The 57,671-nt window shown below is 45.7% G+C and carries 48 protein-coding genes, 7 tRNA genes and 3 pseudogenes (2 of these 58 cut by a window edge); 12 read left to right on the forward strand and 46 right to left on the reverse strand.

Going from position 1 to position 57,671, the window contains the following annotated elements; all coding sequences use genetic code 11:
- Positions 1-391: the 3' portion of an AraC family transcriptional regulator gene (locus C6P39_RS05770; protein ID WP_095175450.1), read on the forward strand. 503 nt of this gene lie to the left of the window's left edge; 391 of the gene's 894 nt are visible here — the last part of the coding sequence; its start codon lies off the left edge, out of view; its stop codon occupies positions 389-391.
- 22 nt (positions 392-413) lie between these two features.
- Here C6P39_RS05770 and C6P39_RS05775 read toward each other — a convergent pair whose 3' ends face one another.
- The 3 genes from C6P39_RS05775 to C6P39_RS05785 all read right to left on the reverse strand — a co-directional run bounded on the left by C6P39_RS05775 (position 414) and on the right by C6P39_RS05785 (position 3,984).
- Positions 414-1,661 (reverse strand): MFS transporter, encoded by a 1,248-nt coding sequence (locus tag C6P39_RS05775; protein ID WP_104805864.1) that lies wholly within the window; start codon positions 1,659-1,661, stop codon positions 414-416.
- 208 nt (positions 1,662-1,869) lie between these two features.
- Positions 1,870-2,709, reverse strand: a complete 840-nt coding sequence (locus C6P39_RS05780) for a class II fructose-bisphosphate aldolase (protein WP_095175452.1) — start codon at positions 2,707-2,709, stop codon at positions 1,870-1,872.
- A 30-nt stretch (positions 2,710-2,739) separates the two neighbouring features.
- Positions 2,740-3,984: an MFS transporter gene (locus C6P39_RS05785; RefSeq protein WP_242986947.1), complete on the reverse strand. Its 1,245-nt coding sequence runs from the start codon at positions 3,982-3,984 to the stop codon at positions 2,740-2,742.
- A 367-nt stretch (positions 3,985-4,351) separates the two neighbouring features.
- Here C6P39_RS05785 and C6P39_RS05790 point away from each other — a divergent pair, with 367 nt between their 5' ends.
- Positions 4,352-5,113, forward strand: a complete 762-nt coding sequence (locus tag C6P39_RS05790; protein ID WP_104803124.1) for a DeoR/GlpR family DNA-binding transcription regulator — start codon at positions 4,352-4,354, stop codon at positions 5,111-5,113.
- A gap of 167 nt (positions 5,114-5,280) precedes the next feature.
- Here C6P39_RS05790 and iolE read toward each other — a convergent pair whose 3' ends face one another.
- From iolE to C6P39_RS05810, 4 genes are all read right to left on the reverse strand, one after another.
- A complete protein-coding gene (gene iolE / locus C6P39_RS05795; protein ID WP_095175455.1) occupies positions 5,281-6,180 on the reverse strand; it encodes a myo-inosose-2 dehydratase in 900 nt (299 codons plus the stop codon).
- A gap of 94 nt (positions 6,181-6,274) precedes the next feature.
- Positions 6,275-7,285 (reverse strand): inositol 2-dehydrogenase, encoded by a 1,011-nt coding sequence (gene iolG, locus C6P39_RS05800; RefSeq protein ID WP_095175456.1) that lies wholly within the window; start codon positions 7,283-7,285, stop codon positions 6,275-6,277.
- 217 nt (positions 7,286-7,502) lie between these two features.
- Complete coding sequence (locus C6P39_RS05805) at positions 7,503-8,543, reverse strand: LacI family DNA-binding transcriptional regulator (protein WP_095175457.1); 1,041 nt, start codon at positions 8,541-8,543, stop codon at positions 7,503-7,505.
- A gap of 152 nt (positions 8,544-8,695) precedes the next feature.
- Positions 8,696-8,917 carry a hypothetical protein gene (locus tag C6P39_RS05810; protein WP_242986949.1) on the reverse strand — a complete coding sequence of 74 codons (222 nt, stop codon included), beginning with the start codon at positions 8,915-8,917 and terminating at the stop codon, positions 8,696-8,698.
- A gap of 265 nt (positions 8,918-9,182) precedes the next feature.
- Here C6P39_RS05810 and C6P39_RS05815 point away from each other — a divergent pair, with 265 nt between their 5' ends.
- Positions 9,183-9,614, forward strand: a complete 432-nt coding sequence (locus C6P39_RS05815) for a MarR family winged helix-turn-helix transcriptional regulator (RefSeq protein ID WP_104803125.1) — start codon at positions 9,183-9,185, stop codon at positions 9,612-9,614.
- Position 9,615: 1 nt separating this feature from the next.
- The gene (locus tag C6P39_RS05820) at positions 9,616-10,389 is read left to right on the forward strand and encodes a sulfite exporter TauE/SafE family protein (RefSeq protein ID WP_095175460.1); all 774 of its coding nucleotides are present in this window, start codon (positions 9,616-9,618) and stop codon (positions 10,387-10,389) included.
- A gap of 299 nt (positions 10,390-10,688) precedes the next feature.
- Here C6P39_RS05820 and C6P39_RS05825 read toward each other — a convergent pair.
- The 12 genes and pseudogenes from C6P39_RS05825 to iolC form a co-directional block, all read right to left on the reverse strand.
- Positions 10,689-11,282, reverse strand: a pseudogene (locus C6P39_RS05825) (TIM barrel protein); the annotation flags it as partial.
- 10 nt (positions 11,283-11,292) lie between these two features.
- Positions 11,293-11,817, reverse strand: a pseudogene (locus C6P39_RS28240) (myo-inosose-2 dehydratase); the annotation flags it as partial.
- Positions 11,818-12,012: 195 nt separating this feature from the next.
- Entirely contained in the window at positions 12,013-13,593 is a 1,581-nt protein-coding gene (locus tag C6P39_RS05835) for a response regulator (protein WP_104803127.1), read from the reverse strand.
- Between the two features lie 35 nt (positions 13,594-13,628).
- Positions 13,629-15,350, reverse strand: a complete 1,722-nt coding sequence (locus tag C6P39_RS05840) for a sensor histidine kinase (RefSeq protein ID WP_104803128.1) — start codon at positions 15,348-15,350, stop codon at positions 13,629-13,631.
- 358 nt (positions 15,351-15,708) lie between these two features.
- Positions 15,709-16,728, reverse strand: a complete 1,020-nt coding sequence (locus tag C6P39_RS05845) for a Gfo/Idh/MocA family protein (protein WP_095175464.1) — start codon at positions 16,726-16,728, stop codon at positions 15,709-15,711.
- A 124-nt stretch (positions 16,729-16,852) separates the two neighbouring features.
- Positions 16,853-17,464 (reverse strand): cytidylate kinase-like family protein, encoded by a 612-nt coding sequence (locus C6P39_RS05850; RefSeq protein WP_104803129.1) that lies wholly within the window; start codon positions 17,462-17,464, stop codon positions 16,853-16,855.
- 3 nt (positions 17,465-17,467) lie between these two features.
- Positions 17,468-18,859, reverse strand: coding sequence for an MFS transporter (locus C6P39_RS05855; protein ID WP_095175466.1), 1,392 nt, complete (start codon positions 18,857-18,859; stop codon positions 17,468-17,470).
- 199 nt (positions 18,860-19,058) lie between these two features.
- Positions 19,059-19,994: a substrate-binding domain-containing protein gene (locus C6P39_RS05860; RefSeq protein WP_095175467.1), complete on the reverse strand. Its 936-nt coding sequence runs from the start codon at positions 19,992-19,994 to the stop codon at positions 19,059-19,061.
- Positions 19,995-20,676: 682 nt separating this feature from the next.
- Positions 20,677-21,828, reverse strand: a complete 1,152-nt coding sequence (locus tag C6P39_RS05865; RefSeq protein ID WP_104803130.1) for an iron-containing alcohol dehydrogenase — start codon at positions 21,826-21,828, stop codon at positions 20,677-20,679.
- A gap of 184 nt (positions 21,829-22,012) precedes the next feature.
- On the reverse strand, positions 22,013-22,798 hold the full coding sequence (locus tag C6P39_RS05870; protein WP_104803131.1) for a 5-deoxy-glucuronate isomerase: 786 nt from the start codon (positions 22,796-22,798) through the stop codon (positions 22,013-22,015).
- A 245-nt stretch (positions 22,799-23,043) separates the two neighbouring features.
- Positions 23,044-24,975 (reverse strand): 3D-(3,5/4)-trihydroxycyclohexane-1,2-dione acylhydrolase (decyclizing), encoded by a 1,932-nt coding sequence (gene iolD, locus C6P39_RS05875; protein WP_104803132.1) that lies wholly within the window; start codon positions 24,973-24,975, stop codon positions 23,044-23,046.
- A gap of 132 nt (positions 24,976-25,107) precedes the next feature.
- Positions 25,108-26,142 carry a 5-dehydro-2-deoxygluconokinase gene (gene iolC, locus C6P39_RS05880; protein ID WP_095175471.1) on the reverse strand — a complete coding sequence of 345 codons (1,035 nt, stop codon included), beginning with the start codon at positions 26,140-26,142 and terminating at the stop codon, positions 25,108-25,110.
- Between the two features lie 469 nt (positions 26,143-26,611).
- Between iolC and C6P39_RS05885 the strand changes: the two genes are divergently transcribed.
- Positions 26,612-28,324, forward strand: coding sequence for an IS1634 family transposase (locus C6P39_RS05885; protein WP_104805865.1), 1,713 nt, complete (start codon positions 26,612-26,614; stop codon positions 28,322-28,324).
- A gap of 242 nt (positions 28,325-28,566) precedes the next feature.
- Here the strand turns inward: C6P39_RS05885 and C6P39_RS28690 are convergent.
- The 10 genes and pseudogenes from C6P39_RS28690 to C6P39_RS05930 all read right to left on the reverse strand — a co-directional run.
- A pseudogene (locus C6P39_RS28690) lies at positions 28,567-28,674 on the reverse strand (hypothetical protein); the annotation flags it as partial.
- Between the two features lie 120 nt (positions 28,675-28,794).
- Entirely contained in the window at positions 28,795-31,227 is a 2,433-nt protein-coding gene (locus C6P39_RS05890; protein WP_104803133.1) for a beta-mannosidase, read from the reverse strand.
- A gap of 17 nt (positions 31,228-31,244) precedes the next feature.
- The gene (locus tag C6P39_RS05895) at positions 31,245-32,237 is read right to left on the reverse strand and encodes a zinc-dependent alcohol dehydrogenase (RefSeq protein WP_104803134.1); all 993 of its coding nucleotides are present in this window, start codon (positions 32,235-32,237) and stop codon (positions 31,245-31,247) included.
- Between the two features lie 150 nt (positions 32,238-32,387).
- The gene (locus C6P39_RS05900) at positions 32,388-33,452 is read right to left on the reverse strand and encodes a Gfo/Idh/MocA family protein (protein ID WP_158661468.1); all 1,065 of its coding nucleotides are present in this window, start codon (positions 33,450-33,452) and stop codon (positions 32,388-32,390) included.
- A gap of 14 nt (positions 33,453-33,466) precedes the next feature.
- Positions 33,467-34,303, reverse strand: coding sequence for a carbohydrate ABC transporter permease (locus tag C6P39_RS05905; RefSeq protein WP_104803136.1), 837 nt, complete (start codon positions 34,301-34,303; stop codon positions 33,467-33,469).
- A gap of 12 nt (positions 34,304-34,315) precedes the next feature.
- On the reverse strand, positions 34,316-35,206 hold the full coding sequence (locus C6P39_RS05910; protein ID WP_104803137.1) for a carbohydrate ABC transporter permease: 891 nt from the start codon (positions 35,204-35,206) through the stop codon (positions 34,316-34,318).
- A gap of 19 nt (positions 35,207-35,225) precedes the next feature.
- Positions 35,226-36,620 (reverse strand): extracellular solute-binding protein, encoded by a 1,395-nt coding sequence (locus tag C6P39_RS05915; RefSeq protein ID WP_104803138.1) that lies wholly within the window; start codon positions 36,618-36,620, stop codon positions 35,226-35,228.
- Positions 36,621-36,935: 315 nt separating this feature from the next.
- Entirely contained in the window at positions 36,936-37,955 is a 1,020-nt protein-coding gene (locus C6P39_RS05920; RefSeq protein WP_104803139.1) for a LacI family DNA-binding transcriptional regulator, read from the reverse strand.
- An 88-nt stretch (positions 37,956-38,043) separates the two neighbouring features.
- Positions 38,044-39,084 (reverse strand): LacI family DNA-binding transcriptional regulator, encoded by a 1,041-nt coding sequence (locus C6P39_RS05925; RefSeq protein ID WP_104803140.1) that lies wholly within the window; start codon positions 39,082-39,084, stop codon positions 38,044-38,046.
- 277 nt (positions 39,085-39,361) lie between these two features.
- Positions 39,362-40,828 carry a PucR family transcriptional regulator gene (locus C6P39_RS05930; RefSeq protein ID WP_158661469.1) on the reverse strand — a complete coding sequence of 489 codons (1,467 nt, stop codon included), beginning with the start codon at positions 40,826-40,828 and terminating at the stop codon, positions 39,362-39,364.
- Positions 40,829-41,085: 257 nt separating this feature from the next.
- Here C6P39_RS05930 and C6P39_RS05935 point away from each other — a divergent pair, with 257 nt between their 5' ends.
- The 5 genes from C6P39_RS05935 (at position 41,086) to C6P39_RS05955 (ending at position 45,289) form a co-directional block, all read left to right on the forward strand.
- Complete coding sequence (locus tag C6P39_RS05935; protein WP_095175475.1) at positions 41,086-41,688, forward strand: GTP-binding protein; 603 nt, start codon at positions 41,086-41,088, stop codon at positions 41,686-41,688.
- Positions 41,689-42,141 carry a hypothetical protein gene (locus C6P39_RS05940; protein WP_095175476.1) on the forward strand — a complete coding sequence of 151 codons (453 nt, stop codon included), beginning with the start codon at positions 41,689-41,691 and terminating at the stop codon, positions 42,139-42,141. It begins immediately after the preceding gene.
- 20 nt (positions 42,142-42,161) lie between these two features.
- Positions 42,162-43,352, forward strand: a complete 1,191-nt coding sequence (locus tag C6P39_RS05945; protein ID WP_095175477.1) for an MFS transporter — start codon at positions 42,162-42,164, stop codon at positions 43,350-43,352.
- Positions 43,353-43,399: 47 nt separating this feature from the next.
- Positions 43,400-44,404, forward strand: coding sequence for a uroporphyrinogen decarboxylase family protein (locus tag C6P39_RS05950; protein WP_104803142.1), 1,005 nt, complete (start codon positions 43,400-43,402; stop codon positions 44,402-44,404).
- A gap of 126 nt (positions 44,405-44,530) precedes the next feature.
- The gene (locus tag C6P39_RS05955; RefSeq protein WP_095175479.1) at positions 44,531-45,289 is read left to right on the forward strand and encodes a polysaccharide deacetylase family protein; all 759 of its coding nucleotides are present in this window, start codon (positions 44,531-44,533) and stop codon (positions 45,287-45,289) included.
- A gap of 108 nt (positions 45,290-45,397) precedes the next feature.
- On the opposite strand, the gene C6P39_RS05960 is transcribed toward C6P39_RS05955, so the two are convergent.
- The gene (locus C6P39_RS05960) at positions 45,398-46,792 is read right to left on the reverse strand and encodes a DUF2812 domain-containing protein (protein ID WP_158661470.1); all 1,395 of its coding nucleotides are present in this window, start codon (positions 46,790-46,792) and stop codon (positions 45,398-45,400) included.
- Complete coding sequence (locus C6P39_RS05965; protein WP_095175481.1) at positions 46,728-47,108, reverse strand: PadR family transcriptional regulator; 381 nt, start codon at positions 47,106-47,108, stop codon at positions 46,728-46,730. Before C6P39_RS05965 ends, C6P39_RS05960 begins: the two co-directional genes overlap by 65 nt.
- A 268-nt stretch (positions 47,109-47,376) precedes the next feature.
- Between C6P39_RS05965 and C6P39_RS05970 the strand changes: the two genes are divergently transcribed.
- Together C6P39_RS05970 and C6P39_RS27655 are read left to right on the forward strand one after the other, a co-directional pair.
- Complete coding sequence (locus C6P39_RS05970; protein WP_104803144.1) at positions 47,377-48,579, forward strand: coenzyme F420-0:L-glutamate ligase; 1,203 nt, start codon at positions 47,377-47,379, stop codon at positions 48,577-48,579.
- Positions 48,580-48,830: 251 nt separating this feature from the next.
- Positions 48,831-48,986, forward strand: a complete 156-nt coding sequence (locus tag C6P39_RS27655; protein ID WP_018593020.1) for a hypothetical protein — start codon at positions 48,831-48,833, stop codon at positions 48,984-48,986.
- A 159-nt stretch (positions 48,987-49,145) separates the two neighbouring features.
- Here the strand turns inward: C6P39_RS27655 and C6P39_RS05975 are convergent, their stop codons facing one another.
- The 15 genes from C6P39_RS05975 to C6P39_RS06050 form a co-directional block, all read right to left on the reverse strand.
- Complete coding sequence (locus tag C6P39_RS05975) at positions 49,146-49,778, reverse strand: ABC transporter ATP-binding protein (protein WP_104803145.1); 633 nt, start codon at positions 49,776-49,778, stop codon at positions 49,146-49,148.
- Positions 49,779-49,792: 14 nt separating this feature from the next.
- Positions 49,793-51,082 carry an ABC transporter permease gene (locus C6P39_RS05980; RefSeq protein ID WP_104803146.1) on the reverse strand — a complete coding sequence of 430 codons (1,290 nt, stop codon included), beginning with the start codon at positions 51,080-51,082 and terminating at the stop codon, positions 49,793-49,795.
- Between the two features lie 13 nt (positions 51,083-51,095).
- Positions 51,096-52,463 carry an ABC transporter permease gene (locus C6P39_RS05985; protein WP_104803147.1) on the reverse strand — a complete coding sequence of 456 codons (1,368 nt, stop codon included), beginning with the start codon at positions 52,461-52,463 and terminating at the stop codon, positions 51,096-51,098.
- A 138-nt stretch (positions 52,464-52,601) separates the two neighbouring features.
- Positions 52,602-53,975 carry a sensor histidine kinase gene (locus tag C6P39_RS05990; RefSeq protein ID WP_104803148.1) on the reverse strand — a complete coding sequence of 458 codons (1,374 nt, stop codon included), beginning with the start codon at positions 53,973-53,975 and terminating at the stop codon, positions 52,602-52,604.
- Positions 53,959-54,636 (reverse strand): response regulator transcription factor, encoded by a 678-nt coding sequence (locus tag C6P39_RS05995; protein ID WP_104803149.1) that lies wholly within the window; start codon positions 54,634-54,636, stop codon positions 53,959-53,961. The genes C6P39_RS05990 and C6P39_RS05995 overlap by 17 nt, the downstream gene beginning before the upstream one ends.
- Positions 54,637-55,000: 364 nt before the next feature.
- Positions 55,001-55,081, reverse strand: a tRNA-Leu gene (locus C6P39_RS06005).
- A 42-nt stretch (positions 55,082-55,123) separates the two neighbouring features.
- Positions 55,124-55,196 (reverse strand) — tRNA-Lys (locus C6P39_RS06010).
- Between the two features lie 19 nt (positions 55,197-55,215).
- Positions 55,216-55,287, reverse strand: a tRNA-Gln gene (locus C6P39_RS06015).
- Positions 55,288-55,306: 19 nt separating this feature from the next.
- Positions 55,307-55,380 (reverse strand) — tRNA-His (locus C6P39_RS06020).
- A 30-nt stretch (positions 55,381-55,410) separates the two neighbouring features.
- Positions 55,411-55,484 (reverse strand) — tRNA-Arg (locus C6P39_RS06025).
- A gap of 21 nt (positions 55,485-55,505) precedes the next feature.
- Positions 55,506-55,576: transfer RNA gene (locus C6P39_RS06030), tRNA-Gly, on the reverse strand.
- A 28-nt stretch (positions 55,577-55,604) separates the two neighbouring features.
- Positions 55,605-55,679 (reverse strand) — tRNA-Pro (locus tag C6P39_RS06035).
- 229 nt (positions 55,680-55,908) lie between these two features.
- A complete protein-coding gene (locus C6P39_RS06040) occupies positions 55,909-56,391 on the reverse strand; it encodes a metallophosphoesterase family protein (RefSeq protein WP_095175496.1) in 483 nt (160 codons plus the stop codon).
- Between the two features lie 22 nt (positions 56,392-56,413).
- On the reverse strand, positions 56,414-57,013 hold the full coding sequence (locus tag C6P39_RS06045) for an XTP/dITP diphosphatase (RefSeq protein WP_095175497.1): 600 nt from the start codon (positions 57,011-57,013) through the stop codon (positions 56,414-56,416).
- A gap of 6 nt (positions 57,014-57,019) precedes the next feature.
- Positions 57,020-57,671, reverse strand: the 3' portion of a protein-coding gene (locus C6P39_RS06050) for a THUMP domain-containing class I SAM-dependent RNA methyltransferase (protein WP_104803151.1). 500 nt of this gene lie beyond the right edge of the window; 652 of the gene's 1,152 nt are visible here — the last part of the coding sequence; its start codon lies beyond the right edge, outside the window; it ends in the stop codon at positions 57,020-57,022.

The following is a 57,671-nucleotide window of genomic DNA, read 5'->3' on the forward strand; positions in this document are numbered from 1 at the left end:
CCAGGAGCTTTTCTTCCGGCTTCTGAGCTTTGTGCAGGTTTTCCAGCCCCAGAGAAATTCCTCGGAACTGCTGGCTGCCAATATTATGGAATACATACTGCAAAACTTTCACACACAGCTCACCCTGGAAAGCATTGCCGATTATTTTAACTTCCACCCGGTCCATATCATACGCTGCCTGAAAAGAGAATACGGTATCACCCCAAACAAAGCCATCATACAGATCAGGGTCGACAACGCAAAAAAAATGCTCATAACCTCTAATCTGAGCATCAATAAGATTTCTGAATTTGTGGGTTTTTCCTCCCCCTCTTACTTTAATAAAGTCTTTCGGGAGTATACAAGTATGACCCCCAAAGAATACAGAGCACTAAAAAGGCCCGGAGCATAAACCGGACCTCTTTCCTCTGTGTTTATTCTATTCCGGGCTGCATCTGTACAGCCGTCTCTTTTTTTAACTCCCGCTCCAGAAGCAGTAAAAATACAAGTGCTGCCCCGCCGCACAGGGCGCCTATGGCAAATACCACATTGATATCCATACCTGCACCCAGCACGGAATTGGTAACAGCAGGAGCACTGAGTGTTGCCACAATAATGCCGAACATGACATACCCGTAATTTTCCCCGGAATGTTCCATACCAAAAATGGAACTTGCCAGTGAGGGAAAACTGCCCATGATCCCACCGTAGCAGGCATACATGAGTATCACGCACACGGTTGTCACAGGTGCCGGTGCGGTTATCAGAAGTATCATAGCCAGGACAATGGCAGCCAGCACACCTTTCAGGCAGATGGTACGCCCCACTTTATCTGCAGCAGTGGGCAGAAGAAGCCGGGCAGCCGCATTGCAGACAGACCCCGCCATGACAGACGTCACTGCTACAGATGATGCTATCCCTCTGTCCATCTGTACGGTCTGGGACAGGGGGGACAGGATCAGATAGGGAATCAGCCCAAACAGCATGACTGCCAGCAAGTAATAAAATTTCTTTGTCCGCAGCATTTCACCCGAAGTATACTGACGGCCCTTATTGATGGCTGCAGCGGTCTGTTTTTTTCCTCCCGGTCCTATCTTTCTTGTTTCCGGATTCCTAATAAAAACGCTTGCCAGAATCCATGCCAGAGTCAGCACGGAACCGATTGCCAGCAGCGTGAATTTGATCCCCTTTTCTGCCAGCATCACCCTGCTTAAGGGTGCCAGAAAAAATCCGCACAGACCGTTTGCCGTCACGATGACTCCTGAGGCAAAACCTGTCCTGTGGGGGAACCATTTCTGGGCAGTGGATATTATTGTTGTATAAATCATTCCCTGTCCGAATCCCTGCATGATCCCATAGGTCAGATACAGCATGACCGGAGACTGCCGCATGGAAAAAGCAGACAGCAGGATACCTGCCGCGAATATCCCGCCTCCCACTGTCACCACAATTTTGGGGTTGGATTTATCCTGTATCCTTCCTCCGATAATATTTCCCGGCACAAATGCCAGAAAACTCAGATAAAATCCCATACTGGCCTGGCTCTGGCTCCAGCCGGTAAGCTCCATGGCATACGGCTGATAGATAGACCAAATATGCGGATACCCTGTAAAAAATATGGCAAAGGCGCCAAATATCAGTATCAGATATTTTGTCTTTGCACCGGTTTTATTCTCTTTCACAATATCTCCCTCACAAATCTCTTCTCTCTTTATGTAAACCACTATTTCCCCGTTACTGTTTTAAAATACCGGACAACAGCTTACACTGCTATCCGGTGCTTTATTTTCTATCAATACATACTTCCCTTACTGTGCCTGCTCCGCCCAACACTGCCGTTGATCTTGTTTTCGGTGATTCATCTCTTCACCTGTAAAGGTGGGAAGATCCTCACTTTATCATGTTGAATACCCGAATGTGATGTTTCACATTCTCATATGTTCCCTGCACCATGGCTTCATTCAAGTCAAAATAATTGTGTTTCCCCTCAGCGGCAATGTACTCTTCCACTTTCTTTGTCAGGCAGTTGAAGCTTGCTGTGGCAATATTCACTTTCTTGATCCCAAGAGAGATGGCCTTCTGGAAATCAGAATCTGTGATGCCGCTGCCGCCATGAAGCACCAGAGGGATATCCACTTTATTGTGAATCTGCTCCAATACATCAAAGGCAAGCTTTGGTGCTGACGGGTAATTTCCGTGTGCATTTCCGATGGCCACCGCGAGGGCGTCGATACCTGTCTGCTCCGCGAATATTTTGGCATCATCCGGGTCTGTGCAGCGGATGCCGTGGTCGCAGCTTCCGTCCTCACTGCCGCCTACCAGGCCAAGCTCTGCCTCCACGGTCGCGCCATATTTTGCAGCCAACTCCACAACCTTTTTGGTGTTTGCAATATTCTCTTCAAAAGGAAGTGTGGAGGCATCCAGCATCACAGAAGTGAAGCCCAGTTCCAAAGCTCTCTGCACCGTCTCAAAGGTAAGGCCGTGATCCAGATGCACTGCAATATCCACCTTTGCAGATTTGGCTGCCTGCACCATCATGGGTCCCATCAGATCAAGAGGGGAGTGTTTCAGACGGACTTCCGCGATCTGTAAGATGATGGGAGTATCAAGCTCCTCGGCTGCACGGACAGCCCCTTTTACCATTTCCATGTTGCCTACGCTGAACGCGCCGCATCCTCTGTTGTTTTTTGCTGCATTTTCCAGTAATGTTTTCATTTTTACCAGTGCCATAATTTTTTCCTCTCCTTTTTATCAATAAATTTATTTCGCAAAACTTTTCGTTCCCATTGCCACAGCCTCTGCTTTCTCCCTTTTCATTTCCCTTTCCAGAAGAAGCAGGAACAGGAAGGAGATTGCCGCGCAGACAGCTCCGATGGCAAATACCACATTGATGTCATATCCCTGTCCGAGAACTGTGTTTGTGATCGCAGGGGCTCCTAGAGTGGCAACTGCGATACCCAGCATAACGTATCCATAATTTTCACCGGAATGTGCCATGCCGAAAATGTTGCTTGTCAGTGACGGGAAGCTGCCCATGATACCGCCGTAACATGCATATACCAATACCACGCACACGGTTGTGACGGCTGCCGGAGCTATGACCAGCAGCACCATGGCTGCCGCTGCCACCACCAGAACCACCTTCAGGCATATGATTCTGCCCACTTTATCTGCTGCTGTGGGGAGTGCCAGACGTGTCCCCGCATTGAATACTGACCCTGCCATAACTGCTGCCACTGCCACGGTTGATGCGATTCCCCTGTCCATCTGAATAGTCTGGGAAAGGGGGGATAAAATAAGGTATGGGATCAGGCCGAACAGCATGGTTGCCAGAAGGAAATAAAACTTTTTGGTCTTGATCATTTCCATGGAGGAATACTGTTTTCCCTCATATCTGTGGACTTCATGTTCCCCTGTCTTATGTTCACTATCCGGATTTTTAATAAAAATACTTGCAAATATCCAGGAGATGCCTATCATAGCACCGATCACAAGAAATGTAACTTTAATCCCCTGGCCTGAGAGCAATGCTCTTGAAAATGGTGCCATAAAAAATCCAAACAAGCCGTTGGCCGTCACAATGACGCCTGACGCGAATCCGGTCCTTCCCGGAAACCATTTCTGCGCGGTGGAGATGATGGTGGTATAGATCATACCCTGTCCAAATCCCTGCAAAATCCCATAGGTAAAATACATCATCATAGGTGACGGGCGAAGTGCCAGCGCACAGAGCAGAACACTCACTGTGAAAATGCCGCCTCCGAAGATCACTGCTATCCTGGGACTGTATTTATCCTGAATACGGCCGCCGAAAATATTACCCAGTACAAATGTGACAAAATACAGATAGAAACACATAGATGCCTGACTCTGGCTCCAGCCGGTCAGCTCCATGGCATATGGCTGGTAGATGGACCAGATATGGGGATACCCTGTAAAAAATACTGCAAAGGCACCAAATATGAGAATCAGGTATTTTGTTTTAGAATTTACTTTTCCTGTCATAATAGCTTCCCTTCCTCTTTTGATAAACTTCTTATTAAGTCTTGGTTATCTCTTTGTATTTAAAATAGCATTTTTTGGGTATTTAGTCAATAGATTTTGATTATATTTTACATCTTTTTCATTTATCTCTTCACAACTTACCCAAAATATACTATACTTATATCAGAATCCATTTAAATTAGGTAACTGTTCCGGAATGTAATCTTCATAAGGGGCGGCAGAAAGCAATGATTTAGACTGTTACAGATATCCCACCATTAGAAATCGCTTTGCGATGGGCCGGATGCTTACTGCACCCACGCATTCATACGGTCCGCGCAGGAAATGCGCAGACCTGATCGAACAATCACTCTGAAAGGACATAATCATGCGCACAAAACGAATTGATTTAATTGAAGCTTTCATCGAACAGGAAAAATCGGTACCCCTGGATACCCTGTGTGAAAAATTTAATGTATCCAAAAACACCATACGAAGGGATATTGACGATCTGGTAAAGAAGGGAACTGTGGAAAAAGTGTACGGAGGTGTGGTCAGCACACAGCAGGCCTCTGACACACGGCTGCTGCCCTATGAACAGCGCCACACGGTTCTGAGTGCTGAGAAGGACGCCATATCAAAAAAAGCCGCATCCTTTGTTGAGAACGGAGATGTGATCTATATTGACACAGGTACCACCTGCCTGAATATGGTGGACTGTTTGTCACACCTGAACTGCACCATCATCACAAATAGCCTGCAGATTTTTATCCGCGCGGTTCCATACCCCAATCTGCAGGTTATCTCCCTGCCCGGCATACTAAACAGGGACACACTCTCCTTTGTGGGAAGCGAGATTCCGGGATATCTGCGCACATTTAATATTACCAAAGCGTTTATGGCATCCACAGGTGTCACCATTGAAAACGGCCTGACCAATGCCTCCGCTGAGGAATATGCCGTAAAAAAAGCAGTCATCCAGAACAGCCGGACACGCTATCTGCTGTCTGACCATACAAAATTCGGAAAATTCGCCCTGATGACTTACTGCCGTTTAAATGAAATACAGCATGTGATCACAGACCAGGCGCTTACCGTGGAATATGAGGATTACTGCAGAGAATACGGAATTTCTGTCCACCTGGCATGACTCATGGGTACCCCTCCCTCATTCCTGCCATAATATAAAGGGGAAAAACAGCCAAAGGCACCGACTCCATCAGGAAGCGGTACCTTTGGCTGTTTGTAACTGTTCAGCAGATTAACAGTTACGGCTGTTTTCAATATGATCAATTTTCAATTCAGAGGTAACAATTTTTATAAGCCTGTCTTTTCGGCAATGAATTTTCTTGCCTTCACGGCATACTCCAGTGGATTGGCCTTTGCAGGATCCTGCTCTGCCTCCACCAGCATATACCCTTCATATCCTGCCTCTTCCAGCACTTTGAAGATCGGTTCAAAGTCTATGCAGCCGTCACCCGGTACGGTGAAAGCTCCAAGGCGCACGCCTTCCAGGAAGCTTAAATTCTCTTTCTTTACTTTCTCCACCACTTCCGGACGGATATCCTTCAGATGTACGTGTTTTATCCTGCCCACGTATTTCTTCACCATCTCCAGAGGGTCTGCCCCGCAGTAAGTGAAATGGCCCGTATCAAATAACAGGCTCACATATTCCGGGTCTGTGTTGGCCATCATGCGCTCCACCTCTTCCGGGTCCTGTACCACTGTCCCCATGTGGTGATGGAATGTCAGACTGATCCCGTACTCTTCTTTTGCGATCCTGCCAAGCTTGTTCATTCCTGTGCAGAAGGTTTCCCACTCCTCATCATTCATCACGTATTTATGGCCGAAGATGGGGGTGTCCTGCATTCCCTGCACGCTGTGGCTCTGCTCGGACGCGCCGATGATTTTGGAACCCATTGCCTTTAAGAAAGCAAGCTGTGCGCGGAACTCTTTTTCCACCTCCTCAAAAGGCTTTGTGATCAGGAAGGAAGAGAACCACTGGTTGCAGATTTCAATGCCGCGGAGTTCCAGGGCTTTTTTCAGCACTTCCGGGTCTTTCGGATATTTATTTCCCACCTCTGAGCCTGTGAAGCCTGCCAGCGCCATCTCGCTGACACACTGCTCAAAGGTATTTTCTTTTCCCAGGTCGGGAAGGTCATCATTGGTCCATGCGATGGGTGCAATACCTAATTTTACTTTTTCTTTATTAAACATGATCTGCTCTCCTGTCTTTGTCAAAGGGATATTTGCAGCCCGCCCGGCTGTCTTTTGACAGCCGGAGGGAAATCTGCAGTATGCCTGCTCTTAATTACATGATCTCAGAAATCTTAACCGGTCTGTGCTCCTCACAGGATTTCTTTGCAGCCAGTCCCATAAGTACCGGTTTCAGTCCATCCATAACATTCAGAGGCGTTTCTTTGTCATTTACGATGGCATCAATAAATGCTCCGATCTCTTTTCCGTATGCGTCCATGTATCTCTCCAGGAAGAAGAACATCGGCTTCTCTCCTGTCACACCGTCAGCGTTGCTGATCACTGCGGAAGACTGGCTGTCATTGCTGACTGCAACCATTCCCTCAGAGCCGAATACTTCTGCTCTCTGGTCATATCCGTAAACAGCCTTTCTGCAGTTGTCAATCACAGCGATAGCGCCGTTTTCCATCTGTAAGGTGATAACTGCCGTATCCACATCCCCTGCTTCTCCGATAGCCGGGTCAACCAGGTTGGCGCCCTGCACATAAACCTCTGTGGCATCACAGCCGGCCAGGAAACGTACCATATCGAAATCATGGATGGTCATATCCAGGAACATACCTCCGGAAACTTTTACATAGTCAATGCTGGGCGGCTCCGGATCGCGGGAAGTGATCTTGATGATCTCCGGTTTGCCGACTTTGCCTGCTGCGACAGCCTGCTGAACAGCCTCAAAGTTATGGTCAAATCTTCTGTTAAATCCTACCTGGTATTTCAGGTTGGTTCCTTCCAGAGCTTCGATCACTTCTTTGATCTTATCTACATCATGGTCAATTGGTTTTTCACAGAAAACATGTTTTCCAGCTTTGATTGCCTCCAGGGAGATTGGAGAATGTGTGTCTGTGGAGGAACAGATCAACACAGCGTCAATTTCCGGGTCATTGATGATCTCTTTGTAATCTTTTGTTGTGTGCTCCACACCCATACTCTTAGCCCATGCTGCTGTCTCATCATTTAAGAACGGATCTGCAACTGTTTTGATAACAGCGTCCTTTACTCTTGTGCTGATGCTTGTGATATGTACTCTTCCGATTCTGCCTGCTCCGATAATACCTACTTTTACCATTTTTTTCTTCTCCTTTATATTTTGAGATATATTTGTGTGTTCTCTTCGTGTGCCCGAACACGCATTGCTGATAATGTTATAATAGCACTGCGTGCCCGAAAACGCAACCCGGGAAATTGTACAATTTTACCATAATAATTCTATTCAATTTTACCAAAAAACACTCCGGAAGGACGGCTGACATAAAATAAGCCGTCTCTTCCGGAGTGTGAACCTCTCAAATATCTTCCGGTATGGTATATTCATTCCTGATGAAAATCTCCGTATACTGCAGCTCCCCTTTGGGCTGCTCTCCATTAAAGAGAAGCCGAAAAAGAATCATGACAGGCTCATATCCCTGAATCTGGGCATCCTGTCCGATCAGGAAATGGATACTTCCCTCCCGCATCAGTTCATAGTTTTTCCCCATAAAATCGTTGGCGATCATCTTGACTGTACCTGCCCTGCCGTATTTTGAGAGCATCCGGCACACTCCCTCCTCACCGTGGGAGGTCATATAAATTCCCTTTAGATCCGGATTTTCTTTCAAGATTTTTTCTGTTGCCTGTCCTGCCAAATGATTATCCTCAAAACAATATTCCGGTCCCACCAGCTCAATATCCGGGTATTTAGCTTTCAGCTCCGAATCAAAACCGAGAACACGGTTACTCAGAGACGGATTAGAACTATATCCGGATATAACAGCTACTTTTCCGCAGCCCCCCACCAGCTCTCCCATCAGGCCGGCAGCGGCACGTCCGCACTGAAACGCATTCTGTCCCACAAAACAAAGACGCCTGGTATCCTCCATATCTGAGTTAAACGTCACGATCGGAATATGGTATTCCTCTACAAAAAGGTTGATATGATCTTTAATCTCATCCTCCTCAATAGGTACCATGGCGATGGCGCTGACCCCTTCTTTTCTCATATACTCCATGGCATCTATGGTATCACTGCAGCTTATATGAGGAATCTTACATAGGATCACCGTGCCGCCCAGACTGTCTACCTCCTCCTTCGCCCGCTCAATGCCTTCCAAGACGCACTGCATAAAAGGTGTCTCCGCTGCCTGAAGGATCACCCCTATTTTAATATTATTTTTACTCATGGAAAGGGCTCGTCCAAGCTGGTTGGGCTTATACCCCATCTCCTCTGCTATCTGTCTGATCCGATCAGCCACTTCCGGCTTAATTCTGCCCCGGTTGTTAAGCGCCCGGTCCACAGTTCCCCGTGAAACTCCGGCTGCCTCCGCTATCTGCCGTATTGTCACTCCCATACTGTCTCCTTTTCGCGCGCCTCCCTGTGTGCGTTCCTGGGCACGCAATGTCTATGCCTATTATATAATCCCCTTGCAGAATGTGCAAGAGATATCCGCATTCTCATATGGGAATTGCATTTTCTAGTTACTGTTTCCGGTTTATGTCAGCCTTACTGCATTTTTTGCTCAAACTCCTCAATTGTCTCAGCTTTTGCCGCACATTTAAGCCAATGATTCAGAATCTCGGTATCCTTCTGTCCCATGATCTTATCTCGCAGCTTTTCAGACACTTCACCCAGGTCATGCAGCAGTTCCAATACAGATTCCGCCTTTCCTTCTGATTTTTTTGCTTCTAGTTCATCCTTCATCAATTCTTCCAATGCCTCGCACATGGTCTTTACCTCGTCAAATTATTCCTACATCAATTTCCTTTGGCTTTGTTCCCAACTGAGCTCGCTCTCGAAAAAAAGATTTTCCGTCTCCCCCTCCAGTTCAATCTGGATTCCAGCATAAAAAGCCGGATGCCACTGCAGGAACAATAAAACCAATTTCTTATTGGCATCTGAACTATTTTTCGTATAATAGTTCTATAAAGAACAGTTTTATATAGAACTATTTTGTGAACCTTCCACCACCCTTTTCAAACAGGAGGTACCAATGAACACACTAAGTGACACTCTAACAACAAGCTGGCTTTTCCACCAGCTATATTCACGGAAAATAGGCGAAACCGCAGCCCTCTATGAAATTTCCAAAACAGAGGCCGACATCCTCCTCTTCCTCTGCAACAATCCCGGTTTCGACACAGCCAGAGACATTGTAAATATCCGGGGGATTGCAAAATCTTACGTCTCCAAATCCATAGAGATACTGGTCCAAAAAAACTATCTGACCACTTCAACGGATTTAAAGGACCGAAGGATCACACATCTGCGGCTCACTGCGGAGGCCGGCACTGCACTTGCCGATTTAAAAAAAGCCCAGGAGGAAGTTTTTATCCTGATCACCCGGGATATCCCGGAAGAAAGAAAAAAAGAAGTCAGACTGGCATTTCAACAAATTGCGAAAAACATTAAGGAGGCACTTTAAAATGATTCTGAAACTGATTGTATATCTTCTTGCAGGTATGGGGGCAGGTATAGGAACCGGACTTGCCGGACTATCCGCTGCTGCCGTGATTTCTCCCATGCTGATCACTTTCCTGCATTTTGACCCCTATCAGGCCGTGGGAATCGCCCTGGCATCCGATGTACTGGCATCTGCGGTCTCAGCCTATACCTACAAAAAGCATGGAAACCTGGATGTCCGGCATGGTATCATCATGCTTTTCTCTGTCCTTGCATTTACCCTGTTCGGAAGTTACATTGCATCCCTGCTTCCCGGCACCACCATGGGCAACTTTTCTGTATTCATGACACTGCTCCTGGGTATTAAATTTATCATACGCCCTGTCATGACAGAAAAAAGCGCACAGGAAAAGAAAAGTGAGAGGACCAAGATCATACAGTCCCTTCTGTGCGGAGCTGTCATTGGTTTTATATGCGGATTTATTGGTGCCGGCGGCGGTATGATGATGCTCCTCATTCTCACAAGCGTACTGGGCTATGAACTGAAGACAGCTGTTGGCACAAGCGTATTTATTATGGCTTTCACCGCATTTACAGGCGCTGCCTCCCATTTCTTCATTGATGGTTCTCTGCCCGATCTAGGCGCACTGTTTTTCTGCATCCTGTTTACCTTTCTGGGCGCCAGGGTTGCCGCTCTGTTTGCAAACAAAGCACCTGCAAAAACCCTTAACCGCGTCACCGGCGTAGTGCTGTCTCTTCTGGGACTGCTCATGGTCGGGGTAAAATTTTTAAGCTGACAAATAAAAAGCTGGCTCATCAAGTCTATTCCACAAAAAAAGATACTGCCGTCAAAACAGTTCCCTTTGGGTCCTGTTCTGCGGCAGTATCTTTTTGTTTCACGATCATAACGGTTCCGTGCCTTCACAGCTACAGGCAAACTCCATACAGGATACCATCTGTAATGAAATATTTGCCTGCAGTAAACGGATAGACTTACTGAATCGTTACCTGTGATCATTCAATTAGAGGGGCATTTATTGTATATAAACTGTCCTTTTGGAGGCTGCGATCTCCGTCGGGACAGTACATACCGTTTTTAAAGTCCTGTCTTCTCAGCAATGAATTTTCTTGCCTTCACGGCATACTCCAGTGGATTGGCCTTTGCAGGATCCTGCTCTGCCTCCACCAGCATATAGCCTTCATATCCTGCCTCTTCCAGCACTTTGAAAATCGGTTCAAAGTCTATGCAGCCGTCACCCGGTACGGTGAAAGCTCCAAGGCGCACGCCTTCCAGGAAGCTTAAATTCTCTTTCTTTACTTTCTCCACCACTTCCGGACGGATATCCTTCAGATGTACGTGTTTGATCCTGCCCACGTATTTCTTCACCATCTCCAGAGGGTCTGCCCCGCAGTAGGTGAAATGGCCCGTATCAAATAACAGGCTTACATATTCCGGGTCTGTGTTGGCCATCATGCGCTCCACCTCTTCCGGGTCCTGTACCACTGTCCCCATGTGGTGATGGAATGTCAGACTGATCCCGTACTCTTCTTTTGCGATCCTGCCAAGCTTGTTCATTCCTGTGCAGAAGGTCTCCCATTCCTCATCATTCATCACGTATTTATGGCCGAAGATAGGGGTGTCCTGCATTCCCTGCACGCTGTGGCTCTGCTCGGACGCGCCGATGATCTTGGNTGGCCATCATGCGCTCCACCTCTTCCGGGTCCTGTACCACTGTCCCCATGTGGTGATGGAATGTCAGACTGATCCCGTACTCTTCTTTTGCGATCCTGCCAAGCTTGTTCATTCCTGTGCAGAAGGTCTCCCATTCCTCATCATTCATCACGTATTTATGGCCGAAGATAGGGGTGTCCTGCATTCCCTGCACGCTGTGGCTCTGCTCGGACGCGCCGATGATCTTGGAACCCATTGCCTTTAAAAAAGCAAGCTGTGCGCGGAACTCTTTTTCCACCTCCTCAAAAGGTTTTGTAATCAGGAAGGAAGAGAACCACTGGTTGCAGATTTCAATTCCTCGGAGTTCCAGAGCTTTTTTCAGCACTTCCGGGTCTTTCGGATATTTATTTCCCACCTCTGAGCCTGTGAAACCTGCCAGTGCCATCTCGCTGACACACTGCTCAAAAGTATTCTCTTTTCCCAGGTCGGGAAGGTCATCATTGGTCCATGCGATCGGTGCGATTCCTAATTTTACTTTTTCCTTATTAAACATGATCTATTCTCCTTTACTTATCAAACTCCCCAGCGGGCCGTTCCTTTGTTCTTAAATAAAGGATATCAGAAATTCACCATGTCTGAAATCGGAAATATTTTTAGCTTTGTTGTATTTTCATGTGTTGTTTTCATCACATCAGAGAATGTGGAATATTTTTGTGTCTTTTTTTTAGAAGTCCCCCTGATTCCCCGGCTACTGGTGTTCCCTCCGGTAATCCGCCGGGCTGCAGTCATTGAGCTTCTTAAACGTTTTGGAAAAATAGTGGTAATCATTAAATCCTGCCTCTGACGCCACATCCTTAATTTTATAATTGGTCGTGCAGAGAAGTTCTTTCGCGCATTCCATTCTGCACTCCTGCAGATAATTGGAAAATCCGATCTGCATCTCCTGTTTGAACAGATAACTTAGATAGGCAGGATTGACTCCGGCCGCCTCCGCTGCATCCTGCAGGCTGATGGGGTTTTTGTAGCTGCTGTTGATAAATTCAATGGCATGGCGCACTGCCCCCGATACCCCGGGCGGAACGGCCATTTTCTTATCCGCAAACAAGTCCTGTCCATATTGATCGGCAATCCTGCACAGTTCATCTATACTGTGCACATTGCTGTAAAAATCCGCCTTACGCTCCAGACCTGCCCTCTTATCCAGACGTCTGAGCCACTGCAGGACCAGTTTGCTGTCCACGTGGGAACGTTTACAGGCGTCTGTTACCCGCTTCCACATTTCCGCCAGTTCTTCCTGCTTTCTTCCCACTTTCAGGATTTCTATCCGTTCATACAATTCTTCCGCAGCAGCGGGCATCTGTGAACTGATTTCTTTCCCATTGTCAAAATAGAGGATATCACTGTCATCATAAAAGCTCAGCTTCATCATTTCCCTGGCCTGCTGGTATGCCTGACGGATCCCCTCCTCCCCGATACAGATATTGCTCACGCCGATCCCGAAATGATATGGCTCCTTTTTACAGTATCGAAAGCAGGCGGATGCCACATTTGTCAGGCGCTGACGCATCACCGAACTTCTCCGCATAGATGACATATCCAGAAAACAGCAGAATATCCCTGCTCCCAGATAAATGATCTCCGCGTGATCACTGTCCTCCTGCAGAAGCTCCTCCATCTCTGTCATAAGCCCGTGGCGGAACCCCTGGGAATACTGTTCCGCCTCCAGAGGGCTCCATATCTGGTTCTGGTCATTCCATTCGTGCATGAACATATTAATGACTGCACTGTTCTGGAAACGCCCTCTGATACCGGCTTCTGCCCGCTTTTCCTCCCTCTCCTGACCGTTTAAAGTGCCGGAGAGGATGCCGTTGAAGAAGTGGTATTTCAGAGTATGGCTTCCCATTCGTATCAATTTCCTGGTCTGCTCCTGCTGGCTGCTTTTCTCAAGCCTTGTCTCAATCTGATGCCTGGACTTCTCCAGGATCTCAAAGAGCGTGTCCTCGTCCAGGGTGTTTTTTAGAATATACTCATCCGCCCCCAGACGCATGGCCTCCTTGACATACTCAAAATCATCATGGCAGCTCAGTACCATAATGTATATATTTTCCTTTTCTTCTCTGATATGCCGTATAAGCTCAATACCGTCCATGAGCGGCATGGAGATGTCTGTGATGACCACATCAATCTTCTCTTCCTCCATAATGTGCAGCGCCTCCTCGCCGTCCTGCACATCCTTTACCACCTCATACCCCGCTTTTTCCCAGGCACTCAGAGTTTTCAAATAACTCCTGACCAAAAAATCGTCATCCACTAACAATGTACGAAACATAGGCATCTTCCCCTTTGTCACAATTTATCTGTCTGTCAAATATTCACTTCCCTGTCTGCCGGAAGGAAAATAGTGGCAGTGGTCCCGTTCTCACTACTCTCATATATAATACCGCCCTCCGCCTCATAATAAAGCTCCAGACGCTCCCTCACATTGGGCACTCCAATGGCGCTGAGACCGTTCGTCTTCTTGGCTTTGCTGGAAAGCAGTGTCTCTATCTGCTCTTTTGTCATTCCCCGTCCGTTGTCAATGACAGACAGGGTCAGACGCGTGCCTTCTACTCTTCCCCGGATGATCAGACGGCCATTGCCGCCCTTCATATCAATTCCATGGAGTATGGCGTTCTCCACCAAAGGCTGCAGGATCAGTCTCGGAATATAACATCCGCAGGCTTCCTTGGCAATATCGTACTCCACGTCAAAACTTCCCTGATAACGGAACTCCTGCAGATGAATATAATTCTTCAGAATATGCAGTTCATCCGCCACGGAAATAAAAGTTCCTTTTTTATTGATGCTGGCCTGAAGCAGCTCCACAAAATCCCCGATCAATGCCCCCAGTTCCTTTTCCCCTTTGATCAGGGCAGCGTACTTGATGGAATTTAGCGTGTTGTACATAAAATGAGGGGTGATCTGATACTGCAGTGCTTCCAGTTCTGCGTCTTTTTTCAGCCTTTCCTCCTCAATCACTCTGGCGATCAAATCCTCCAGATTATCCAGCATGTGATTGAATTCCCTGCACAGAGTTCCGATCTCATCCTCTGTGGTCACATCTACGCGAAGGCTCAAATCCCCCTTGCTGACTTTTTCCACCGTATTTGTCATATTCTTAATGGGTTTGTACATGGCTCTCGTGATGGAGGTGGCAAGAATGCCCCCGATCATAAGAAAGAGAAAGAAAATGGCCACCAAAAAAATCTGCATCTGCTTTAAATCCCGCAAGACCTGGCTTTTCTGGATATCCATGTAAAGACCGCATTTTGAAAATGCTCCCTGGTAAAAAATACGGATTTCCTTTGCATCCTGATTCTCAATGCCGCTGACTGCCGGGAGCCGGTCTTTCCCTTCATAGACCTGTCCCACACTCTCATAATCCTTACTTGTGACAATTTCTTTATTTTTATCCAGAATCAATGCCTGGGATACCTTATCATCATACACGGGTTCCAGATATTCATAGAACAGTGTCCTCTCCTCTGTATTTGCCAGCATATATCCCAGCACAGTGCCATCCTGATCAGCCACTGACTGGATGCAGGAAAGCTGTTTTCCCGTTTCATGGACCATATCTCCAAACATGATGGGGACAGCCTCCTCCGCCTCTGCACGGCGGATCTTTTCTATCTCGTCCTCCGGTATATCCCTTTTACAAACCGGATAATCCTCCGATGTGACGGCGATCCTCTCATCCGGAAAAATGAAATAAAGAGAACTCAGGTCCTTGTATTCCGTGCGGTAATTTCTGAGAAGTTCTGCGATCTCATCCAGCGCCTCATTTTCCCCTGATGCCCTGTATTCTTTTACGCATTTTACCATATTAATATCACTGGCCGCTTTTACGTTGATATAATAAATTTCCTGCAGAGAGTCATCCAGGGATGTGACCGTCTGCTTCACCCTGCCATAGAGGTTCGTGGAATAATTCTCCTCTATCATACCTGCTGATTTGAAATAAAAAACCACCGTGATGGAACAGGCGGTAACCATAGTCACCGCCAGAATTGCCAGCAGCACCTTGCTTCTGATACTTTGCCGCATACTCTCTCCTTTGCTGTCCATACATGCTGATGCACGTTGCTTATGCGTACATTATAACATAGAACCTACTAGAAATCACGCCCCGCAGCCACTGATCCGCCTTCTGTCCGAAGGACTTGTTATTGTTCACTCTGTGTCCAGGAACACGCTTCGCGATGCACAGATATGGGGCATTCTGCCCCATATCGCGCTGGCTGCCTCGGGATTTTCATGCTTTCAGCATGAAAACGCCTCCCGGTACAGTGGCCTGTGTACAATAAGAAGGAATTTTTCCTTAACGAATAACAGAAGTGTGCTGCAAAAAAACAGCACACTTCCGAATTTATAAAGGTCTTCCTCTAAACAATATGAGTGCGGATCAGTATTCGATTTTAACGATTCCGCCTTTTTTCCATGCTTCTGTAGTAGCAAAGCCAATCTGGGTGGATTTTGTTCCGTCATATACGGTCACTTCCGGTTTTCTGCCGGATTCTACACAGTTGATAAACTCCTGCATCTCTAACTGATAAGACTCTGCGAATCTCTCCGGGAATCCGCTGACACACTCAACAACCGCACCGTTTTTGTCATAAATCATGCACAGGTTTTTCTCCGGAACCGGGCTGATGCGGAGAGAACCTTCTGTACCAATGATCTCTGTCTCAACATGGTAGCCGTGTGCTGCGGTACGTCCCACATGTACAAATCCCAACGCGCCGTTTTCACAACGGTACATAGCAACACCTGTCTCGTCATCACCTGCTTCTTTGAATTCCGGATGTTTGAAGGTTGCTCCTGTCGCATAAACCTCCACAGGGTCAGAGCCTAAGAACCATCTCATCAGGTCAATGTCATGGATTGCCATGTCAATGAAGATACCGCCGCTGGTAGCTGCAAATTTGATCGCACCCTCAACCAATGCTTCCGGGTCAATGCCGGTAGCTTTTACCATGTATGGAGTTCCGATTGCACCTTCCTCAATTTTCTTCTTTGCGTAAGCATAAGAAGGGTCAAAGCGGCGCATGAACCCTAAAAAGAATGCCAGTTCCGGATGGCGCTCAACCGCCTCCTCTGCCAGCTTGCACTCCTCAACCGTAACGCCCAGCGGTTTGTCTGAAAATACATGCTTTCCGGCATCCAGAGCTGCCGCGATCTGCCAGCAGTGCTCACCGCTTGTGGTAACGATCGCTACTGCATCAATGTCTGCTTTTTCCAGCATCTCACGGTAGTCAGAATAAACTTCTTTCACACCCAGCTCCTTTTTTGCGTATTCCAGCTCTGCCGGCATAATGGAGCAGGCTGCTGTCAGCTCTGCGTTTGGAATCTTAAATGCAATATTATTTGCGTGTACTTTTCCTAATCTTCCTAATCCTGCGATACCTACTTTTACTTTTTTCATGTTTACTTACCTCTTTCTTTGATATTGAATATAATTGAAAATGTATATTGAACTTTGCCAAAGGCGGTCCTGCTTAACTTTTCGCCTGCTACGAAGGTGGCTAAACAGCTGCGCCTCTTTTCTGTTACTCATCCTGACTGCTCATCACATAATCCCAGATAAGGTCTGCTGCCTTCTGGACGGAAAATCTGCTTGTGTTGATCATCAAGTCATAATTCAGAGGTTCTCCCCATTTCTGCCCTGTATAGTAATTGTAATAACGTTCACGGGTTTTGTTCTCTTTTTCCAGTTCTTTGATGGATTTATTTCCATAAAACTCTTTTGCTCTTTCTCTTCTGAATTCTTCGTCTGCATAGATGAAGAAATTATAACATTCCGGAAAATCTTTCAGAACCACATCGGCGCATCTTCCCAGGAATACAGCGCTTTCCTTTTCCGCTATTTTGCGGATAACTTTGGCCTGTTCCCGGTACATCTTATTATAAGAAGGAATGGTCTCATATCCCAGGGAATTCACACCCTCCATGAAGGAACCCATGCTGTTGTCCGGCATTTTATAAGACATATCCAGGATCGTGTCCATATCCAGGTCTGAGTCCCCCAGTTTCTCTGCTGCCAAATACAGAATCTGTCTGTCATAACAGCGGGTCTCCATTTTTTTTGCAAGCAGTTCGGCGATTTCCTTACCGCCGCTGCCATACTGACGGCTGATAGTGATCAATGTACGCTCTTTCATATTTTATAACTCCCCTCTTGATTCACGTTCAATTAACTCCTTCATAATATCCGGGTACATCTTATCCAATTTGTACAGTGCAAGTGTAACAAATGCCACAACTGCGATCAGAATTGGTCCGAATTTATAAATGTTCACGATCATGTTAAGCGCTGTTTCCGGCTGTACTGCGGTTCCCACTGAGGAGCTTACATACCCTGCCAGAGAGAGAAGTCCTGTCATTGCTGCTGATGCAAGTCCTGCGCCTACTTTTGTTCCAATGGAACCACCTGCAAAAATAAGACTTTCCTGTCTGATATGTGTTTTCCACTGTCCGAATTCCACCACGTCTCCTACCATACCGAATACAACTGCATTCAGAGGAGCCAGGCCGATGGCACGTGCCACGCAGCTCATCACCATCCATGGGAAGCTGTAAGGATTCAGGAAGAACAGAAGCTGTCCTGCCAGTGCGATCAGTGAACCTACAAGAGCGATATTACGTTTTCCAAACTTACGGATAAGCGGTGTACAGGCGAAGATACCTGCTACCAGTGTCAATGTCTCCGTAAGGAACAGTGCACTGTACATCCATGTGTCATTTCCGAATATGTATTTGCAGTAGTACGGTAAAATGGTTCCGGAGATACCAAAGGAAACACTCTGTACCATCCACAATACCAGAACAGCCCAGAAATACTGGTTTTTGAAAAGTGCTGCAAAGCCTTTTCCAAGAGGTACTTTCGCTGCTTTTTCTTTGGCTTCGATCCTGACTGTCTCCTCACATTTGAAGAAGCATACAAGAAGAAGGATCAATGCCAGAACTGCCCAGATGGACATTGTCTTAACCCATGCTGCCTGGTCATCTCCAAACAATTTAACGATTGGAAGTGTACAGGTTGCAGCAATGATCTTACCGATAGGGGAAAGTCCCATTCTCACAACACTCAGCATATCTCTCTCAGAAGAAACCCTGGTCATCATGGCTGAGAGACTTCCGTAAGGAAGATTGATGGCTGTATAACAGACTGTTGTACAGAAGTTATAAGTTACGAACAAATAGAGGAACTGAAGCATTCCTGTGGTATGCGGCACTGTGAACAGCAGAACTGCCGACAAAGCAAAGGGTACGCTCATCCAGAGGATCCACGGTCTTGATTTTCCCCATTTGGAATTGGTACGTTCCACGATAACACCCATGATCAGGTCAGACACACCGTCAAAAAGCCTTGACAGCAGCATCATCAAACCTACGGTAGCCGGGCTGATTCCCACATAATCTGTGTAGAACAGAGTAAGCAGCGTGCCGATCATTCCGAACACAACGTTACACGCCACATCACCGCTGGCATAAGACAGTCTGGTTCCCCACGACAGCTTGCCTCCGGTTATTTTTTGCGCTAATTCTTTTCCCATTTTATTTCCCTGCCTTTCTTTGAATCATCCTTTTGATGATTTTATTTTACCTTTTTGCAGGGAAAATCCTAGTAATAGAAATTTTAGATTCCTTAGTTTTATTTTTACGTTTTTTCTTATATGGTTCTAAAAATATTCCCATTTTTCAGCACGACTCCGCCTCCCGCTTTATGACTGGGATTATTTTTAGATTTTTGTGTCATTTTTTTAGGTTCTGGTAATCTTCCACGTTTTCCCGGGTCAGTATTTGTGTGACCAAAATCTTTTCCCGGTCCTGTTTTACCCCTTTTTTATCATTCACAATATATTTCACGGTCTCATATCCGATATCATAGCCGGACTGGGCGCCCAGCACAGTGATGCGTCCTTCCTCCACTGCCCGGATAGCATCCTCCTGGTCATCCACAGAGGCTATGGCAATACCGCTTCCTTTGGTAGCCTCTGCAAGCCCCAGCGCCGTCACTGCGCTGGTGGTCATAATACCGTCCAGATCCGGATAGTTGCTCTGAATCTCGGCCATCTCCTGTTCCGACACCCGCAGGTTGCTGTACCCACTCTTCTCCACCTCAATATGCATATCCGGTTCCTGCTCCATATACTTTTCAAACCCGGCAATCCTTTTTTCGTGGGACGTCTGTTCCCTGCTGCCTGCAATGATGGCAATATTCCCTTTATGCCCCATCTCCTCAGCAAGAACCTTGGCAAGCTCATACCCCACTTTCTCATTGTCAATGCCAATATAGGGTACCTCCACATCCGCAATGGGGGTATCGTAAGAGTATACCGGGATCTCCAGTTCCTGAGCCTGCAGATAATAGTCCTGATTATCATTAGAATCAATGGGGGACACAGCCAAGGCATCCACCTTCATTTTCAGCAGGTCCCGGATCATTTTCTTTTGTATTTTTTTATCCGTCTCGGTGTCTGGGGAGAGAATGACTGTTTTCACGTTCATCTCTTTGGCAGCCTTCTCCATACCGGCATTGACGGACATCCAGTATTCGCTGTTTCTGGATTTTGTCACAACCCCTATGATAAACTCCCCTTCCGGTTCTTGCACATCCTTCCCGGCGCAGCCGCCAATACATAACAGGCACACTGCAGCCAGAAGAAGGCATCTCTTACGCTTTCGCATTCCACATTCCCTCATTTTGTTTTTTCTGTCCTAATTTTAACATTTTCTGCTATTTCTTACAATACTGTGTGTGATGGCGGAACTTTTTTTGCAACACGGACGGGCTGTTGGGGGTGGGGGCTGTGCTCCTGTGGCAGCCAGCTTCGTTCCCCTTCAACTAAGCGCTAACTGCGGCTAAGACGCTCAGCAAAGGCTTCGTGCCAAGTCTCCGTAAGCGCTGGATTTTCAGGCTCTCTCCCGCAATGTCTGCCACAGGAGCACAGCCCCCACCCCCAACAGCCCTGGTTTTCTCTGCCGGAAGCATAAAACCATTGCATATAGACTTTCATCTCTTGCCTTTGACTCTATAAGAGTAAATCATCTAGCAAACCCGCGGTCAGTGAAGAACAGGAAGTGATTGGGAGAGGGCCGGGGGAGGGAGAAACCTGTGAGCGATGTTTTAGTGGAGCGCCGCGGAGATCCACCTGCCCCAGCTACTTAATGAAGAGGCCATTGCCGATGAATTTAGTAGATGGGAGCAGGTTAGCTCCGTGGCAGCGGAACGCTTCGCTCACAGGTTTCTCCCTCCCCCGGCCCTCTCCCAATCACTTCCGTCCGCCTTCCCATTCCCCATCTGTTCCTCAAAAAAGCCCCAGAAACCGATACGCCCACCGGTCCTTGGAGCTTCATACTATCTATTGAATTACCACAAATTCTTATAAATCTGTTTCACATCATCCTCAGTAACATCTCTCATAGTATTCTGTGGACTTCCGCTGTCCATAGCATCAAATGCCATCTTATCGATCACTTTAAAGAACTCGTCTTTATCAATCCCAAATTCAGCCAGTGTAGGTGTTTCCAGCTCTTTTGCTATAGCATCCACTGCTGCCAGGAATTTTTCACTTGCTTCTTTGTCAGAATCCGTATCTGCTGCAACGCCAACTGCGCGTCCCAGTTCTGCAAAACGGTCATATGCGCCTTCCAGTGCAAAGGTCAGGCACTCTTTTAACAGCATGGCATTGGAAAGACCATGTGCTACATGGAACAGGGCGCCGATTGGACGGCTCATTCCGTGGATAATGGTAACAGATGCGTTGTTGAATGCGATACCAGCCTCAAGAGCTGCTACAGACATCTGTACTCTGGCTTCCTCATTGCTACCGTCCTTGAATGCTGCCGGCAGATATTTGAAGATACGTTTTACTGCTGACATAGCAAAAGTATCGGAAAGAGTCTGTGCTTTTCTGGATGTATAGGCCTCCACTGCGTGGCATAAAGCATCCAGACCTGTAGCTGCTGTGATCTTAGGCGGTGCGGTCATGGTGAACTGCGGGTCAATGATGGCCAGGCTCGGCATCAGGACTTTGCCCTTTAACAGCATTTTGATATTTTTCTTTGTATCTGTGATGATCGTGAACTGTGTAGCTTCAGAACCGGTTCCTGCTGTGGTGGGAATCGCTACCATAGGAGGTACCTCCACATCAATCACTTTTCCCATGTAATCAGAAATATTTCCTCCGTTTATAACCAGAGAACCGATGGCTTTCATGGAATCAATGGGACTTCCTCCGCCCAGGGCTACCAGGAAGTCGCAGCCTTCCTCTTTGTATAATTTCAGGCCATTTTCAATCATGGTATCTGTAGGCTCGCCTACGATCTCAGAGTAGATCGCATATGCAACACCCTGATTTTTCAGAGCCGCCTCAACTTTTGCACAGTTTCCAAGCTGGATCATCACTTTATCTGTAACAATAAGGGCTTTTTTTCCCAGTCCTTTTAATACTGTCTCTGCCATATTTAATGCGCCTGAACCGGAAATGATCTGACCCGGTACGATAAATTCTCTTGCCATAATCGTGTACTCCTTTTTCTTATTCTCTATTTTTTTATATGGGATTTCTTAACCATTCAACAAGTCTGCGCATTCACTGCGCTGACCATAAGAAAGTGTTCCACGGCCAAGTAAAAATCCCATCGCCAAAGGCAATTCTGCATGGATTTTTGCCTGTAACTGTGAAGAACAGTTACGGGATTTCTTAAAACTCAGCGTCGTGAAGCCAGGTGTAACGCTCATCCTCACAGCGGTCTGTCTGCAGCCATGGATTTCCTTCAATATGGCGGATCATCCAGCAGGTGTACATCTGGAATCCCGGAGCCACTGCCTGAGGATGCAGCTCACCGCCCGGGATTGCGGAAAAGCTTCCGTCGGTGCTCTTGAAGACCTGATCTCCCACAAAGCTGGCTCCAAAACCTTCCGGACGGTCAAACATGAAGTAATAAGTCTCCGGCTGGGGATGTCTGTGGGGCAGATATCCTGACCAGTTTCCTCTGTCGTTGAGGACTTCCCCTAATACCATGTTGGACCAGGGAGCGATATCATGGTCAAAGATCGTGTTGACTCTTCTCTTGGCAACATTGCCGAATTTACCTTTGCAGGAATAGCCCCAGGGAGCATCCTCCGGCCTATATAATTTAGCGGCAAACTCTGTATTGTTCTTTGTGCACTGTACTAATATCTCGGAATCCGCTTCTGCAGTTACATGTACCTCTGATCCTGTGCACACATGTACACACCAAGGACCCTCTGTGAATACGTCTTTTCTGCTGACAGCCTCCTCATTTCCTTCCCATGTATAAACGATCTTTCCGGAGAGCAGAAGTACAGCCACTTCCTCACCGTCTCTTTTGAAGGATCTGGTCTCACCGGCTTTCATGCGGTAAACACGGATATCCATCATCATGTCTTTATATTCGTTGTCATAAGTTGTCAGAATCTTTTCACCGTTTGCGTCAAACTCCGGGTATCCAAACACTTTTCCCATATCTAATATCCTCCTGCTACAATATATTTATGGTTCATATCCCTAACAGACCGTAAGGGATCATCCATCTTCTTTTACATGCTGTTATCCTGCGGCAGCCCTCCGGTATCCGGTATCCGACTGCGGCATCTGGTTTTGCCGCACCGGCCCGATTTCCCTGCACTGCCGCTGTTATTCCGGTTAAGGAAAAGGGCGGCCGTGTTGAGAGCGGATGGGTCCGTGCGGCATCCTGTTTTTATATAAGATCAATAAGCTCTGGACTCATTACGTCCTGTCATAACGCCTTCGCAGGCTTTCTTTACACTGTCCTTGTCAGATGTGGTAGCGATTCCTACGTTCCACCAGGATTCGTAACCGTCTGTCATGGTTTTTGGAATTACTTTCAGGTCAAAGAGGCAGGCAATCTCCTGTTTCTTCGCATCCTCAAGTGCGTCAACCAGTTCAGCGATGGTTTTGCAGGTATATGTCTTCAGGCCATAGCCCTCACCGATTTTTGCGTAGTCTACAGGGATCAGATCTCCGGTAGGTTTCTTTCCGTCTGTATAACGGAACTCTGTGGCAATACTTCCGATACCGTGGTTCATCTCCAGGTTGTTGATACAGCCGAATCCGCAGTTGTCGAATACTAAAATGTTTACTTTCTTTCTCTCCTGCATGATGGTCATGATCTCACTGTGGAGCATCTGGAAGCTGGAGTCACCTACTACGCAGTATACTTCATTGTCCGGCTCTGCAAATTTTACGCCCAGAGTGGCTGCAACTTCGTAGCCCATGCAGGAATAGCCGTACTCTGCATGATATCCGCCTCTCTTGTCTGTTCTCCACATACGCTGCATACAACTGGGAAGGGAACCGCCTGCTGTGATGATGGTAGCGTCCTTGTCAATGGTCTTGTTGATAGCTGCCAGGGCTGCAGTCTGTGTGATCTTACCGTTTGTCAGTTTTACAAATTCAGGAACTGTTCTCGGGTCTCTTGCCTTGATGATCGGCTCAAAGTCATCGCCTGTGTATTCAATCCCTGCCAGACGATCCCACTCTTTATCCCATGCCTCCTTGGCTGCTTCGATCTCTCCGTTGTAGGAAGAAACATATCCTTTTGCGCGGAGCTTTTCAGCCAGGGCTTCCACAGTCACTTTTGCATCACCGATGGCCTTTACAGCGTCCATCTTGTATGCATGGTATCTATTGTTGTTAATGGTGACAAATTTCACGTCATCATTTCTGAACAAGTGCTTGGAGCTTGTGGTGAAGTCGGAAAGTCTGGAGCCTACAGCGATCACTACGTCAGCATCTTTTGCAATGACATTGGATGCCAGGGTACCTGTGACGCCGATACCGCCTAGGCAGTAAGGATTGCTCGTCTGGCACGCACTCTTTCCTGCCTGGCTCTCGCCGAATGGAATATGGAATTCCTCGCAGAATTTCTCAACTGTCTCACCGGCTTCAGAATATTTCACACCGCCGCCTACAATAAGCAGAGGTCTCTTTGCGTTTGCAATGATTTCAGCTACATCTTCCAGTTCTTCTTCCACAGCTACAGGACGTGTGATCCTGTGTACGCGTTTCTCAAAGAAATAATCCGGGTAATCATAAGATTCACCCTCTACATCCTGGGGAAGGGCGATACAGCAGGCACCTGTCTCAGAGGGATCTGTCAGCACGCGCATTGCGTTGATCAGTGCTGTCATAAGCTGTTCCGGACGTGTGATCCTATCCCAGTATTTGCATACCGGCTTAAATGCATCATTTGTTGTTGTAGCCAGGCTGCTGCTCTGCTCTAACTGCTGCAGAACCGGGTCAGGCTGTCTGGATGCAAAGGTATCAGCCGGGAACACCAGAAGCGGAATATTGTTCACTGTGGCAGTCGCGCAGGCTGTCACCATGTTGGCAGCTCCGGGGCCTACAGAGGAGGCACAGGGAATGATGCTCTTTCTGTTATTCTGCTTTGCAAATGCTGTTGCCACGTGGCACATGCCCTGTTCGTTTCTTCCCTGCATAACTCTTAACTGTCCCGGATCAGTATCCAGAGCCTCTCCAAGGCCCACTGCAATACCGTGTCCGAAAATGGTGAAGAAACCTTCTACAAATTTTGTCTCCACGCCGTCCATGGATACATACTGATTATCTAAAAATTTAACGATAGCCTGTGCAACCGTCATTCTTGTTGTCTTTGCCATGATTAATCTCCTTTCATTTTACCGTGCAGGCTTTGCCTGCGTTACGGGCGAGGGGGGAACTCCCGGCCCGCCCCGCAGTCAGTGTTTATGTTAGTATCTATGTCAACGAATGTTACATCCGTTATGATGCCTTTATACCCTTGCGATCATCTCTCCGAATTTTTCTTTCTCTTCTTTGATAAATGCGTGTACCGCGTCCGGTCCCGGAAGGGAATCGGAACAGTTGTTGCTCCTTACCATCATGGAAGCCTCTGCGGAACCGAATTCCAGGCAGTCGATCACTTCCCATCCCTGATACAGGCCGTATAAGAAACCTGAGCCGTATCCGTCTCCGCCGCCAAAGCCTTTTCTGGCGTCAACCGGGAAGGGTTTGATGGAATATTTCTGTCCGTCACAGGTGTAGGCTGTGGAACCTTTCATTCCGTGTTTGATCACAACGATCTTTGCGTTGTAACCCTGCCACAGGGCTGCGGACTCTTCATCTGTCATGCCCGGCTGGATCAGCTTTTCTGTCAGGTCAAACTCTTCTCTGGAACCCATGATGATGTCAGCTTCTTTTGCTACCATGGAGTAGTAGATTGCTATCTCATCGCTGTTCTTCCAGTTATACTCTCTGTAGTCAATGTCAAAAATAATCTTTGTATTGTTTTTCTTTGCCAGAAGTACGGCTTTGATAGCTGCTTCTCTGGAAGGACTCTCTGCCAGCGCTGTTCCGGAGATCAGGATCGCTTTTGTCTGTTTTATGTATTCCTCATCAATGTCATCCACGTGAAGCTGTAAGTCAGCAATGCAGTTTCTGTACATCAGGATGCTGCTTTCCTTGGCTGATAACATCTCTGTAAATGTAAGACCCAGTTTCTCACCGCCGGTGCATCTTGTAATGTGTGATGTGTCAATTCCCTGCTCATCGAAATAATCCACTACATAGTCACCAAACTGGTCATCCGATACTTTACCCAGAAAACCTGCCTTCATTCCGTGTCTTGTAACACCTACAGCGATGTTGGCCGGTGAACCGCCGACAAATTTCTCAAACATATGAACTTTCTTCAGTGGTTTGAACTCCTCTTTTACCTGGTCATTGTAAGCTGGGTTAAAGTCAATTGCCACGCGGCCCAGTAATACCAGATCCATTGGTCTGCTCTGATCAAATTCTACATACTTCATAACAACTTTCCTCCTGTTTTCTCCATCCATGTTTGCGTGCTTTTTATTTATGTGTGCGTTTACGTGCTTTCCTTTTGTGCTTTTATAGTATCACACGCGCAGATGATGTGCAAGCACTTTTTTACTTTTCGCATGTTTTCTATTTTATGCACAATTTCAACATGATATTTTGTGTCATTTTCACAATAACTTTGTGTGCTTTAATGTGTGTGCTTTTTAACGCAAAGAGCCTGTGAACCGAAACAGATGTCGGAACACAGGCCATTTTAGCTTCTATTTATTTCATTTTCCAATATCATATACCCGTCTTTGGGATTTAGCACTACAATCTTTAGAGGTTTATTTTATTACGAAACAGCCGCAGTCAGCATAAATGCTGGCTTTTTTTGTTTTTGAAAAACTTGACAAAAATCTTTTTTATATATTGACTATATGGTGCTATAGTGTTATAATGAAAAAGGGTGATTTTATGGCATATTTTTTAAAGAAAACTAAGAATAAAAAAGGCACTTATCTTCAAATTTATGAAAGTTATTACGATCCCGAACGCAAAGGCGGTGCTCATCGTTCTTATAAACCGATCGGCTATGTTCATGAACTACAGGCAAACGGCATTGAGGATCCTATTTCCGTATTTGGCGAAGAAGTACAAAAACTTAATCAAGAATACAAAAAGAAAAAACAGTCTGAAAAAGAACGACAGATATCTGAAGAATCTCCTGAAAAACTTCTTGGCTATTTCCCTTTGAAGAATCTCAATGATTCTCTCGGATGTAAAAAATATCTCGACCTTATGCAGACCGCAACGAATTTTCGGTTCAATATCTTTGATATGATGGCAGCCCTCATTTATGCGAGAGTGGTCTGTCCCTGCTCAAAATTAAAAACTTATTTAGAGGTCATCCCCAAGCTGTTTGAAAGACACGACTTCTCCCTTGACCAGATCTATTCCGGTCTCGGATATATTGGTTCTGAATATGAAAAGATCATCGAGATCTTCAATCATCAAGTAGCCCTGAAGTATCCATTTGATACTTCCCACTCCTACTTCGACTGCACAAACTTTTATTTTGAGATTGACAAAGAAGATGATTTCCGGTTAAAAGGACCCTCAAAAGAAAACAAAAAGGAACCCATCGTCGGGATGGGCCTGCTCCTTGATGCAGACCAGATCCCTATCGGTATGAAACTGTATCCCGGGAATGAAAGTGAAAAACCAGTGATACGGGATATCATTGATGATCTGAAACAACGCAGCCACATATCCGGCAGGACTATCCAGATAGCAGATAAAGGGCTTAATTGTTTTAACAACATCCTGCATGCCCTGAAAACAGGAGATGGCTACATTTTCTCGAAATCTGTAAAGACACTCCCGGAAACAGAAAAAACATGGGTACTTCTCGAGAATGATTATACTGATGTCAAAAACAAGAAAGGAGAAGTCCTTTACCGCATCAAAGATTGTGTGGATGATTTTTCATATACTTATACGGATGACAACGGACATAAGAAGACACTGAAACTTACAGAAAAACGTATTGTGACATTTAATCCAAAACTCGCTGAAAAGCAAAGATATGAAATCAACCGACAGGTGGAAAAAGCCCAAAAACTCAGATCATGTGAAGCAAAGAAAGCCGAATACGGAGATAGTTCCAAATATGTCACCTTTGTCCCTGCTGACAAAAAGGGCAAAAAAACAACTGGAAAGATCAAGGTGGAAATGAATGAAAAAGCAATAGAAAACGCAAAAAAGCTAGCGGGTTATAACATGATCATAACTTCTGAAACCCGAATGGAGGCTTCGGAAATCTATGCTGCTTATCATAATCTCTGGAGGATCGAGGAATCCTTCCGCATCATGAAATCCCAGCTTGACACAAGACCGGTTTATATGCAAAAGCAGGAAACGATCACCGGTCATTTCCTCATATGCTATCTTTCTGTGCTGCTGACGAGGCTCTTACAGATACATACCTTAAAGGATGAATATGGCACAGAAGAGATCTTTGATTTTATACGTGATTTTAGGGTTGCCAGAATCGCTGACCGAAAATATATAAATCTAACCAGGAGTTCGTCATTTATCAAGGATTTATCTTCTCTGACAGGATTACCATTAACATCTTATTTTCTCGGAAATGAAGATATAAATAAAATGCTAAGTCATAGGTTCTAACCTATGGCTTAGCACTATTTTTTTACCTCAACTTCAAAAGACAGGTAGTATCACACGCGCAGATGATGTGCAAGCACTTTTTTACTTTTCGCATGTTTTCTATTTTATGCACAATTTCAACATGATATTTTGTGTCATTTTCACAATAACTTTGTGTGCTTTAATGTGTGTGCTTTTTAACGCAAAGAGCCTGTGAACCGAAACAGATGTCGGAACACAGGCCATTTTAGCTTCTATTTATTTCATTTTCCAATATCATATACGGAACGGACCTGAAGGTGTGCTGCCTGCCCCTCTGACACAGTGACACATACTTCACCCGCATTCATATCAAAATAATTGTCGGATAGCTTTACATCCTGCNATTTTCACAATAACTTTGTGTGCTTTAATGTGTGTGCTTTTTAACGCAAAGAGCCTGTGAACCGAAACAGATGTCGGAACACAGGCCATTTTAGCTTCTATTTATTTCATTTTCCAATATCATATACGGAACGGACCTGAAGGTGTGCTGCCTGCCCCTCTGACACAGTGACACATACTTCACCCGCATTCATATCAAAATAATTGTCGGATAGCTTTACATCCTGCTGCAGATCTCTGATCTCAATACATTTTGCATAGGCGTCTGCATGTATTCTGATCTCATTCCCGTTTATCTCCCAGGTAAGTCCCGGGTCTTCAAAGGCAAAATGTTTCGGTGCGCAGAACAGGGTAGTACCCCATGAGACTTTCTGCCCGTCCATCCAGAATTCATAACTGATATAGTTCCTAAGCTCGTCTGCTTCAGGAAAGATAAGATTATCCAGCCAGACAGAGGACAAGGCCGGAATCTCTGCCTTCTTTTCTCCCTGCATGAGAATTGCAGAACGGGGATTTCTCAGTTCCCATTTTACCGTCCCGCAGATATCCCTCCTCGTCTCATTTGCCACACAAAGATGAGCTGATCTCACAATCTCTTTTCTTTCTTCCACGCATGAGGGACGCTGTGTCATTTCCCCCTCTTCACAGCACGATATCATGATCGGGGCAAAAAAGCGTCTGGCAAAATAGTGCAGTGCCTTCCAGCGGCCATAATAATCTATACTTGACCAGGATGCTGCCGGCCAGCAGTCATTTATCTGCCAGTAGATCGCCCCCATGCAGCGTCCTCTGTTCCGTCTCCAATGTTCCACCCCATACCGCACCGCATCTGCCTGCAAAAGCTGGGACGCATATAGAAGAGTATCAAAATCCTGGGGGTAAAGATATGTCTGGGACAGATAATTTAAAATCTTTCCATTTGCAGCCTGATTTCTCTGATGCATTTCCATTACTCTGGAAAAAATATTTCTATCCTCCGGCGCCGTAAATGCCTCCACGGTTTTCAGGCACGGAAAAGACTGGAATCCGAATTCTGACGCATATCTGAAGTAATACTTTCTGTAATCTGAAAATGGTTTGTTCCCATGCCAGACATCCCAATAATGGACATCGCCCCTGTCAGGATCATTGGGGGTTTTAAAGCCTCCTCCGCAGGAGGGAGAAGAAGGCCAGTAAAATCTGTCCGGGTCCTCAGATTCCACAATCCGTTCTATGATATATTCAAAAATCTTAATATAGTCTGCGCGTGTCTTTTCATCAGCATGATACTCCCCGTCTTTCTGCTGCCATTCCATCTCATTATTTCCGCACCACAAAGCCAGAGATGCATGGTGACGCAGTCTTCTCACATTCTGCTTTGCCTCTATTTTGATATTATCCTCAAATTCACGGGTCAGTTCATAGGACGCACAGGCAAACATAAAGTCCTGCCACACCATCAGTCCCAGTTCATCACAGATATCAAAGAAATAATCATCTGGATAATAGCCGCCGCCCCAGACCCGCACAGTATTATAGTTTGCTTCTGCACAGTCCTCCAGCAGCCTTCTTGTCCTTTCCGGTGTGATCCGTGATAAAATATTATCTTCCGGAATATAATCTGCCCCCATGGCAAAAACCTCAACTCCGTTCACCACATGGGTAAAGCTCTCTCCCCATCCATCTTTCTCATTTTTAATGGTAAGCGTCCGCAGCCCTATCTTTCTTTCCCATACATCCAATACATGTCCCCGGGCATTGAGCAGTTTAACAGATACGGTGTATAAGGGCTGAGCCCCATATCCCCGGGGCCACCAAAGTTCGGGATTTTCTATTTCTGTGATGTTATCTATCGAAGTAAAGGTATTGCCGAGGGAATCTGTAACGAATGTGCTGATCTGCGTTTCTCCCGATTCCCATTGCTCAATCTGTGCCTCTGTCTTTAGGATCACCCTGTCTTCTGTATGTATCTGACGGATTCTGACGCTCTGGATGCGGGCTTCGTCACATCCCAACAGTTCAATATCTCTCCATATCCCGGCATCCGGCAAACGGGGGCCCCAGTCCCAGCCAAACATACAATGCGCTTTTCTAAGCAGTGGAAATCCTTCCATAGCATCCCTGGACCCCTCTACCCGATGTTCACGGAAAGCTTCCTTTATATAACGTATCGGGGAACGGAATATTATCTGCAGATGGTTATCACCCTCATGCAGACAGGATTTGATATTAAACTCCCATGTTCTGTGCATATTATCCGCTTTTCCGATAATCTTTCCGTTCCACCGCAATTCCGCAACCGTATCCAGCCCATGACAGCAGAGCAGGATCACATCATGTTTCAAAAACTCCCCGTCTATCCTGACTTTACGCTCATATATATAATCTTTTTCCATAAGTCTGGTGGCTTCCAGTTCATTATCCCTCCAATAGGGGTCTTCCATTTTCTCCTGGTCAAGGAGGGCCTGGTACACACTCCCCGGGACCCGGGCAGGAATCTCAAAACTTTCGGCCGTATCTTTTAACATCCATTCGCCGTTCAGACTTAAACCTTCTATCATACCCTTCTCCTCTATCCTCACACCTTCTCATTCACAGTGACAATCACCTTTAACGTGGTATCACGTTTCAGGCGGCACATATCCAGCCCTTCCCCGATCTGTTCAAAAGGAATGCGGTGACTGATGACCGGCAGGAGTCCCGTATCTTCTCTCTCCGCCCATTCGATACATCTTTTCAGGGATATTTTTGCACTCTCCACCCCCTGAAATTCAGGAGGACAGATCCCTGCTTTTTCCAGTTCTGTTTTTTTCTCCGCCCAGTCAAAGGGCGGCACACCGTAAGCGATGATCCTTGTCTCTGCATGAGCCAGCTCTGTCATTTCTCTCACCACATCCCCGCCAGTCGCATCAATGATCACATCCGGCTTTCCTCCAAGGCCTTCACATATGGTTTCCAAAAAATTTTCTTCCTGTGAACTAACCGCACAGTCGGCCCCCATTTCCAGGGATTTACCAAGACGCATTTTCCGTCTTCCGATACCGCATACTTTCCCGGCTCCCAACATTCTGGCCAGTCTGTGATAAATCAGCCCTGCAGGTCCCAGACCAAATATACAAACCTTATCACCTTTTTTTATCAGTGGTATCCCATTTTCATGGAACAGGAGACGTCCTGCCCCGATCACCATCTCAAACATGGCAGCAATGTCTTCCGGAAACTCTTCTGAAATTTTTCCCACAGCCGATTCTGCTGTATCCAAGATCACATAGTCGGCAAATGCATTCCCGTTCACTGTCCAGTACACAATACGGTCATTCATCTGTAAATCTTTGACCGCCGCTCCTTTTTCAACAATTCTCCCTGTACATTCATGGCCGATAATAAACGGAAACGGAACATTGGGCCAATATTTTTCCGGTGTATCTGTTGCGTAGACTTTATTGTCTGTTGTATTGCATATTGCCCCCCTGGACACATGTATTTTTATCTGTGTATCCTTTTCTATTACAGGTTCCGGCACTTCTTTAATCTTTATCTTACACTTGCCTTCCACAACCGCAGCTTTCATAATATCACCTTTCTTTCAGAAAAATGGAACACATACAGAGTTACTATTCACAGCTCTGCATAAAACACAGTTCTGCGAATAGTAACCACACAGATACTTTTGCACCTTCTGTGCATTCCGTTTATTATGTACTCTGCTGCGGAAAAGAGATCAATACTGATAGTCCAACGTTATCTCTTTTCCCCCAAGCTCTCCTAATTCCCTCATCTTTTCGATTGTATAATCAACCCGGTAACCGTCCACCACAGAGGAACAACCCTCCCGAAGACTTCCTGTCCCGCAGTTTTCCACAAAAGCGGAAAGTTCAGAAATCCACTGTTCCTTGCACTCACAGGAGAAAGTTTCTGGCCCACACATGCCCTGCAGCCACATAGTCACCTGCATGACCTCATACCCCTGCCAGGACGGATTATCCACGCGTAGATATCCCCTTGTCCCGATCACCTCCACACTTTCATTCCACCCATCCCTGAATGGTTTCCACTGAGGCCCCAGGTTCCTGATATCCACACGACCAAGCTTCATTCCGATGTCAAACCCTTTTTCCATTTTCAGAGAAGCATCCAGGAAATAATCTCTCCCGTCTGCATTATCATACCGGGTTTTACAGGCTACCGAGTGAATATCGCCAAAACAGTATCTTAACAGATCCAGGTGATGACTTCCCGAGTGAGTCAGAAATCCTCCCCCGGACAGCCGGGCATCATCATGCCAGGAACCGGCTTCATTTTTGCCTGAAATCTCCGGCTCAGGTGCAGAATTAAAGATGCTGAATGTGACAAACTCCAGCTCGCCCATCTTATCTGCCAGCTCTTTTACTTTCTGAAATCCGGGATTGAATCTCTTCATATAGCCTGTCTGAAACATGATACCTTCTTTGTGCACAAGTTCAACCAGCTTTCTTGACTGTTCCGAGGTAATACAAAGAGGCTTTTCACAGAGTATATTCTTAAAACCTGCTTCAATAACATCCACACATCCCTGGTAATGCATATGATTTGGCAGCGCTACAATGATTCCGTCCAATTCTTTTTCCTTTGCCAGCAGCTCTTTATAATCCTTATAATAGACTGCCCCAAAATGTTCACATGCCTTTTTACCTTCCTGCTCGTCCAATGATGCTATTGCTGCCACTTTAGCTGTATCAATTTTATCTAAAGCAAAAAAGTGGCATTCCGTTATAATTCCGGTTCCTAAAACTCCCAATTTAATCATTCTGCAATCTCCTTTCATCCTTTGATCCCGCTTGATGCAACTGATTCCACAAACTGTCTCTGCAGCACCAGATAAACAATCACAATGGGGAGTGCTGTTAAGGTACAGGCAGCCATGGTAGCGCCCCACTTCATATCATTTAACGTTCTGTATCTGTCAATGGCAACCTGCATAGTGGCCATATGATCCTTTTGCACTGTCACCATCATGGGCCACAGATAATTATTCCATGACCAGAAAAAGTTGGTCAGTATTACCGTGGCAAAGGAAGGTTTTACCATGGGGACAATGATCTTGTGATAAATTCTCATGTGTCCGCTTCCGTCAATCAGGGCTGCCTCTATATAATCGTCGGGCAGACTTACCATACTGGAACAAAGCAGGAAAATAGAGAACGAACTGACGGCACTGGGCAGTATCATTGCTGTATAAGTTCCTAAAAGATTCATCTTTGTAACCAGTAAAAACAATGGAACTATCATTAACTGAAATGGAACCATCATAAAAGCCATTACCACCCCGCGCAGCAATCTCTGCCCCGGAAACCTTAATTTCGTCAGCGCATAGGCAACCATCCCCGACAGCCATGCATTCAAAGCAACCGTTATCACAGATACGATCACACTGTTTATAAACGCACGAGGCACATTCATTGTACGGAACACGTATTTAAAGTGTTCCAGAGTTACATTTTTCGGTATGAGATCCGGAGGATATTTTGCGATTGCATTGGATGGTTTAAATGCAGAAGACACCATCCAGTAAAAGGGAAACATTGCAGCCACCGCCCCGATCATCAGAACACCGAACAATATGATATTGGTTACCGTGTGCTTTTTACTCTTTTTCATCCATGCCGCCCCCTACTCTATGTCACGCTGAAATACCTTTTTCTCCATCACACTGATGATCATGATCAAACCGCCAACCACTACGCCTATTGCCGAAGCATAACTCATATCATGTATCACAAATCCCTGCCGGTAAAGATACAGCGATAGGGTGGTTGAACTTCCCATTGGGCCTCCCTCTGTCATGATATAAGGCTCATTAAACAACTGGAATGCCCAAATGGTAGCCATCATGATACAGAACATAACCGTGGGATTCAGAAGCGGCAGTTTGATCTTCATAAATATCTGAAAGGTACTTGCGCCGTCTAGCTTTGCCGCTTCAATGTAATCCTTTGAAATTCCCTGATAGGCGGCTAAAAAGATAACGGTATAATATCCAATATCCATCCAGGCTTTTACCAGTGAAATAGATATCATAGACATTTTCGGATCTGTCAGCCAGTTCACCCCGTTAAGCCCCATATACTCCAGGAAATAATTAATAGTGCCATTAGACCCCTGCAGCAGCCATTTCCATATGATGGATATGATAACGGAGCCTGTAACGACCGGCAAAAAGTAAATCCCTCTGAATAAATCCCGTCCAATAAAATTCCGGTTCAGAATACTTGCAAATATCATTCCGCCTAAGATAGATATGGTAATCTGTATCAGAAAATAGATAAAGGAATTTCTCACTGCCATCCAGAACACAGAGTCCTGAAAAAGCCTGCGATAATTATCTATCCCTATAAATTCCGTAAAGGAATTTGTCACCAGATCCCATTTTGCAAAGCTTCCGGCAATTGCCATAAATGTGGGGTATACCATAAACAAGATACAGAAAATTATGTACGGTGCAATAAATACAATTGCAATCTTATCCCATCTCCCTCTGGTTTTCCCAGGCAGCTTTTTCATAACGGTCAGTCACCTTCTCTCATTCCTTCTGCAGAATCTGATTCGCTTCCTCTTCCGCCCAGGCAACTGCTTCCTGCGCACCCATTTCATTATATGCCACCTTTAAAAATGCGGTTTGTAAAGGTAGCATAAGATCGCATTCATGAAGGGTATTCATATCGGAAATCGTAGAATTTTTCCCAATCTCCAACAGTTTTGACGCAATTTCCCCGAATTCTTCAAATACCGGCTTTATTGTCTCGTTTTCCTGTACATTCTCTAAACAGGGATACTCGCCGGAAACCGCAAAATCTTTGGCACACTGTTCATCTGAAAGTATAAATTTGATAAATTCCCAGGACGCCCGGCGGGTCCTGTCACGTTCCTCCCCTTCCGGAACCCCCAGTTCATCTATAATACATAGGTTTCTCACGAATCCGTATGTATCAAATTCGCCCCTCTCTGTCCCATCCGGCACCGGTATGGGTCCCATGACATATTCAAAGTCTTCCGCCGCAGAATTTTTAATAGTGGCCAGCATATCGGACTGTCCTCTGGCGGATGCGGTCTGGCCTGTCACGAAGGGATCCAGGTCCCAAAGTTCTTTATATGCCCAGCCTTCATCAAATAATTTCTCATAAAACTCATACACTTTGATCATATTCTCATTATTAAAGGTAACGGACTTCCCGTCTTCCGCCACGATCTGATTACCGCCATTGGCTGCAATATAAAACGGATACATGGTAAACTGCCATCTCCACCACTCTTCCCCCATCCAGGGCGCGATTGCCCAGCGTTTTTGATTGGGGTCTGTCACTTTCTCAGCAAATTCAAAATATTCCGAATACGTCTGCGGGGGATTTTCCGGATCCCAGCCAATCTCCTCCATCATTTTTTTATTGTAGAACATTACATTGGGGGAGGTATACCAGGAAATAGAGTAGGTATTCCCATCAATCCAGGTATAATTCAAATCAGGGTCCATCCTTTTCATCTGCTCTTCATAATCAGGAAAATTGTTCAGAGGATACAACAAGTCATTATCCACATACCACAGGTCCTCTATGTTCAGAGACTGGTGAATATTGGAATTAGTCCTGGACTGGATATAAGTCATCAGCATTTCATTATCCGTATTATCCGGTGCAACACTTCCGCTTACTTTGATATTGGGATATAATTTCATGAACTCCTCTACCTGTTCTTCCCCAAGCGCGATCCGCTCCGGCGTCTCATAATACCAATAACGTATGGTTGTCTCCGGCATATCAGAAATATCTTCCGCAGTGATCCAGTCAACTTCTGTCCCGTCTTCTGACGCTGTTTCAGAGGGATTGGCTTCCTTTTCTTTTGTCTCCTTCTGACATCCGGCCAGCATTCCGGTACATAGAGCAGCAGCAAGACTTACAGCCCATATTTTCTTATGTTTCATTTAGATTTCCTCCTTATTTTTATAATTTTACAGTGCGCGCGCCGACTGTTAATTAACACTTTCCGTCTCTTATTTTCTGATTACACTATATCATGACGCTTTCATTTTATCAATTGATTATTTGATTTTGTAACTTTATTATTTGCAATGTGTCAATCAGGCATCCATATACAAAGGTACCCGGGACCAGAAGCTCCGCGGCGGAGCGCAACAAAAAATGCCAGCGGACTTTGCAGACCATCTGGCACATATTTTCAATCTATTCTTTTTTTATTTACAATGGATCGAAGCTTTTCCCCGCATAAAACCGCTGATCTAATCCATCTTTTTCACGGATTCACCGATCACCAATTCACCGGCAACGCTCTCGATAACGGATTCACCGGTATATCCTGTATGAATCCTTTTTATCAGCAGTTCAACTGCTTTCTTTGCCAAAACATCTCTTTTCACATCATAACTGCAGAGTACAGGATGTCTCATATATATCCTCTTCATCCCGTCAAAACCCGCCACCGACACATCATCTGGGACCCGGATCCCCCGGTCTTTCAAGGCATTGATCAGTATAAATGCCGCCGCGTCGTTACCGCATACCCATGCCGTCGGCGGATCGTCCATATGCAGGATTTTGTCTGCAAAGGAATCTGCTGCCGATAAATCTATAAACCCATACCCGGAAGTGCTCAGCAATTCATTCTGCCTCTGTTCACCTAGTCCTGAGGTCAAAAGTGCATGCCGGTAACCCCACAGCCGTTCAACAAAGCTGCTGTAAACACCTACATCCGCAAAATATCCGATCCTTTTATGTCCGCAGGAGATCAGATGCTTTGTAACTAAAAATGCGCCATCCACGTTAGCGCTGAGCACATAGTCAGCTTTTACACCATAATGATGTAAAAGCATCATCAGGCAGGGGATCTTTTCCTTTACATAATATTCCAGATAATCCTTTTCAATCTGTCCGAGAAAAACAACCCCGGCCGCGTCCATCTCATAATAAACACTGGGAACTGCATTTTTTTTCTGCATCTCTTCGCTGACAGTTGTGAGCATCATACGGTATCCCTGTTCTGCAGAATGCCGCAGCAGACTTGAGATCAACGGAAGAAAAAATTCATCTTCGCGGTCAAACCTGTCATCTACGATCAGAAGAAGGTTTTTCTTTTTTAGTTTTATCTTATTTAATCCTCCGTAATCAAGCTCACGGGCTTTCTCCAGTATTTTTTCTTTTAATGCATCGCTGATCCCGGGTTTCCCATTCAGAGCCAGGGAAACTGCATTTTTTGATATATTCAATTCATCTGCAATGTCCTGCATGGATGTTTTTCCCATTATTTTTTACCTCTTATCCGCCACTGAACCGTTACACTTCTTTTTTCATTATATTCATGGCACTATATTTTGTCAAGTATTGTCAAGTTCAGTTCAGATTATATTTGGTCTTAATATTGATCTCCGTATACATGTATTCTTTTTCCGGCATTCTGCCCCGTCTCAACAGATCCGACAAAATGGACAAGGCCCGGTATCCCTGATCATAGCCTTCCTGGTCGATGAGAAAATCCACGGTATCTTCCAGAAGCGCCTTCTCATTCTTAGGTGTCAGGTCATAGATGATGACATACGGACGTTTCTCAAGCTTCAGCTTGTCAAAAGCTTTTCTGACACCTGCCTGCCCGCCGGATGCCACAAAAATCCCCTCCAGATCCGGAAATGCAGACATAGCATTTACAATGATCTTCTCCACCTCATCCGTATGGTCAAAACTGCTCTGCACCCCCACCAGGTCCATTTCCGGGAAACTTCTCTTTAGCTCCTCCACAAAACCATCCACCCTGCGGCTGCCTGCACTGTTGGAAAAGTATCCGGTGATGACCAGCACCTTTCCCTTCCCACGCATCATCATTCCCATAAGTCCGGCTGCCGTCCGGCCGCTTTTCCAGTTGTCAAGTCCCACAAAACAACAGCGTTTTGTTCCTACTATATCAGAGTTAAAGGTGACCACTGGTATGTTCCGCTCCTCTGTCAGTGCGTTGAGCTTAACCCTTACATTGTCACAGTCCACAGGCATGACAGCCAGTCCGTCAATACCTGCCTCCTCCAGTTCCGTGATCGCCTGCATCTGCTCGGATTCATCCACAGATGCATTCTCCTTTATGATCACTTCCATACCCTGGTCCGCCAGCTTCTTGGCCGCGTCCCGGATCCCTTTATTGACCTGCAGCATGAAGGATGACTGGGATAACTGGGTCACTACGCCGATCCGCTTCCCCCTGCTGCCCTGCTTTCCTGCACTGTCTGCTTTTTTCCTGTGTTTTGGCACATATCCTATTTCAGACGCTATCTGTTCTATTTTTTTTGCCACCTCCGGGTTAATTCTTCCCCGGTTATTCAAAGCCCTGTCCACAGTTCCTCTTGAAACCCCTGCAAGCTCTGCAATCTGTTGTATTGTCCCCGCCATAATCCGCCTCCGGAATTTTTTGATTGATAGAATCTCTGACGCACACGCAAAGCACACGTATATTCCAATTTAGCACGCGTTTTTTCTATTATATCCTTTTGCACGCTTTTTTACAAGCGGTATATGAAAAAACATTGTAACTGTTCAGTACCTTCACAGTTACAGGCAAAAATCCATGCAGAATCGCCTTTGGCGATGGGATTTTTGCTTGGCTGCCGAATGCTTTCTTACGGTCAACGCAGTGAATGCGCAGACCTACTGAATAGTTACAAAACATTTACTTCCGTTCCGGCAGCCCATGGTTCATTTTACGATATAATTCTGTGACCATAACAGATACCTGCATATAATTTCTGGTATAGGCATCTTCCAGATCATATCTCAGAAGTTCCTTGATTTTCTTTATTCTGTACAGCAGGGTATTCCGGTGTATATAAACAGCCTGGGAAGTGTTCAAAACCGAACGCTCGTATTTCAGATAAGCGGAAAAGGTATCAAACAGCCCATCCTGCTCCTCCTGCTCTCTTTTCCATAGACTTCTCACATCCGGATGGCAGGCGTACATCATATGCTCCAGACTGCCAGACATAAGGATATAGTTGATCCCCATGTAATAAAAATCCAAGATCTTATCACTGCTTTCTCCAAGCAGATCCTTATTGTCCACAGCCGCTTTTGCCTGTGTATATAAATATGACAGGTGAAAGATCCCTTCCATGGGAAGGCTGATCCCCACATCCGCATCTGTCTGCAGAAAAATCTGCCGTACCCGCTCTCTTTTAAAGGCCCCGGACTTACTAATGTTCCATATTAAGATAAATTCCTTTTCCCTGCCGATCATTCTGCATTCAGGAAAAATCCCCATTAGGGTGGAACGCATGACTTCTGCAGCTTTTGCCGAAAGTTCTTTTCGCCGGGTCCTCACTATGACCACCTGATATCTATCCCCTGCGCTCCATCCCGCGTACATCAGCTTTCTGTTTAGTTTTTCACTATCTGTCATTTCATCATTCAGGAGACTGTAAAACACGGAGTTCTCCGCATTTCTGTTCTTCTCCCCCCGCTCATTATCCAGATAATGATGCATCATCTGCAGAAGCATCTCCAGCATCTGGTAGTCCCCCTGATTCAGGGCGCGGTCTTTCTCTATCACATTGATCCGCAAAAAAAACTCATTTTGAAAAATGAGAGCACCTGTGATTCCCTGACAGTTCAGTATTGTGCCCTGAAATTTAAAAGGAAGTACTTTCTCATACTCAAAATCATGCTCCGGGTAAAAGGATCTCATATATTCCAAAGCCTGAATCGAGGAATATCCATATCTGGACAGGTACGCCCACTCCCTGTCCCCATCGTCCTCTCCATACTGGGAACTCATGCCCAGCACTTTGCAGTCTGTGTCAAACAGGGTCATAGGATTGTGGAAAACCCGAAAACACGCATCCACCAGATCCTGATATGCCCTCTGTGTGATAAGCCCCTGAATATTCTGGTACCAGTCATCATAAAAATCAAACACACTCTGGATTATATCAAACCCCTCCGCAAGCCTTACATCTTTCAGCCGTATACTTCCGCTTTCCGCGCTGCATATGGTATCATTTTCATCCGCATAGATGTAAGCACAGTCCGTTGCATACACAAGCCGCGCACTTTTTAAAACCGGAGGATCGCTTTCACGCAAATGGACCTCCATATCAAGAAAATATATCCGATTGGCAATCATATGCATACTTAACTTCATAAATCTCCCTTTCCCCTCCAAAATCTCTGCACATTCTACATCACATGATACCATAAATCGACAAAAAAATATATAATTCGACCCAATTTCAAGATTTGTGCTTATCACACCAAATACGGACTCTATATTTTTGTTTTTTTGTGCGTTCAGCTTCTATATTTTTTCTCTTTTCTGTCCTATAATCCAATTAATTCAGAAATTAGCAGTAAACTATTTACCCTATATCATCTCCATGGAAATAAGAAAGGGGGGATTTTATGAAAATTTTAATTCTGGGGGGCTTCCTGGGGTCAGGAAAAACTTCTCTCCTGCTGCAGCTTGCCTATTACATCACCGGTCGTTCCGCCCATGACCCGGAATATAAAGTGGTCATACTGGAAAATGAAGTGGGGGAAGAGGGTATTGATGACAAACTGCTGCGGGGGAACGGGTACCGGGTGGAGAATCTTTTTTCCGGGTGTGCCTGCTGTACCCTGTCCGGAGAACTCCTCACAGCAGTCCACAACATTCAGGAACAAATGAAGCCGGACTGGCTCATCCTGGAAACCACAGGCCTCGCCTACCCGCATTTGATCCAGAAAAACCTGGCTGACAGTATGCATCTTACTTCCAGAATCTGTGTTGTCACCGATGCCTCACGATGGGAACATCTTTTGACGCCGCTTCACCAGCTTATATCCGGACAGCTAACAAACGCAGACACCGTGCTGGTCAATAAGACCGATTTGGTTACTTCAGACTTGCTAAATAAAATGGAACAGCAGATCTCGGAGATAAACCCGCACCCAAAGATTTTCCAGACTTCAGCAAATCAGCCGGTTTCTCACAGTATCTGGGATTTTGTACTGGGGGTGATCTAAATGCATGAAAATTCCCACGACTGCACACACGGACATGAGCAACACACGCATTCCCATAGCCACGAACACCATGAACACACTACAGTTTCCCTTCATAAGGATCATATGGTCATTCATTTAAACGCCTATGAACAAGACGCTGCCAGTGTCGTGTCCCTGGAGTGGAATACCTGCGGGGATGTACGGCAGACAGAACTTTTGGTGAAGCAGTTTTTCAAAAAAATCGCCCGGGATATCACAGAGCATAACGGTATAATCGGGCACATAAAGGCATCCATGGAAACAAATGAGGTTATCATGATTTCCCTCACAGACACAGACGCCATGAAAAAAGCCGCGCAGTCTCCAACTATATCCATACATGCCGTCGTTATTGCCCTCTGCATAGAGAAAGATACATTGACACATCTTGTAGAGTCCGCAGTTGACAGCAGCCCCTTATTTTCCATCTGACCACAAGGGAGGGAATCACTATGGCAGAACAGAAAAAATACACGTTAATGAACACGGTAGCTGTGTTGTCTGTCAGTACCTTACTATATCTGGCCGGCATCAATGCATCATCCCTGGCTTATTTGGTCAAGGAATTTCCGCAGTATGATATCACAACCGTAAAGCTGTTTTCCACTATCCCGTCACTCATGATGATCGTCTGCTCACTATTGTCGGGAAAACTGATACAGATTTTCCCCATTAAGAAGATTGTCATCAGTTGTGCCTGTCTTATGCTGGTGGCAGGCTTTGGTACTTATTTTTTATTTAATCTTCCATCCATCCTGATCATGAGGGTAATCTACGGTATGGGTTCCGGAACCGTTTTCCCACTGGCGAATGCGATCATTCAGCAGCTCTATGAGGGGGACGAAAAGGCTAAGCTTTTGGGATTCCGTGCCGCCTTTGGCGCACTGTTCGGAGCCGGGGTAACCTTAGTAGGCGGCTGGCTGACCTCCTTTGGGTGGAGATATGCATTCTTTGGATATCTGTTCGCAATCCCGGTAGCGCTTCTGGTACTCTTTTTCTGTCCGTCCAACGAGCCTATAAAAAAAGAAAAAACCTCTTCCAGCGCGGGAGAAAAGAAATACACGCGGAAAACCTTTTATGTTCTGCTCTTTGCAATATTTTTTAACGCGTGCATGATGTCCTTTAATGTTGAACTTTCCCTTGTCATAACAGGGGAGAATATCGGCGGCGCCGGTCAGGTTTCCATGGTTGCCTCCACCAACACTATTTTTGCCTTTATCGCAGGCCTTGTATTTGGCACTCTGCAGAAAAAGACACGGCGATATATGGCGATCATATCCACAGGACTTGTTGGACTGGCTCTGACACTGTTGTGTTTTGTCCAGCAATTTCCTTTATTTATTATATGCGGCGCAATCTTTGGACTTGGTTTCGGCTTCTACAACCCCACATACAACCTGCTGATCGCGGGGACCGCTGCAAAACCAAAGTTTGGCTCCCAGGCAATTGCCATTTATACAAGCTGTGTGGGACTTGGACAGTTCCTCTCTCCTTACCTGATCAGCGGTGTCAGAAAACTGCTGGGCCTGAATATTCCCAGGGCGGAGTGGAGGATCACATCCACAGCCACCATTTGCCTTGTTGTGGGTGCCGCAATATACATTCTTGTCACCGGAGGAAATAAAACGGCAAAACAAAACTGATCCAGCTACAGCAGGAAACCAATCATCTATGAAAAGGAGGAAATATTATGTTAACTGAGAAAGAAAACTATTTGATGACGCTGCGCGGAGAAACCCCTGAATGGGTACCAAGACTTCTGATTCCCTCGCCCGGACATGCGCCGGCTACTGCCTGGGTAGGCCCAGGATTCCTGAATGCCAGAAAAAATCCTTCAGGCGGGTTTGACATCTGGGGCGTGGAGTATGTTGCCACCAAAGAAACCGGTTATATGTCTCTGCCCAAACCCGGAAAATTCATACTCGATGACATCCGTCACTGGCGCGATGTTATAAAAGCACCTGATATTTCTCATATTGACTGGGAATCCATGGCTAAAAAAGATATGCAGCATATAGACAGAACGCAGACGGCTGTCACTGCCACCATCCATGTTGGTTATTTCCAGCAGCTCATGAATTTCATGGGATTTACTGAGGGACTCTGTGCTATGCTGGAAGAGCCGGAGGAAGTAATGGCACTCTTTGAATATTTGAATCAATTCTATGTGCAGGTATGCAGCAAAGTGAGGGATCACTACAAACCCGATGCCTGGGCTATCACAGATGACACGGCTACCGCCACCAATCCCTTCATTTCCGTTGCTATGTACAGGGAAATGGTGAAACCATTCCACGCAAGTGAGGCAAAGTTTGCCCAGGAAGCCGGACTGCCTATTGACATGCATGACTGCGGAAGATGTGAAGACTTTATTGAGGACTGGCTTGACTTCGGTGTGTGCGCTTGGAACCCTGCCCAGACCATGAATGACCTGGTGGGAATCAAGAAAAAATACGGAAATCGTCTGGTTCTGGAAGGCTGCTGGGATTCTTCAGGTCCTGCGGGCTGGCCGGGCACCCCTGAAGAGGTGGTCAGAGCTGAGGTCCGGAAATGCATTGACACCTTTGCTCCGGGAGGCGGATTTGTTTTCTGGGCAAGTACATACGGCGCACCGGACGATGAAGAGATTAAAAACAAAGCACGCTGGATCGCTGAGGAATATGACTCCTACGGAAGGAACTTTTATAAGAAATAACAGGCTTGATACGGGAAAGGGTTGTATACCTTATAAGGGGTATGCATCCCTTTCTCTGCCTGCTGCGTTCTTTTCTGCCCCCAAACGGCATATCATTATAACAACATTCTATTGGGGGATTCTCCCTTGCTTAAAAAATTGATCAATACCATTATCACACTTGGATTTGCCGGTGCACTGGTACTATGTGCTGTTACATATCTGCCAAAAGCCGTCTCTGTCAGCAGCACTGTCGGAAGCCGGGAACTCCCCATCTACTGTGTAAAGACCGATAAACCACAGATTGCCATCAGTTTTGATGCTGCCTGGGGCAATGAGGATACTGCCACACTCCTGGACATTCTGGCAAAACACAATGTCAAGGCCACCTTTTTCATGACGGGCGGATGGGTTTCCAGTTATCCTGACGATGTAAAAAAGATCTATGAAGCAGGCCATGACCTGGGCAACCACAGTGAGAACCATAAATACATGACCAAGCTCACAGACGAGGAAAAAACCCAGGAGCTCATGTCAGTACACAATAAAGTAAAAGAACTGACCGGATATGAAATGTTTTTATTCCGTCCCCCCTATGGGGACTATGACAACGATGTGGTTAAAAATGCCCGTGCCAATCACTACTACCCGATACAATGGGATGTTGATTCCCTGGACTGGAAAGATTACGGCGCTGACGATATCATAAAAAGGGTCACGGAAGATTCCCATCTGGGCAGCGGGAGCATTATCCTCTGCCATAACGGGGCCAAATATACCAAGGATGCACTGGACACCCTTATCACGACTCTGCAGGAGAAAGGATATGAATTTGTTCCAATATCACAACTTATTTATAAAGACAATTATCATATGGACCATGAGGGCAGACAGATAGCAGACTAAAAAAGACAGCGTACAGAACCGTGGAATATCCTTCCGGAACGATTTCCGGAAACTATATCCATTTCCCTGTACGCTGTTTTTACCGCTTTCGATTTCCTGCAGTCTTTCTTATAAAATGCCGGGCAGTTCCCTCATTTTCACAGCCGCCCGGCTGTCAACAGTTTCCCGGCTGACCATACTTTCATGAACTTTGTATCGGACGATCAAAATATACGGACCATTTCTTAAAATGGATACCCGGTAAGTCACCTCAGGAACTTCCTCCCCGGACTCCTCCGTCTCCTTCCTATTCCAGTAATCCGGTTCATGATAAAAAAACCCCTGTACATATATGTTTCCATCCCAATACGCACCGGATTCTCGGTAATTCGGGCTGCTTTTGCTCAGTTTCCTTATATAATTTAAAACCCCTTTATACCTGGACTTATATAATGTATAGGAAAATTCATTTCCGCTCTGTGATACCCGATAACTTTCCTGTTCCAACAGGATGCTTCTGCTGCTGTCGTGGAGTCCCCTTTGAACCACACCGGTTTCACTGTCCTTTGCATCATTGTCCGGTAAAAGCAACGAATACTCCAGAAAAGGACCATCCCCAGTCATCCATGTGTCCTCCTTTGGCTCCTCCATACCTGCAAGGGTGTCTATTTTATGTAAACCCATTATCATAATAACGATAGCAGCCAATGCAAACAATAGATATCTCCACCGAAATCCGTTTTTTCTTCTGCTCCACATAAAAAGATACAGGCTTCCGTATATAATCACAAATAATAACAGAGTTGCCAGCCCTCTCCAATCCCTGTCCTGTATCAAACCGCGCAAAATCCCTATATAAAAGAACAAACAAAAAGTTTTTGTGGCTATATCCTTTAGGCGGAATAAAGGATAGGACCTGTATCTCACGGGCTTTTTCTGTGATACAGCTCTTTTTGCCGCCTGGCACCACACCAGATAAAAAACCACACCGGCTAAACCGCTAAGAAAAAGATACAACATACAAAACAGCGCAAGGACTCCCCCATTGGTTTCAAGAAGCACGCCCAACTTATATCCCGCCAGACTGGGTGCTCCCATAAGAGCAGGCCAAAAATAAATGCCCGCAAATAACACGCCTAAAACCATGAGCAATACCGCCTGCTTCCGAAACTGGCTCTTCACTGCCTCCATCTTCAAAGCCTCGTCAGTCTCCACAGGGACAAGGCCCCTATCTTCACTCCATAAAATCTGCATACATTTCTCGGCACACGCAAAATGCCAGCCTGCACGCTCGCAGTAGAACTGAAAATCCCCGGACTTCTCGTTTACACTCCCTTCCCACATGGAAACATCTTTTAATATAACAACCGAAAATTTCACATTCCTAGGCGTCTGCCTCTCAAATCCCCAAAAGCCTCCATTCGCATCCTTCAGCATCCATCCACGAGCTGCCATTTTTTCAAAGAAATACTCCATTGCCGGAGCATCCAGGACTCCAAAGGTTCTCCATCTCCAATACAGCATCTCCATCCCCCTCCAATCTGGCAGCCCCGTCCCTTGCCATGGCTAAAATACGGCGATACTCCTTTTTCAGGGTATCATCCCCTTTTTCCGTGATCCGGTACCACTTTTTCCGGCCTTCCTGTCTGGTCTCTTCGATCATATCACCCTCCTGGAATTTTCCCAGAAGCGTATACAGGGTTCCGGGTCCCACCTGTACACGGCCCCCTGAGAGAACTTTTACTTTTTCCATGATATCCACTCCGCAGCATTCATCCTGCAGGGACATGAGAATATAGTACATAGGTTCCGTCAAACTCTGAAATTGTTCTCTTGGCATATCTGCTCCCTCCCCTTTGCCTTATAAATCATCGCTTTCTGTTATTTCGCATCACCGGCGTATACATCGCTTTCGGCAATATCGTTATACGATATTTTTTATCTTCATTATAATATCGTATAACGATATTGTCAAATAAAACGCATTCTACCCCAATACAATTTTTTTGTCGGTTTCTGTCAGGATTTACTTGCTTATTTTGGCAACAAACCGTAGAATAGTAATGGTGGCAATGTCCACGAAAATGAAAAAATGGGGGAATATCATAATGTCTAAAATGGTAGGTACCATATCCCGCGGCGTCCGCGCTCCAATTATCCGTGAAGGGGACAACCTGTCGGAAATCGTAGTGGACTGCGTGCTGGAAGCTGCAAAAAGCGAACCCTTTGAGATTCGCGATAAAGATGTAATCGCTGTCACAGAGGCGGTGGTTGCCAGAGCCCAGGGCAACTATGCCAGTGTGGAACAGATTGCCAAAGATGTACATGAAAAATTCGGTGATGATACCGTTGGTGTCCTCTTCCCGATCCTCAGCCGGAACCGCTTTTCCATCTGTCTGAAAGGAATCGCCAAAGGCTGTAAAAAAATCGTGCTCATGCTGAGCTATCCTTCTGATGAAGTGGGAAATCATCTGGTGGACCTGGACGTCATGGACGAAAAGGGTGTCAATCCCTGGACCGATGTACTGTCAGAAGAAAAATACAGAGAATTGTTCGGATACGAAAAACACGTATTTACCGGTGTTGACTATGTGGACTATTATAAAAATGTGATCCGTGAGAGCGGCGCAGAAGTGGAGATCATTTTTGCCAACAATCCAAAAGCGATCTTGGACTACACAACCAGTATCCTCACCTGCGACATTCACAGCAGAGAACGCACCAAACGCATCCTGAATGCCAATGGCGCAAAAAAAGTCTACGCGCTGGATGATGTTATGACACACAGCATCGACGGAAGCGGATACAATGACAAATACGGCCTGCTTGGCTCCAACAAAGCCACAGAGGATACTGTGAAGCTCTTCCCTATCCGCTGCGAAGAAATGGTTGATTCCATACATAGATCCATTCTGGAAAAAACCGGCAGACATGTGGAAGTCATGATCTACGGTGACGGCGCCTTCAAAGACCCTGTGGGAAAAATCTGGGAGCTGGCTGACCCGGTCGTATCACCTGCCTACACAGAGGGCCTGAACGGAACTCCCAATGAGGTGAAGCTGAAATACCTGGCGGACAATGATTTCGCTGATTTATCCGGAGATGAATTAAAAGCTGCCATTAAAAATTACATCCAGGAAAAAGATGAAAAAGCAGAAAACCTGAAGGGTACCATGGTAACCCAGGGCACGACACCAAGACGCCTGACGGACCTGTTAGGCTCCCTGGCAGACCTGACTTCCGGTTCCGGAGATAAGGGTACGCCTATTATCTATATCCAGGGATATTTTGACAATTACACAAAAGAATAATGGGTATTAAAAATCCGGGATTCCGGTCTTTTCTAGACTGGGATCCCGGATTTTTGTCTGCCTGCCGGTTTCTGTATCCCCCGGGGCATTCCTTTAGTCGGTACAGCAAAGGCGACGGTTTCCGCTTTTTTATCCTCTCTCTTCATATCGTATGTAAATATTCGACAAAAATCGACTTCGCTTATAAAAATCGTTCACCTGTTTTGCATATTTTATTGACTGCAGGTGCATCCTATTGCTGAGGTGATTTTATGGCATCCTATATATCCCCGGCAATCCGGGACAAATTTGAAACTCTGTCTGTTGATTTAAAAAACTGTATTCTGGAACGAAATGTCCACTTAGAATCCCTGCCTGATTTGATAAAAGTTTTAGAAGATATAGTGGCAGAGTCAGAAGGCAGATAACCGCCTGAACGCAAAAAGGACTTCCTTCTCAGTATAAACTGAACCGGAAGTCCTTTTTGTTTCCGCTCTGCAGATCACAAGAGTTGAACCTGCCCCCACTGCCGACCAGATAAACCGGCTGAAGGAAGGGATAGCCGAAAACTTGATAAGGTCACATTTCTAAAGCCCGTTAACTATATTTCCTTTGCGAAGTTTCAAAACCACATCAGCCTGTCTTGCCAGCTCATTAGAATGGGTGACCACAACCACGCATTTATTCATCTGATGTGCGCTTTGCTTAAGTATTTCCACAATTTCCGATGCCGTATCTTCATCCAGATTCCCCGTCGGCTCATCTGCCAGAATGACAGGCGCCTCACTTGCCAATGCCCGTGCTATAGCCACCCGCTGTTGCTGACCGCCGGAAAGCTTCAGCACATTCCGTTTGGCTTCATCTTTTGTAAGCCCAAGTTTTTCTAAAACAGGCATGGCCGGAAGGCGGGATGTCAGAGCTATATTTTCTATAGGTGTCATATAATCGATCAGGTTAAAGCTTTGAAAAATAAAAGATACATGCTCTTTCCTGTGTTTTACCAAATCAACTTGTTTCAGTTCCTCCTCGTTGAAAAATATTTTTCCCATGGCAGGCACATCCAGGCCACCAAGTAAAGAAAGAAAGGTTGTCTTCCCACAGCCGGACGGACCGAGTATTGCATATAATTTACCCGCTTCAAATTCAGTTGTTACTCCTTTTAAGATTGGTTTCCCCAACCGGTATAAATACGTCAGGTTTTCTGTTTTCATAATGCTCATAATTTCAATTCCTCCTAATCTATTTTTGTAAGAATATCTTTTGGTTTCAAACGGATTACCGTATAGGACGCAATTGCTACACATAGCCCGACCACCAGAAATCCAATTCCACAGACAGAGACTGTCTGCCCTATCGTCACGCCCACATTAATCGTGTCTGCATCCACACCTGTCCGGCCTGCGAGAATCGCACAAACTTTATCGGCAATCAGTCCAGTCAGAAAATATGATGCAGTAAAAGCAAGTGCTGCCACGACAAAGTTTTCCGCTAAAAGCTGTCCGATGATGTCTGCTTTACTTTTTCCAACTGCCAGAAGTATGCCAACCTCTTGCTTTCTGTTCTTTGTCCACAAAAATAGAAGGAGTCCAAGTATAGCTATACCTACTGCTGCTATTGCTGTTACCACCATACCTACTGATTTCTGTATGGATTCTAATGGGTTGGATATTGCTTCGTATTCCTCATTGATAATCCTGGTCTTTAAGGTCTTACCTTTCATTTCCGGCAAATTCTCAACCTCATCACGTACGGCTTCGATCCTTGCCGGGTCATTTACCAATATGTCAATGCTCGGATATCCTTCAATCTCACGCCCAAAATTCTCACGCATCGTGGTAAAGTCTACAAACCCGGCATTCTCCGGAATTTGTGATGCTATCATAGCATCTCCGCCTGTGCCGCCTGCACCTGAATAGATCCCAATAAGCTCCAATGTCACTTCACCATCTATATCCATGTTATATAGTTGTATTTTGTCCCCAACTTTAAGCTGATTCCGTTTGGCTACTTCCTCTGAAAGGATAATTACATGTTTATCCTCTTCCGTAATATGGCGTCCTTCCTCCAGCGTGAACTTTCCACTTTGAAATGGGTCGCTGTTTTCAGAATTTAAAACGGCAGTGTTAGGCACTGGCATTTCTCCCATGCTAAATTGCCCGGGAATATAGTCAAAATTAATTCCTGACCCCCAAAACCCCTGTTCATTCTGAGCATTTATCCCTACTACTCCTTCAATCTTTTTAATCGCATTGACCAGTTTCTCTGCGACAAAATCTCCTACATAGGAGTGTATTGCTCCGTTTTCCCCTTCTTGTGTCGTCCGCGGACCATTCTCAACATCTGCCTCCAGCCGGACGATACCGCCCACCTCTGTCCTCAGATTTTCTGCATTATCTACGGTTGCCTTCTGAATTGCGATGCCAGTCAGGACAAAAGCCGCCAGACAGGTTATCGTTAAAAATAAAAGCAGGCTCCGTAGCTTCTGTCGCCTGCAATACAGCAATGCACGCCTAATAAAATTCATGATCTCGTTCCTCCTAACTCATTTTTGTTAAAATTTCTTTTGGCTTCAGGGACATCACTTTAAAGCTGGATAACACCACGGCTGCGGTCACAGCCACTCCCTGTCCCAATAACAGGAGCAGTGCCAGACTGCCATCAAACTGTAGATATTGTTTTACCTCAGTTCCTTTTGCAATTCCAGTTTCAATAGCACCTATATCAATGCTTGTTTTCAATAGCCCCCCAAACACCATGTTATCAATGCCATCCGCTGTCAAATAGGACAGGACTGCTGAACACAGGAATGCTGCCAGAAAGACACCCAACACCTCTGCCACAAACTGTCCGGCTATCTCCTTTTTTGTCTTGCCTATTGCCAGCAGGATTCCTGCCTCATGCACCCGTCCCCGAATACGCATGGTAAGGATCAGGATCAGCACGGCCATACTCGCCGCAGAAGCACATACGATCAAAATTCTGATCAGATGTTGGATTGCACCGAGGCTGCCTGCTATCTCCTTATACTGAAAATCATTCTCCCGGAGGGCAAAATCTCCCCAGTCAATGGTTTCCATCTTTTCTACTTGACTTATAATCTCCTTTAACAAGAGCGGGTCTGAGACATAGAAATTCACTTCCCCTTTGTACTCTCCCTCCTTCTGCTCATTCAGTTCCACTAAAAAATTGTGGTCAGAGAATATCAGGTTTTCTTTGCGCCCCGGTGTGGGGGTACCAGCCTCCCCCGGCTGTCCTGTCTTATCTTTATAAATACCGACAATCTCAGCTTCTGAAAATGCATTCTTTATCGGAATCGAATCCTGGTACTCCCCGTCAGCCTTATTAAGACCCGCATGGGTGAATTTCACACGGTCACCAACTTTTAACTGGTTAGCCAAAGCAAGCTCTTCACTTATCAGTATTTTATTCTTATCCTTTTTTGTAAGGTGGCGTCCTTCTGTAAGTTCCAGCTTATTTTCTATAAACTGGTCTGCCAGAGAAGTATAATTCATAGCAGCTACTTTCCCCATATTGCTCCCATCATTGAAACCTTCACCCGGGATAAAGTCCAATGCGTCACTTTTTGCATAGCCATAATTTAATGCGTTGCAATATTTTATGTTCCCTCCTTCCATTATTTCCCTGATATTGTCGTCTGTAATAGCTGAAGTTCCCCCCTCACTGCGAATCATCTTACCATCTTCTAAATCAAAGCCAGATGCAGGACGCAGATAGAATGCCCCTCCAATGGATGTCCGCAGTTCCTTTGCCGCAGTATCGGCTGCCGCCAGTATCGAAAAGCAGATAAGCAGAAATGCCGATATCAGGCAAAATAGTGTAAACAAGGTGACAGTCTGTCCTTTTTTTCTTTTCATATAGAGCAATGACCGTCTAAATACATTCATAATAAAACCATCCTTTCATATGTTCTGAATGCAGCTTTGCTGTATCTGTTTAGAATCATAAACAGTTGTGCTTAACTACAATTCAAAGTATATAAAAGGATGGTTTTGTTATGAATTAGGATTGATTTAGTTTTGGTTTTATTTGAAGTATACCGTAAAGCAAACTCCATGCGCACTGTTCTGTATGGTGCAAGACAACCCATGCAAATCCAAAATTGTTTTGACAATATAAAGCCCCAGACCGCTGCCTCCGGTGTGTGTATTACGTGATGCCTCCACACGGGTGAGAGGTGCAAACAGATTCTCCTGATAATCTTCCGGGATATGGACACCTGTATTTTCTATCAACAAAGCTTCCGCTGTCAATTCAACTTTTACCTCTGCCCCATCCGGGGAATATTTGATCGCATTATTCAATACGTTTGAAATTACCTTTTCAAACAGCTTTCTGTCAACCTGTATGACAACATCACACAAAGCACTGCTGTCCAGCCTTATATTCTTCTTTTGTGCCAATGGAGCATAGACATCCATAAGTTCGCACACGCTCAGACGGATGTTTACACTCTGCTTCACCAGTCTGAAATCATCGGATGTAAGCCTTGAAACCGTCAGGATCTCCTTTACCAGATTCTCCATGCGCTCAATTGTTTCCAATGTCAATGGGAGGTATTTTTCCTTATTCTTATAATCTCCAATTCCATAAATCATACTTTCTACCTGCCCCTTTAAAATGGTAATCGGGGTTTTTAGTTCATGGGAAACGGCTGCGAAGAAGGTTCGGCGTTGCCGTTCCTGCTCTTTTTCTTTTTTAATATCCTCCTGAAGCTGATAGTTTGCTCCTTCTAATTCTGACATCGTGCCATTTAGCTTCTCTGCCATAGTATTCAGGCTCTTTGCCAGCACACCCAGTTCATCAGTCCGGTTAACATCACAGTGCCAGGTCATATCCAGTTCTGACATCCTTTTGGATATCCGGCTTATCTGTAAAACAGGCCTTGCCAATATCCGGCTGCATAGAAAGGAGCCAATGATAGAAATAAGAACAATAAGAAGAAAGATCCATGGCAGAAGCCTTTTAAAAACAGCTGCCATCTCATTTACACCTTTCATCCCTTGAGCCATCATCAGGCTATAAGGAGTATCAGAATCTATAAATCGGATTACCGAACTTACAGTCTGTGTTGCGCCTACATTCTCTGTACTGCCTTTCTGTAAAACATCAATTTTGCCAAATGTAAGACTTTCTCCTTCTCCCTGTAATGATACTGTTGCATTGTTTTCAAGACAGAAAGCTGTGATTATTTTTTCTGCTTCATCTCTGGCTGCTTTTTGCAATGCCTCAGCAAGCTGTTCAGCATTTTTAGAAAAATTCCGATTAGCCTCAGCTTTATAGCTTTGGGGCGTTACAAACATCACAATACCATAGATCAATAAACTGGTTATGATCAGAATGGCTCCAATGCTTAGAAACATTTTCGCAAATATACTGCTTTTAATCTTCTTTCGCAAATCGATATCCCACCCCTCTGACAGTCTCGATACAGTCCAGATCCAGTTTCCGCCGTAAATTCATGATGTGGATGTTGACTGCCTTTTCATATCCTACATAATCATACCCCCACACCAGATTGAGAAGTTCGTCTCTTGTAAATACCCTTCCTTTATTCCGCATAAAAAGGACGAGCAGGTCGTACTCTAACTTTGTTAAAGGTACTTCGCTGCCTGATACGAAAACCTGTACCCCCACCGGGTCCAACCGGATATTCCCATGGCAGAGGCAGTCCCCGTCTTCTGTATTCTCCGCCTCGACGGACCGTCTAAGCAATGCTTCTACCCGTTTGAGCACTAATTTAAGTGAAAAAGGCTTCGTCATATAATCATCCGCTAATACGTCAAAGCCTCTCACCTGGTCGTCCTCCTCATCCAAAGCCGTCAGCATGAGCACAGGAACTTGCGATTCTTTTCTAATCATTTCACAGACGGCATATCCGTCAATTTTAGGCAGCATAAGGTCCAGCAGGACTAAATCATACTCCTTCTGTCTGAAATCCGTGATGCCTTCCAGCCCATCTCCGGCTACATCCACTTTGTAGCCTGCATCGGTCAATAATTCTTTTAAAATATTCTGTATCTCTGTTTCATCTTCAATAATTAAGATATTTGCCTTCAATATAAATACCCTCCTGTTATAACCTAAACTTGTAAAGTGAGGCGGCCATTATCAAAAATGCCCTAATTAAGGATAACACAGAATGATTTCATTTTGGTTTAGTTCTGGTGATTTACAAGTAATTTCCAGTAAAACAATTCTGTCCATTACTAGCATAGCAGAAAAAAAAGCACTGAATCCCACAAACAAGAACTCACTATATATCATCTTTACTGGCTTTCGTGAACTGTACATTGCATTTGTTCACGTCCATATTTCTTCCTACTATTATGTGTCAACGCAAAAAAAGAGCCTCTTCCCTCTCGGAAAGGACCCTTAATTTAATCGCAACTTTCTTAATATAGGAGTTGCTCTGCTACATAACTGCGGATAACAGGACTTGAACCTGCACGTCGTAGACACCAGAACCTAAATCTGGCGCGTCTGCCAATTCCGCCATATCCGCATATTACAGAAAAAAATAGGAACAAGCACCTGCTTGTTCCAGTGAAGCATCGGGGATTCGAACCCCGGACAACTTGATTAAAAGTCAAGTGCTCTACCAACTGAGCTAATGCTCCATAATATTGAAACTTTGAACTGGGCTAGCTGGATTCGAACCAGCGAATGCAGCAGTCAAAGTGCTGTGCCTTACCGCTTGGCGATAGCCCAAGAGCGCCGTAACGGCAAGGGTGGGTAAAGGGATTCGAACCCTCGGCCTCCAGAGCCACAATCTGGCGCGCTAACCAACTGCGCTATACCCACCATAATCCATTATGCATCTTTCGACACAAGCGTGCTTGAAGGGATTCGAACCCCCGACCCACGGCTTAGAAGGCCGTTGCTCTATCCAACTGAGCTACAAACACATCCTCGGTTTTAAAACCGAAAGCGGGTGATGGGAATCGAACCCACATATCCAGCTTGGAAGGCTGGTGTTCTACCACTGAACTACACCCGCACGGGCACTACTTGCACTTGTTGAAACATCGGGGTGACAGGATTCGAACCTGCGACCTCCTGGTCCCAAACCAGGCGCTCTAGCCAAGCTGAGCCACACCCCGAAAGGTATCTTACCGTCTTACGCAAGTGCTCTTGCCTGACGCAAGATAAAATATACCATAGGGAAAGTGAAAAGTCAACACTTTTTTTAGGAATATTTTTATCTATTCCATTTTTTGACATATTTCCCCGGTTTTCCCTATTTCCCATATCAGTTCCCGTCAAAATACATACCTTTTGGGGGATGGCACCTGTGAGCCCTCCCCAGATGCCATTCATATGATTTTTCTATTATTTCAGATAATTAATTGTGTAGTGAGCTTCCCCATCCCTGTCGATTTCCATAAGGATATAGCTCGGTTCATGTCCCCACTGTCTGGGATAAGAAATACTTCCCGGATTTAATACCGTCAGATCTTCCTCTATTTTCAGCTCAGGTCTGTGGGTGTGCCCGTACATGACAATATGGAATCCTCTGGCACGTGCCTCCTCCTCCAGACGGCTGGTCCCCATGGATACACCATAGTAGTGTCCATGTGTGAGCAGTGCATGGTAATCCTCCAGCCACAGCTCCTCCTCCCTGGGAAGTTCGGAAAAGAAATCATTATTTCCTGCCACTATATGTACGGGACATCCTGAGATTGCCTCAATATAGTCCTCATGCCCTTCCACATCTCCCAAATGGATCAAATGCTGGATATCTCCCACTTTTCCCAAAACCTTCTCCAGATTTCCTTCATGACCATGGGTGTCGCTGACAATTAATACCTTCATATTTGAAAGTCCTTTCCATTTATTATAATAAATGTTCCTTCTCCAGCAAATCTTTCATACTGCGCAGGGCATTTCCCCTGTGGCTCACGCTGTTTTTCTCATCCGGCGGAAGCTGGGCAGTGCTGCAGCCCCTTTCAGGAAGATAGAAAATGGGGTCATATCCGAATCCGTTCTCCCCTCTTTCCTCATAACCGATCATGCCCTCTATTGTCCCCCGCGTCACCAGCTCCCTGCCATCCGGAAATACAGCCGCAATGGCACATACGAATCTGGCCGTACGTTTTTCATCCGGCACCCCCTCCAGACGATCAATGATATTCTGGTTCTTAATCTTGTAAGAGGTATCCTCTCCCATATAGCGTGCAGAGTAAATACCCGGTTCCTTGTTGAGATGATCCACTTCCAGCCCCGAATCATCTGCAAGCACCATCTCACCAGCCAGCCTGCAGACGGCCCGTGCTTTGATCAGTGCGTTCTCCTCAAAACTCATGCCGTCTTCCACAATGTCAGCCTCAATACCTGCTTCTTTCATGGATAAAATTTCAACCGGAAGGCCTTCCATGATTTCCCTGATCTCTTTCATCTTATTTTCATTGCCGGTTGCAAAGATCAATCTTTTCATCTGCTGTTAACTCCTCTTTTTCTTTGGGGGTTTCGGCCCCAAAAACTGATAGAAATACGTTTTTATCATGCCATTGTATATCTTCCTGTTTTTATCTGCTTTTCTTCCTATGTAGCGCTCTGCGTCCTGATAGGCTGTGATCAGATACATAGACCAGGAATCCAGCGCCTGATAACGCTCTCCTATGGTCTCGTAAAGGGAAGGAAGATTCTCCTTATCTTCCAGGCGTTCTCCGTATGGAGGATTGGTGACAATAAAGCCGTATTTCTTAGGATGGCTCAGGTCTTTGATGTCTCTCTGCTGAAAATGTATCAGCTTGTCAACACCTGCCCTCTCCGCATTTTCTCTGGCTCCCTTGACCATTTCAGGGTCCAGGTCATATCCCTGGATATCCGTATCCACAGACAGATCAATCATTCCCTGTGCTTCCTCCCGAACCTCATACCAATGTTTTCTTGAAATGAGATGTTTCCAGTCCTCACATAGAAAATTTCGGTTCAGTCCGGGTGCAATATTAGCGGCAATCATAGCTGCCTCAATGGGAAATGTTCCACTTCCGCAGAATGGGTCCACCAAAATACGGTCCTTATACCAGGGTGTCAGCATGAGCAGCGCTGCTGCCAGAGTCTCTGTTATGGGTGCCTTGCTGGTCATCTGC

The organism is Blautia marasmi (assembly GCF_900258535.1).
In the GTDB taxonomy this organism is placed as follows: domain Bacteria; phylum Bacillota; class Clostridia; order Lachnospirales; family Lachnospiraceae; genus Blautia; species Blautia hominis.

Excerpts from the sequence above, each read along its gene's own strand:
- C6P39_RS05785 (WP_242986947.1), bottom strand. The coding sequence starts at position 3,984 with ATGACAGGAAAAGTAAATTCTAAAACAAAATACCTGATTCTCATATTT.
- C6P39_RS05850 (WP_104803129.1), bottom strand. The coding sequence starts at position 17,464 with ATGAAAGAGCGTACATTGATCACTATCAGCCGTCAGTATGGCAGCGGC.
- C6P39_RS05970 (WP_104803144.1), top strand. The coding sequence starts at position 47,377 with ATGTCTAAAATGGTAGGTACCATATCCCGCGGCGTCCGCGCTCCAATT.
- C6P39_RS05975 (WP_104803145.1), bottom strand. The coding sequence starts at position 49,778 with ATGAGCATTATGAAAACAGAAAACCTGACGTATTTATACCGGTTGGGG.
- C6P39_RS27655 (WP_018593020.1), top strand. The coding sequence starts at position 48,831 with ATGGCATCCTATATATCCCCGGCAATCCGGGACAAATTTGAAACTCTG.
- C6P39_RS05870 (WP_104803131.1), bottom strand. The coding sequence starts at position 22,798 with ATGGGAAAAGTGTTTGGATACCCGGAGTTTGACGCAAACGGTGAAAAG.
- iolG (WP_095175456.1), bottom strand. The coding sequence starts at position 7,285 with ATGGTAAAAGTAGGTATTATCGGAGCAGGCAGAATCGGAAGAGTACAT.
- C6P39_RS05905 (WP_104803136.1), bottom strand. The coding sequence starts at position 34,303 with ATGAAAAAGAGTAAAAAGCACACGGTAACCAATATCATATTGTTCGGT.
- C6P39_RS05815 (WP_104803125.1), top strand. The coding sequence starts at position 9,183 with ATGAACACACTAAGTGACACTCTAACAACAAGCTGGCTTTTCCACCAG.
- C6P39_RS05945 (WP_095175477.1), top strand. The coding sequence starts at position 42,162 with ATGGCAGAACAGAAAAAATACACGTTAATGAACACGGTAGCTGTGTTG.
- C6P39_RS05930 (WP_158661469.1), bottom strand. The coding sequence starts at position 40,828 with ATGAAGTTAAGTATGCATATGATTGCCAATCGGATATATTTTCTTGAT.
- C6P39_RS05985 (WP_104803147.1), bottom strand. The coding sequence starts at position 52,463 with ATGAATGTATTTAGACGGTCATTGCTCTATATGAAAAGAAAAAAAGGA.
- C6P39_RS05885 (WP_104805865.1), top strand. The coding sequence starts at position 26,612 with ATGGCATATTTTTTAAAGAAAACTAAGAATAAAAAAGGCACTTATCTT.
- C6P39_RS05810 (WP_242986949.1), bottom strand. The coding sequence starts at position 8,917 with ATGTGCGAGGCATTGGAAGAATTGATGAAGGATGAACTAGAAGCAAAA.
- C6P39_RS06045 (WP_095175497.1), bottom strand. The coding sequence starts at position 57,013 with ATGAAAAGATTGATCTTTGCAACCGGCAATGAAAATAAGATGAAAGAG.
- C6P39_RS05900 (WP_158661468.1), bottom strand. The coding sequence starts at position 33,452 with ATGATTAAATTGGGAGTTTTAGGAACCGGAATTATAACGGAATGCCAC.
- C6P39_RS05820 (WP_095175460.1), top strand. The coding sequence starts at position 9,616 with ATGATTCTGAAACTGATTGTATATCTTCTTGCAGGTATGGGGGCAGGT.
- C6P39_RS05790 (WP_104803124.1), top strand. The coding sequence starts at position 4,352 with ATGCGCACAAAACGAATTGATTTAATTGAAGCTTTCATCGAACAGGAA.
- C6P39_RS05895 (WP_104803134.1), bottom strand. The coding sequence starts at position 32,237 with ATGAAAGCTGCGGTTGTGGAAGGCAAGTGTAAGATAAAGATTAAAGAA.
- iolD (WP_104803132.1), bottom strand. The coding sequence starts at position 24,975 with ATGGCAAAGACAACAAGAATGACGGTTGCACAGGCTATCGTTAAATTT.
- C6P39_RS05920 (WP_104803139.1), bottom strand. The coding sequence starts at position 37,955 with ATGGGAAAAACATCCATGCAGGACATTGCAGATGAATTGAATATATCA.
- C6P39_RS05840 (WP_104803128.1), bottom strand. The coding sequence starts at position 15,350 with ATGCGGCAAAGTATCAGAAGCAAGGTGCTGCTGGCAATTCTGGCGGTG.
- C6P39_RS05890 (WP_104803133.1), bottom strand. The coding sequence starts at position 31,227 with ATGATAGAAGGTTTAAGTCTGAACGGCGAATGGATGTTAAAAGATACG.
- C6P39_RS05925 (WP_104803140.1), bottom strand. The coding sequence starts at position 39,084 with ATGGCGGGGACAATACAACAGATTGCAGAGCTTGCAGGGGTTTCAAGA.
- C6P39_RS05960 (WP_158661470.1), bottom strand. The coding sequence starts at position 46,792 with ATGCTGTATTGGAGATGGAGAACCTTTGGAGTCCTGGATGCTCCGGCA.
- C6P39_RS05915 (WP_104803138.1), bottom strand. The coding sequence starts at position 36,620 with ATGAAACATAAGAAAATATGGGCTGTAAGTCTTGCTGCTGCTCTATGT.
- C6P39_RS05805 (WP_095175457.1), bottom strand. The coding sequence starts at position 8,543 with ATGGGAGTGACAATACGGCAGATAGCGGAGGCAGCCGGAGTTTCACGG.
- C6P39_RS05780 (WP_095175452.1), bottom strand. The coding sequence starts at position 2,709 with ATGGCACTGGTAAAAATGAAAACATTACTGGAAAATGCAGCAAAAAAC.
- iolC (WP_095175471.1), bottom strand. The coding sequence starts at position 26,142 with ATGAAGTATGTAGAATTTGATCAGAGCAGACCAATGGATCTGGTATTA.
- C6P39_RS05950 (WP_104803142.1), top strand. The coding sequence starts at position 43,400 with ATGTTAACTGAGAAAGAAAACTATTTGATGACGCTGCGCGGAGAAACC.
- C6P39_RS06040 (WP_095175496.1), bottom strand. The coding sequence starts at position 56,391 with ATGAAGGTATTAATTGTCAGCGACACCCATGGTCATGAAGGAAATCTG.
- C6P39_RS05855 (WP_095175466.1), bottom strand. The coding sequence starts at position 18,859 with ATGGGAAAAGAATTAGCGCAAAAAATAACCGGAGGCAAGCTGTCGTGG.
- C6P39_RS05865 (WP_104803130.1), bottom strand. The coding sequence starts at position 21,828 with ATGGCAAGAGAATTTATCGTACCGGGTCAGATCATTTCCGGTTCAGGC.
- C6P39_RS05845 (WP_095175464.1), bottom strand. The coding sequence starts at position 16,728 with ATGAAAAAAGTAAAAGTAGGTATCGCAGGATTAGGAAGATTAGGAAAA.
- iolE (WP_095175455.1), bottom strand. The coding sequence starts at position 6,180 with ATGTTTAATAAAGAAAAAGTAAAATTAGGTATTGCACCCATCGCATGG.
- C6P39_RS05940 (WP_095175476.1), top strand. The coding sequence starts at position 41,689 with ATGCATGAAAATTCCCACGACTGCACACACGGACATGAGCAACACACG.
- C6P39_RS05935 (WP_095175475.1), top strand. The coding sequence starts at position 41,086 with ATGAAAATTTTAATTCTGGGGGGCTTCCTGGGGTCAGGAAAAACTTCT.
- C6P39_RS05980 (WP_104803146.1), bottom strand. The coding sequence starts at position 51,082 with ATGAATTTTATTAGGCGTGCATTGCTGTATTGCAGGCGACAGAAGCTA.
- C6P39_RS05965 (WP_095175481.1), bottom strand. The coding sequence starts at position 47,108 with ATGCCAAGAGAACAATTTCAGAGTTTGACGGAACCTATGTACTATATT.
- C6P39_RS05835 (WP_104803127.1), bottom strand. The coding sequence starts at position 13,593 with ATGTTTCGTACATTGTTAGTGGATGACGATTTTTTGGTCAGGAGTTAT.
- C6P39_RS05860 (WP_095175467.1), bottom strand. The coding sequence starts at position 19,994 with ATGCGAAAGCGTAAGAGATGCCTTCTTCTGGCTGCAGTGTGCCTGTTA.
- C6P39_RS05910 (WP_104803137.1), bottom strand. The coding sequence starts at position 35,206 with ATGAAAAAGCTGCCTGGGAAAACCAGAGGGAGATGGGATAAGATTGCA.